This is a genomic window from Microbulbifer weihaiensis (genome assembly GCF_048323715.1).
Taxonomy (GTDB): Bacteria; Pseudomonadota; Gammaproteobacteria; order Pseudomonadales; family Cellvibrionaceae; genus Microbulbifer.
On record NZ_JBLWFL010000002.1, the window covers coordinates 115,344 to 166,262 of the forward strand.

General features: G+C 53.9%; 33 protein-coding genes and 1 tRNA gene (1 of these 34 cut by a window edge). 31 read left to right on the forward strand and 3 right to left on the reverse strand.

All coding sequences use genetic code 11. The annotated features are described in order from the left end of the window. The 25 genes from gltX to ACNKU7_RS04460 form a co-directional block, all read left to right on the forward strand. Positions 1-599, forward strand: the 3' end of a protein-coding gene (gene gltX, locus ACNKU7_RS04340) for a glutamate--tRNA ligase (RefSeq protein ID WP_418295742.1). Its footprint begins 874 nt before the window's first position; 599 of the gene's 1,473 nt are visible here — the last part of the coding sequence; the start codon falls outside the window, past its left edge; it ends in the stop codon at positions 597-599. Positions 600-817: 218 nt separating this feature from the next. Then, entirely contained in the window at positions 818-1,732 is a 915-nt protein-coding gene (gene galU, locus ACNKU7_RS04345; protein WP_418295743.1) for a UTP--glucose-1-phosphate uridylyltransferase GalU, read from the forward strand. Positions 1,733-1,895: 163 nt separating this feature from the next. Further along, positions 1,896-1,971 (forward strand) — tRNA-Ala (locus ACNKU7_RS04350). Between the two features lie 499 nt (positions 1,972-2,470). Then, the gene (locus tag ACNKU7_RS04355; RefSeq protein ID WP_418295744.1) at positions 2,471-3,262 is read left to right on the forward strand and encodes an ABC transporter permease; all 792 of its coding nucleotides are present in this window, start codon (positions 2,471-2,473) and stop codon (positions 3,260-3,262) included. After that, positions 3,259-3,963, forward strand: a complete 705-nt coding sequence (locus tag ACNKU7_RS04360; protein WP_418295745.1) for an ABC transporter ATP-binding protein — start codon at positions 3,259-3,261, stop codon at positions 3,961-3,963. Before ACNKU7_RS04355 ends, ACNKU7_RS04360 begins: the two co-directional genes overlap by 4 nt. An 11-nt stretch (positions 3,964-3,974) precedes the next feature. Continuing rightward, positions 3,975-5,192: a KpsE/RkpR family capsule polysaccharide export protein gene (locus ACNKU7_RS04365; RefSeq protein WP_418295746.1), complete on the forward strand. Its 1,218-nt coding sequence runs from the start codon at positions 3,975-3,977 to the stop codon at positions 5,190-5,192. 36 nt (positions 5,193-5,228) lie between these two features. Continuing rightward, a complete protein-coding gene (locus ACNKU7_RS04370) occupies positions 5,229-6,863 on the forward strand; it encodes a polysaccharide biosynthesis/export family protein (protein WP_418295747.1) in 1,635 nt (544 codons plus the stop codon). 145 nt (positions 6,864-7,008) lie between these two features. Then, positions 7,009-7,923, forward strand: coding sequence for a glucose-1-phosphate thymidylyltransferase RfbA (rfbA, locus tag ACNKU7_RS04375; RefSeq protein ID WP_418295748.1), 915 nt, complete (start codon positions 7,009-7,011; stop codon positions 7,921-7,923). A 118-nt stretch (positions 7,924-8,041) separates the two neighbouring features. After that, positions 8,042-8,590: a dTDP-4-dehydrorhamnose 3,5-epimerase gene (gene rfbC / locus ACNKU7_RS04380; RefSeq protein WP_418295749.1), complete on the forward strand. Its 549-nt coding sequence runs from the start codon at positions 8,042-8,044 to the stop codon at positions 8,588-8,590. Positions 8,591-8,713: 123 nt separating this feature from the next. Further along, the gene (rfbD, locus tag ACNKU7_RS04385) at positions 8,714-9,574 is read left to right on the forward strand and encodes a dTDP-4-dehydrorhamnose reductase (protein WP_418295750.1); all 861 of its coding nucleotides are present in this window, start codon (positions 8,714-8,716) and stop codon (positions 9,572-9,574) included. An 82-nt stretch (positions 9,575-9,656) separates the two neighbouring features. Then, on the forward strand, positions 9,657-10,775 hold the full coding sequence (rfbB, locus tag ACNKU7_RS04390; RefSeq protein WP_418295751.1) for a dTDP-glucose 4,6-dehydratase: 1,119 nt from the start codon (positions 9,657-9,659) through the stop codon (positions 10,773-10,775). 18 nt (positions 10,776-10,793) lie between these two features. Next, a complete protein-coding gene (locus ACNKU7_RS04395) occupies positions 10,794-12,194 on the forward strand; it encodes a mannose-1-phosphate guanylyltransferase/mannose-6-phosphate isomerase (protein ID WP_418295752.1) in 1,401 nt (466 codons plus the stop codon). Between the two features lie 2 nt (positions 12,195-12,196). Continuing rightward, on the forward strand, positions 12,197-14,926 hold the full coding sequence (locus tag ACNKU7_RS04400) for a glycosyltransferase (protein ID WP_418295753.1): 2,730 nt from the start codon (positions 12,197-12,199) through the stop codon (positions 14,924-14,926). Then, on the forward strand, positions 14,926-15,924 hold the full coding sequence (locus ACNKU7_RS04405; RefSeq protein ID WP_418295754.1) for a hypothetical protein: 999 nt from the start codon (positions 14,926-14,928) through the stop codon (positions 15,922-15,924). The genes ACNKU7_RS04400 and ACNKU7_RS04405 overlap by 1 nt, the downstream gene beginning before the upstream one ends. Positions 15,925-15,990: 66 nt before the next feature. Then, complete coding sequence (locus ACNKU7_RS04410) at positions 15,991-16,989, forward strand: GSCFA domain-containing protein (protein ID WP_418295755.1); 999 nt, start codon at positions 15,991-15,993, stop codon at positions 16,987-16,989. 294 nt (positions 16,990-17,283) lie between these two features. Next, a complete protein-coding gene (locus ACNKU7_RS04415) occupies positions 17,284-19,344 on the forward strand; it encodes a glycosyltransferase family 2 protein (protein WP_418295756.1) in 2,061 nt (686 codons plus the stop codon). Then, the gene (locus ACNKU7_RS04420) at positions 19,344-20,288 is read left to right on the forward strand and encodes a sulfotransferase family protein (protein WP_418295757.1); all 945 of its coding nucleotides are present in this window, start codon (positions 19,344-19,346) and stop codon (positions 20,286-20,288) included. Before ACNKU7_RS04415 ends, ACNKU7_RS04420 begins: the two co-directional genes overlap by 1 nt. Before the next feature lie 240 nt (positions 20,289-20,528). Further along, complete coding sequence (locus ACNKU7_RS04425; protein ID WP_418295758.1) at positions 20,529-22,658, forward strand: glycosyltransferase family 2 protein; 2,130 nt, start codon at positions 20,529-20,531, stop codon at positions 22,656-22,658. A 123-nt stretch (positions 22,659-22,781) separates the two neighbouring features. Further along, entirely contained in the window at positions 22,782-24,515 is a 1,734-nt protein-coding gene (locus tag ACNKU7_RS04430; protein WP_418295759.1) for an SLC13 family permease, read from the forward strand. Between the two features lie 45 nt (positions 24,516-24,560). Continuing rightward, positions 24,561-25,532: a glycosyltransferase family protein gene (locus ACNKU7_RS04435; RefSeq protein ID WP_418295760.1), complete on the forward strand. Its 972-nt coding sequence runs from the start codon at positions 24,561-24,563 to the stop codon at positions 25,530-25,532. Continuing rightward, complete coding sequence (locus ACNKU7_RS04440; RefSeq protein ID WP_418295761.1) at positions 25,523-27,598, forward strand: capsular polysaccharide biosynthesis protein; 2,076 nt, start codon at positions 25,523-25,525, stop codon at positions 27,596-27,598. Before ACNKU7_RS04435 ends, ACNKU7_RS04440 begins: the two co-directional genes overlap by 10 nt. A gap of 277 nt (positions 27,599-27,875) precedes the next feature. Continuing rightward, positions 27,876-28,772, forward strand: coding sequence for a phytanoyl-CoA dioxygenase family protein (locus tag ACNKU7_RS04445; RefSeq protein WP_418295762.1), 897 nt, complete (start codon positions 27,876-27,878; stop codon positions 28,770-28,772). A 205-nt stretch (positions 28,773-28,977) separates the two neighbouring features. Next, complete coding sequence (locus ACNKU7_RS04450) at positions 28,978-30,222, forward strand: capsule biosynthesis protein (RefSeq protein WP_418295763.1); 1,245 nt, start codon at positions 28,978-28,980, stop codon at positions 30,220-30,222. 297 nt (positions 30,223-30,519) lie between these two features. Further along, positions 30,520-32,283 (forward strand): DEAD/DEAH box helicase, encoded by a 1,764-nt coding sequence (locus ACNKU7_RS04455; protein ID WP_418295764.1) that lies wholly within the window; start codon positions 30,520-30,522, stop codon positions 32,281-32,283. 332 nt (positions 32,284-32,615) lie between these two features. Next, positions 32,616-34,949, forward strand: a complete 2,334-nt coding sequence (locus ACNKU7_RS04460) for a PKD domain-containing protein (RefSeq protein ID WP_418295765.1) — start codon at positions 32,616-32,618, stop codon at positions 34,947-34,949. Between the two features lie 115 nt (positions 34,950-35,064). Here the strand turns inward: ACNKU7_RS04460 and ACNKU7_RS04465 are convergent, their stop codons facing one another. Next, on the reverse strand, positions 35,065-35,613 hold the full coding sequence (locus tag ACNKU7_RS04465; protein WP_418295766.1) for a cytochrome b: 549 nt from the start codon (positions 35,611-35,613) through the stop codon (positions 35,065-35,067). Positions 35,614-35,655: 42 nt separating this feature from the next. After that, the gene (locus tag ACNKU7_RS04470; RefSeq protein ID WP_418295767.1) at positions 35,656-36,576 is read right to left on the reverse strand and encodes a LysR family transcriptional regulator; all 921 of its coding nucleotides are present in this window, start codon (positions 36,574-36,576) and stop codon (positions 35,656-35,658) included. A gap of 221 nt (positions 36,577-36,797) precedes the next feature. Here ACNKU7_RS04470 and metE point away from each other — a divergent pair, with 221 nt between their 5' ends. Then, the gene (gene metE, locus ACNKU7_RS04475) at positions 36,798-39,032 is read left to right on the forward strand and encodes a 5-methyltetrahydropteroyltriglutamate--homocysteine S-methyltransferase (protein ID WP_418295768.1); all 2,235 of its coding nucleotides are present in this window, start codon (positions 36,798-36,800) and stop codon (positions 39,030-39,032) included. Between the two features lie 88 nt (positions 39,033-39,120). Here metE and pepQ read toward each other — a convergent pair whose 3' ends face one another. Next, entirely contained in the window at positions 39,121-40,431 is a 1,311-nt protein-coding gene (gene pepQ / locus ACNKU7_RS04480; protein ID WP_418295769.1) for a Xaa-Pro dipeptidase, read from the reverse strand. Positions 40,432-40,541: 110 nt separating this feature from the next. Here pepQ and purU point away from each other — a divergent pair, with 110 nt between their 5' ends. The 5 genes from purU to ACNKU7_RS04505 all read left to right on the forward strand — a co-directional run. Further along, complete coding sequence (purU, locus tag ACNKU7_RS04485; RefSeq protein WP_418295770.1) at positions 40,542-41,378, forward strand: formyltetrahydrofolate deformylase; 837 nt, start codon at positions 40,542-40,544, stop codon at positions 41,376-41,378. A gap of 88 nt (positions 41,379-41,466) precedes the next feature. After that, positions 41,467-41,859 carry a hypothetical protein gene (locus tag ACNKU7_RS04490; protein WP_418295771.1) on the forward strand — a complete coding sequence of 131 codons (393 nt, stop codon included), beginning with the start codon at positions 41,467-41,469 and terminating at the stop codon, positions 41,857-41,859. A gap of 308 nt (positions 41,860-42,167) precedes the next feature. Continuing rightward, on the forward strand, positions 42,168-42,977 hold the full coding sequence (locus ACNKU7_RS04495) for a hypothetical protein (RefSeq protein ID WP_418295772.1): 810 nt from the start codon (positions 42,168-42,170) through the stop codon (positions 42,975-42,977). Then, a complete protein-coding gene (locus tag ACNKU7_RS04500) occupies positions 42,940-43,842 on the forward strand; it encodes a transglutaminase-like domain-containing protein (protein WP_418295773.1) in 903 nt (300 codons plus the stop codon). Before ACNKU7_RS04495 ends, ACNKU7_RS04500 begins: the two co-directional genes overlap by 38 nt. 16 nt (positions 43,843-43,858) lie before the next feature. Further along, a partial coding sequence (locus ACNKU7_RS04505) for a LamG-like jellyroll fold domain-containing protein (protein ID WP_418295774.1) occupies positions 43,859-50,919 on the forward strand: 7,061 nt, incomplete at its 3' end.

Below are 50,919 nucleotides of genomic sequence, written 5' to 3' on the forward strand. Positions count from 1 at the left end.
TGGAAGAGATGCTCAAGCACTTCGACATCCAGCGGGTTTCCCTGGGCGGCCCGGTATTCGACGTGGAGAAGCTGAGCTGGCTCAACGGCCTGTGGATTCGCGAACTGGAAGACGCGGCCCTGGCGGATCGCCTGCAGGCCTGGCTGCTCAACCGCGAAAACCTGATGAAAGTACTGCCCCACGCCAAAGGCCGCATGGAGACCTTCGGAGACTTCGCCCCGCTGGTGAGCTTCCTGGCCGCCGGCAAGCTGCCGCTGACTGAAGCCAGCTTCGCCGACAACAAGCTGGACCTGGAAGAGCAGAAGAAAGTCCTGCAGTTCACCCTGTGGCGCCTGGAAGCCCTGCGCACCTGGAGCAAAGACGAGATCTTCGCGGCGGTGAAGGCGGTGTCCACGGCGATGGATATCAAGCTGAAAGACTTCAATGCCCCGCTGTTCGTCGCCGTCAGCGGTACCACCGCGTCCTTCTCAGTGATGGATGCGATGGATCTGCTGGGTGCAGACCTGAGCCGGGCGCGCCTGCGCCAGGCCATCGATGTGCTGGGTGGTGCTGGCAAGAAAGTGCTCAAGCGCTGGGAAAAGGAATACGCGTCCCTGTAATGCGCCACAGTCCCGGGCTCCGCCCGGGACTGATCGCGCAAAAGAAATGCCACATGCAATAAGGTGGCATTTTTTTTGCCTGTGCCTCTTAGTGAGACACAAACCGGCAAAGTTTGAATGCACGCCTGTGTGACACTTGTCTCATATGAGGGTTAGAATGCGGCAAAATCTGGAATTAATGGATTAACCAGGAAGTAACTTAAAAAAAAGGATAAAACATGACCAATGTTAAAAAGGCAGTGATCCCCGTCGCCGGTCTTGGGACCCGTATGTTGCCGGCCACCAAGGCCATCCCCAAAGAAATGCTGCCGATCGTGGACAAGCCGCTGATCCAGTATGTGGTCAACGAAGCAGTGGCGGCCGGGATCAAAGAGATCGTACTGGTTACCCACGCCAGTAAGAACGCGATCGAAAACCACTTTGACACCTCCTTCGAGCTGGAAGCCCAGCTGGAAAATCGCCTCAAGCGCCAGCTGCTGGATGAAGTCCGCTCCATCGTGCCCAAAGACGTGACGGTCATTTCCGTGCGCCAGGCGGAAGCCAAGGGCCTCGGTCATGCGATTTCCTGCGCGCGCCCGGTAGTGGGCGACAACCCGTTTGCCGTTTTGCTTCCGGACGTATTGATTGACCAGTACGCATCCGACCTGACCACCACCAACCTCGCCGCCATGGTACGCAACTTTGAGCAGACCAAGGCGAGCCAGATCATGGTCGAGTCCGTGGATTGGGAAGACGTCAGCAAGTACGGAGTGGTGGACTGCCTGGGGGCGGAGCTGCACGTGGGCAGCGTAGCCAAGATCGACGGTATGGTCGAAAAACCGAGTGTCGATGCGGCGCCGTCGAATATGGCGGTAGTAGGCCGCTACGTATTGCCAGCTGAAATCTGGGATTTGCTGGAAAAAACCCAGCCGGGGGCCGGCGGTGAAATCCAGCTGACCGACGCCATTGATGAACTGCTGAAAGTCCAGACCGTAGACGCCTACCGCATCGTGGGTCACAGCCATGACTGCGGTAACAAGCTCGGGTATATGAAAGCCCAGCTGGAATACGGCCTGCATCACGCGGAAGTGGGCGATGGCCTGCGCGAATACCTACTGGCGCGAAAGCCGCAGCGTGAAGAAGTCTCGGCTTAAGCGGCTTCGCAAAGTGGGCGCGGAAACATGCCTTGACTCCGCGTCCACAGATTTTGCTAACTATTTGATTAAAAAGTTGTTTTTTCTTGTTGACACCCGGGGGAGCGCTGTTAAAATGCGCCTCGCTTTCGGGGGAAACGCAAACACGAAAGCAACCCAATTTGGGGCTATAGCTCAGCTGGGAGAGCGCAACACTGGCAGTGTTGAGGTCAGCGGTTCGATCCCGCTTAGCTCCACCAAATACGAAAAAGGCCGCACTCTTTCGAGTGCGGCCTTTTTCGTATTTGGCAGAACTGCCTGTGATCGAGGCTTAGCTCCGGTTCACAAGGAGCCGCTTGCGGCGACGCAGAGCGCCGAAGGCGACCCCGAAGGGGTGAGCGAGCAGGGCTCGCGAATCATCCCGCGCAGATGAGCGTGAATTACCCAGCGAGGCTAAAAAGTGCGGCCTTTTCTGTTTCTGCTGAATTATTACTGGCCAGATTTGTGGGGGCTGTTTCCCCGTTGTCCTGCTGGTCACAGATTTTTCCGGAAAGCAGCCTCTTGTAGCTGAATTACGGATGATCGCGGAGAGGCTTTGAGGTAGAATTTTCTGCTTGCTTGCATAGACGTGCATCACATTTCCGAAATGTCGTATGTGAGCGCAGAGAAGGATCTCTTTGCAGGAATTTTCCCTTGACCGGGAGCCGCCTTGGGGGCCTGTTGGCGGTGATGTAATAAGAATCCAATAGATCAAATTCAATGTATCCAACCTTCCAGCGTAACCCGTGGCAGATCCAGCGAGATGTGATCCGCGCGCTCCTTATTCGCGAGATGAAGACCCGCTTTGGCAAGTGGCGTCTTGGCTACGCGTGGGTGCTGCTGGAGCCGGCGATGCATATCATGCTGCTCGCGGTCATCTTCAGTTTTGCCGGCGGGGAGTTTTATCCTGGTATACCCACCATGCTGTTCATGCTGGCGGGTATCGCCCCATTTATTGTTTTCAGCGAGTGCTTCAATAAGGGCTTGGCTGCGGTGGAGTCCAATCGCGGGTTGTTCAATTACCGGCAGTTGCGTCCGTTTGATGCGGTGCTGAGCCGGGTGCTGCTGGAATTCGCTATCTACCTGTTTAGCCTAGTGGCGCTGCTGGGCATCCTGGCTTGGTTTGGGGTAACCGCCCGTTTCAATGATTTCTTGCTGCTGGTGGTGGTCAACCTGCTGTTCTTCGGGTTTTGCCTGGGTATCAGTCTCACCATGTGCATTGTGGGCACTAAATTTCCCGAAGTGGCCAAGTTTGCGCCCATGATTGTGCGCCCGCTGTACTTTATCTCCGGTGTTTTCTTTTCGCTTGAGCAGGTGCCCCAGGAGTATCACGGCTACCTGTCCTGGAATCCCCTGCTGCATATGATTGAGCTCACACGTGAAGGGCTGTTCGCCAGCTATCACGGCATGTTTGCCAATTTGCCGTACCTGGCAACGAGTTCGTTGGTAATGCTGGCCTTTGGCTTGCTGGTCTACCGCAGCCAGTGGCGCGACCTGGTGCGCAGCCAATGATCGAATTGCGCAATCTCACCAAATCATTCCGTACGCCAGCGGGCCGCAAGGTGCTGTTCCGTGACGTAAATGCGGTATTTCCCGAGGGAAAAAATATCGGAATCCTTGGGCGCAATGGTGCGGGCAAGACAACACTTTTACGGATTATGGGCGGGATCGATTATCCGGATTCCGGCAGGGTGATCACCGATCAGCGCATTTCCTGGCCCATGGGGCTGTCCGGCGGTTTCCAGGGGAGTATGACCGGTCGTGAGAATGCGGCCTTTATCTGTGGCATTCATGGGATCTGGGGCAGCGCCAAGCGCAAGGTGCTGGATCGCGTGCAGGAATTTGCCGAAATCGGCAATTATTTCGATGCGCCGGTAAAGAGCTATTCCTCCGGTATGCGCTCGCGCCTCGCGTTTGGGTTGAGCATCTCAGTGGATTTCGACTATTACCTAGTGGATGAGGTGATGTCGGTGGGCGATGCGCACTTCAAGCACAAGTGCGAAAAAATCATCAATGAAAAGCGCAAAACCGCGAACTTCATCATTGTGGCGCACAGCATGTCCACTTTAAGAAAGAATTGCGATGTTGGCATTTACCTTGGGCCGGCAGGTCTGCAGATATACGACACCGTTAACGAGGCCATAGACCAGTATGAGCAGGGGCTGCCCAAGCCGGCGCAGCAGGGGCCCAATAAAGCAGTAACGGGTGCATAAAAGAAAGCATTATGGAAATTGTGGAAAAACCTCCCGCAGCTGAGCGCGAAGCGGCTGCTGAAAAAAAAGCGGCACTGACGGCTAGCCGGATCCTGGGCAAGCTATCATCTGCGAGTGCAGGTGCCGCCCCGGTGAAGCTGAAGCGCTGGCGTGGCCCCTTGCTGGCTATCCTGCTGCCGTTGTTGCTGGTCAGTGGTTACTACCTGTTCTGGGTATCTGACCGCTACGTGAGTTCTGCACAGATTATTGTGAAAGACAGCAGCAGCAATGCGGGCGTATCTTCCTCGCTGAGCTTTCTTGTGCCGGGTGCAGGTGCGGACACTCAGGATGCGTTCCTGGTAGTGAACTATATCCAGTCGCTGGACATGGCACTGTACCTCGACAGCGAACTGGGGTTAGCGGATTACTACAAAAGCGGGAGCTACGACATGTTTTCCCGCCTCGCCGCGGATGCTTCCCAGGAAGACTATCTCGAGTACTATCGCAGTCATATTGCCGTTGGGCATGATGAAACCACAGGGATCATCACCATTGAGATGCAGGCGTTCGAGCCGGAGTTTGCCCGCCAACTGGTAGAAACCGTTATCCGCAAGTCGGAAGACTTCGTCAATGCCATCAGTAACCAGCTTGCGGACAAACAGGTTGCCTTTGTGCGTAGCGAACTTGAGCTTGCCCAAGGGAAGTTGCGCACCAGTAAGCAACAGATTCTGGACTTCCAGAACAGCAATAATGTGGTGAGCCCGGAAGAACTCACCAAGGGTATCAGCGCCATTATTCAGGGGCTGGAGGCCAAGTTGGCGGAGCAGCGTGCCAAGCTGACCGCCGCCAAGACCTACCTGCACTCCGACTCATCACAGGTCATATCGCTGCAGTCAGAAATCAAATCACTGGAGCAGCAGATTGAGTCGGAAAAAGTCCGCCTGGTTGGCGTATCCAAGGACGACGGTGAAGAACGACTGAACAGTCTGAATGCGCACTTTCAGAACCTGCAGCTGAACCTGCAGTTCGCGATGGATGCCTACCAGGCCTCACTTACTGCACTGGAAACTGCGCGGATGGAGGCTTCCGGCAAGCTCAAACACCTCATGGTAATCGGTCAGCCCTCCCTGGCGGAGGATGCGGAGTACCCACACAAGCTGTATAACCTGGCGAGCCTGGCGGTGATCCTGCTGCTCATCTACGGCATTGGCAAAATGCTTGTGGCCAGTATCCGCGACCACCGTGTGTAACTGGGGGCTAATAACAACATGATGACCAGAGAAGTTATGGGAAAGCAGTTCGCTATTAAACAATGGATACTGGGGATGCTGGTGTCGATCGGCCTGTGCTCCGGCGCGCTCGCGCTCGATACGCAGCAGCTGAGTAAAGAACAGCGCGCGGTTGCTGAAGGCGATCACTTGCCGGTGTTTGGTCAATCCCTGTTCAAGGGGGCCTTTAAAGACCAGCCTTTCCGCGGATTTAACGGTGGCTACCGGGTAACCGTGGGCGACCAGATCGCGCTGCAGCTGTGGGGGGCCTACAGCTTCAATGCGGTACTCACCGTGGATGCCCAGGGGAACATCTTCATTCCGGAGGTGGGGCCGGTACATGTGGCCGGGGTTGAGAACGGAAGCCTCAATGAGTTTGTGCTCCGCCATGTAAAGCGCGTATTCAAGAGCAACGTACAGGCTTACGCCAACCTGGAAGCCAGTCAGCCGGTAAAGGTATTTGTGACCGGCTATGTAGAGAGTCCGGGGCTGTACCCGGGGTTTTCTTCCGATTCGGTGTTGTATTACCTCGATAGTGCAGGCGGTATCAGCCGTGAGAGCGGCAGCTTTATTGATATCAAGGTGCTGCGCCAGGGCAAGGAAGTGCAGCAGGTCAACCTGTACAGCTTCCTGGTAAATGGCCGTATGCCGGCGCTGCAATTGCGCAACGGCGACTCCATCGTCGTCGGCCCGCGCCAGGGCTATATCAGTGTGGAAGGCGCGGTGCAGGAAGCAGGGCAGATCGAATTTACCGGGCCAACTACGCAGTTGGGTGAAATGCTGATGGTGGCAAAGCCTGATCCCCAGGCAAATTTCGCCCGCATCACCCAAATTATCGATAGCCAGCAGCGGGCCAGCTATATGCCGCTCGAAGAAGCGCTGTTAACACCGCTCTATCCCGGTGCTCATGTAGAGCTGGTGAGCGACAGTGAAATCAGCAGTATCTCTGTGCGGGTCAATGGTGAAATCGAAGGCCCTGCGGCCTATGTGTTGCCCTACGGCGCCACCCTGCAGGACCTGCTGGATCGAATTCGCTACCGCGACAATGCCGATCCTTTCGCGCTGCAACTGTACCGCAAGAGCGTAGCGAAGAAACAGAAAATCGCACTGGAGCGCTCGCTGGATGCGCTGGAAATGGAGGCGCTTACCCGCCAGCCCGCAACGGCAGCGGAAAATGCCTCGATCAAAGATACGGCGACGATGATCCAGAACTTCATTACCAAAGCGCGCAATGCCAAGCCCCGTGGCCAGGTGGTGCTGGCCAACAACGCCAGGGCTGGTGAAATGCTACTGGAAGACGGCGATGAACTGGTCGTGCCCCTGCGCGCGTCTACGGTTTCTGTTGTTGGTGAAGTTATTTTCCCAACGTCACTGGTGTTTGACGCGCGCAATACCCTGGAAGATTACATCGAAATGGCCGGTGGCTTTTCCAACAATGCGGATACCGATGAGCTGGTGATTCTGCACCTGGATGGCACCATCAATCGCATCAAGAAAAGCAAGTTCGATAATCGCCTGAAAGATGTGCTGCGCCCGGGCGATGAGATCATGGTGATGCCAAAAATTCAGGCGAGTGAGCTTCAGGTCACGAAAGATGTAACTGAAATTCTTTACCGTATCGCAGTAGGGACTGCGGCTGTACTGTCTTTCTGATTGGAAACACTGAAGTGGCCCGGGTTACTGGGCCACTGATAAAAAGATCGTGAAATTGTGGCAAGAGGCTTTGGGGTTTGAGATTGGCCCCAAAATTGCTGCAAAGTATTCGGGCAACTTTACATAATTGTACTTGGGGGATTGAATGAAAACAGGGAATGCGTCACGAAAGGGAATTATTTTGGCCGGCGGCTCCGGCACACGCCTGTACCCGCTGACCAAAGGCGTCAGCAAGCAGCTGATGGCGGTGTACGACAAGCCAATGATTTACTACCCGCTTACAACCCTGATGATGGCAGGTATCCGCGATATCCTGATTATCACCACGCCGGAAGAGCAGCATCTGTTCCAGAAATTACTAGAAGACGGCAGCCAGTGGGGCATCAATCTCTCCTATGCCGTGCAGCCGTCGCCTGACGGCCTGGCCCAGGCGTTTATCATTGGGCGCGAGCACGTGGGTAATAACCCGAGCGCCCTGGTTCTGGGTGACAATATCTACTACGCAGAGCGTTTCAGCGAGGTGCTGAAAAACGCTGATCGGCGTACCGAAGGCGCTACTGTATTTGGCTACCATGTGGCGGATCCGCGTGCGTACGGTGTGGCCGAGTTTGACAGCACCGGCAAAGTCATCAGCATTGAAGAGAAGCCGGCCCAGCCAAAATCCAACTACGCGGTTACCGGCCTGTACTTCTACGACAACCAGGTATGCGACCTGGCGCGGGAGATCAAGCCCAGCCCGCGCGGTGAGTTGGAGATCACCGACCTTAACCGAATGTACCTGGAGCAGGGCCTGCTCAATGTCGAGCTGATGGGCCGGGGTGCCGCATGGCTGGATACCGGCACCCACGATAACCTGCTGGAAGCTGCACAGTTTGTGCAGACTATCGAGCGTCGCCAGGGCCTGAAAATCGCCTGCCCGGAGGAAGTTGCCTTCCGCAAAGGGTTCATCGATGCCGAGGCCCTGGAAAAACAGGCGCAGCCATTAATCAAAAGCGGTTACGGCGAATACCTGATGCAGATACTCGCTGAGTCCAAAACCGATCATGTTTTTTCGCGCTAAAAAGCAGGTTCAATATTTGTAGGAGCCTGTTGCGACTGCGCTGGATAGCGGTGTGCCGCCCAGCCGAAATGCAGATTTTGCAGGGCGCAAGAATCTGCCAGGCGGGAAAGAGATAGTTATGAAAGTAATCGAAACCAAAATCCCCGATGTAAAAGTCATCGAACCCAAAGTCTTCGGCGATGAGCGCGGATTCTTCCTGGAAACCTTCCGCCAGGATTTCTTCAGCCGCGAGTGTGCCGAGCGCACCTTTGTGCAGGACAACCACAGCAAATCCAGCCAGGGTATTCTGCGCGGCCTGCATTACCAGACCCAGAGCACCCAGGGCAAACTGGTACGCGTCACTGCCGGTGAAGTATTTGACGTGGCGGTGGACATGCGCAAAAGCTCCCCGACCTTCGGGCAGTGGGTGGGCGTGTTTTTGAGCGAAGAGAACAAGCGCCAGCTTTGGGTGCCGGAAGGCTTTGCCCATGGGTTCTACGTGACAAGCGAATCCGCCGAGTTTGTATACAAGTGCACCGATTACTACGCACCGGAGCACGAGCATTCGTTGCGCTGGGACGACCCGGAAGTGGGTATTGAGTGGCCACTGGTAAACGGCGAGCAGCCCAAGCTCTCCGCCAAAGATGCCGAGGGCAAGCTCCTCAAAGACGCGGTCACGTTCGACTAATACTCCGTCATCCCGGACTTGATCCGGGATCCAGGAGAGAGGCTTCCGTCATCCCGGGCTTGATCCGGTATCCACAAATAAAAAACTAGTTATTCCGGGGTTTGCCGGGATCCAGAAAAAATTATGAAAGTCTTAGTAACCGGAAAAAACGGCCAGCTCGGTAAGCAGCTACAAAAGCAGGCACCTGCAGATATCACTGTTATCGCCCATGGCCGTGAAACCTTGAATATTGCGGATAAAGCGCAAGTATTTTCTGTACTTGAGCAAGTCCGGCCAGACGTGGTGATCAATGCTGCGGCCTACACAGCGGTAGATAAAGCCGAATCTGATATCGAGCAGGCCCACGCCATCAACGCCCGCGGACCAGAAAACCTGGCCCTCGCCTGCCGCGAGCTGGGTATCCGTTTGATCCACGTATCCACTGACTTCGTGTTCGATGGAAAAAAGTCACAGCCGTACCAGCCACAAGACGTACGTAAACCGCTTGGTGTTTATGGCGAGAGTAAAGCCCGGGGGGAAGAGGCCATTGAGGCGATCCTGCCGGAAGCTGTCATTGTACGCACGGCCTGGGTCTATGATCGCGAAGGTGGCAACTTCGTCACCACCATGCTGCGCCTGATGAACGAGCGCGACGTACTGGGCGTGGTAGCAGACCAGATCGGCACGCCAACTTGGGCCGGAACTCTGGCAAAAAGCCTCTATGCATTGGCCACCAGCCGGGAAGCAAAGGGCGTTTTCCACTGCACTGATGCCGGTGCGGCAAGCTGGTACGATTTTGCTGTGGCCATCTATGAAGAAGGCAAAGCGGCTGGCCTTCTGCCACAGGATAAAGCACTTAAAGTTAATCCTATTGCCACCAGTGATTATCCAACGCCGGCATCCCGCCCATCCTACAGTGTGCTGGACAAGACACGTCTGGTAGCAGAAGCGGGTGTATCGCTCGGGCACTGGCGAAAAGTTCTGCGCTCCGTCCTCGCAAGTTAAATTCCTTTGATTCCAGCGGCAACCGGAATCAAGCCAAAGACTTAAAACATCGTCATTCCGGCGCACGCCGGAATCCAGACCAATGGAACTGAAAACAATGAGTAACTTACTGGTAACCGGCGGAGCCGGCTTCATCGGCGCTAACTTTGTCCACTACTGGATGACGACCTACCCGCAAGACAAAGTGGTCGTGCTGGATGCGCTGACCTACGCCGGTAATAAAGCCAACCTGGATCCGGTAGCGGAAAATGCCAATTTTGTATTCTGCCACGGCAACATCTGTGACACGGATCTGGTGGAGACGCTGCTGAAAGAGCATCGCATCGATACGCTGGTGCATTTTGCGGCAGAGAGCCATGTAGACCGCTCGATTACCGGGCCGGATGCATTTATCGAAACCAATATCATCGGTACCCACAGCCTGCTCAAGGCGGCTAAGAAGGTCTGGTTGGATGAGGGACTCAATAAAGAGAACCACCGCTTCCACCATGTTTCCACCGATGAGGTTTACGGAACACTTGGGCCGAATGACCCTGCGTTCAGCGAGACCACGCCGTACGCGCCAAACAGTCCTTACTCTGCGAGCAAGGCGGCTTCAGACCACCTGGTGCGTGCATACCATCATACGTATGGCCTGAATGTAACCACCAGTAATTGCTCTAATAACTACGGGCCATACCACTTCCCGGAAAAACTGATTCCGCTGGTGATTACCAACATCCTGCATGATAAGCCGCTACCGATTTATGGAGACGGCCAACAGATTCGCGATTGGCTCTATGTAGAGGATCACGCGCGTGGCATTGATCTGGTTATCAAGAAAGGTCGCCTTGGAGAATGCTACAACATCGGTGGTATCAATGAATGGGCCAATATCGATATCGTCAAGTTGATCTGCGGTCTGATGGATAAAGCATTCAAAGAAAACCCCCAGCTTGCAGAGCGTTATCCGCTTGCAGCTAACGCAAGGCAGGGTAAATCGGCGAAATTGATTACCTATGTAAAAGATCGAGCTGGCCACGACCGTCGCTACGCGATTGATCCCACCAAGTCAAATAAGGAGCTTGAGTATCAGCCGGCTGAAACCTTTGATAGCGGTATTGCCAAAACCGTACAGTGGTTTCTTGAGAATGAAAATTGGTGGGCATCTGTGATGGATGGTAGCTACCAAGATTGGGTAAAAAAACAATACGAAATCTGAAATACAGGGGTACCTAAAGTGGGGACTAAGATCACTCCAGTGATTATGGCTGGCGGCACGGGGAGCCGCCTTTGGCCGGCATCTAGGCAGTTAATGCCAAAGCAGTTTTTGAGTTTACTGGGTGAGCACTCAATGCTTGCAGAGACTCTATCTCGCATTGAAGGGATGGACTCAACTGACCCGATAATTATCTGTAATGAGGAGCATCGTTTCCTTGCTGCTGAAACAATGCGGCAATGTGGGAACGAAAATGCTCGCATCATTTTGGAGCCTGTAGGTCGTAACACTGCACCAGCAATTGCGCTGGCGGCACTTACTGCTGGGCCTGATGCCATGTTACTGGTGCTTGCTGCCGATCATGTGATCGCGGATCACGAGGCTTTTCGTCACGCGGTGGCGGCGGCTACAGAAAATGCTACAAGGAATAGCTTGGTCGCCTTTGGGGTTGTACCGCGGTCGGCACATACCGGTTACGGTTACATCAAGGCTGAGTCAATTCACGGGCCTTCAGCCATCAAGCAGTTTGTTGAAAAGCCCGATAAAGAGACTGCTGAACAATATCTCGCTAGCGGCGAATACTTCTGGAACAGTGGTATGTTTATGTTCCGCGCCGAGACCTACTTGCAAGAATTAGAGCGTTATAGGCCAGAGCTACTGAAGTCTTGCCACGCAGCTATGGAAGGTGCCAGCAATGACATGTGTTTTATCCGTCCAGAGCCGAATCACTTCCGCGCCTGTGCAGAGGATTCGATCGACTATGCAGTAATGGAACATACAGATAAGGCTGTAGTTGTTCCTATGGATGCCCGCTGGAGCGATGTGGGGTGTTGGGCAAGCATTTGGGATATCAGTCCTAAAGATGATCAGGATAATGTTTTTAGGGGTGATGTTATCGCCCACGATGCAAAAGGTTGTTACATCGATGCGGGGCAAAAGCTCGTAGCTGCAGTAGGCTTGGATAATATAGTTATCGTTCAGACGAAGGATGCTTTGTTAGTAGCCAATCGCGATAGAGTCCAGGATATCAAATCAGTTGTAAATCGGCTCAAGAAAGAAGATCGATCTGAATACCTGCATGACCGAGAAGTGTATCGGCCATGGGGGAAATACGATTCGATCGATTTCGGTTCCCGTGACCAGGTAAAGCGTATCACCGTGAATCCAGGTGCCAAGTTATCTGTACAGATGCATCATCACCGTGCTGAGCATTGGATTGTGGTATCTGGTACCGCAAAGGTCACCGTAGGAGAGAAGACATTTTTGGTGTCTGAGAATGAGTCGACCTTTATCCCTATCGGGGTAGTACATGCGCTCGAGAACCCCGGGCGGATTCCGTTGGAAATGATCGAAGTGCAAACGGGATCTTACTTGGGTGAGGATGATATTGTTCGATTTGAAGATAAGTACGGCAGGGTTTGACCATGGGCAAAGCAGTAAATATGTTTGGGTTTTTTAATAAAGGCCGTGGATACGACGAGGAAGCTTCGATCTACATTGATAAAGAATATATCGAAGCCCAGGTAGGAAGTGAGTTTTCCAGTAAACAAGCTGCTAAAGAGTACTTCTTTGAAAAAGGTTGGCGGGACGGTGTAGATCCCTGTGCTGTATTTTCGACTGAGTTTTACATGCTCGAAAATCCGGATGTGAAGGAGGTTGGCCTAAATCCCCTGGATCATTACCTGAAATTTGGGTATAGGGAGAACCGACGTCCACATTATTTGTTTGATGTGGAATATTATCAGAGTAAATATGGGGTCATGGAGGGGGTTAATCCGCTTGAGCACTATATTTTGTCGGATGAGCGGGGTAGCCCATCTCCATATTTTAACGAGAAATTTTATCGGGAAGTGAATGATGTCCCAGCGGGCGTTTGCGGGCTAGAGCATTTTTTGAAAGCCGGTGGCTGCGGGAAAACTCACCCGCTTATTGAATGCCTAACTGTTCGTAATGAATTGAGCGAAGAGGAGGTCTTTACTCCCTATAAATACTTCTCTTATTGTGGTACGAGTCTATTTTCGCCTGAGTACTATGATACTTCCATCCCGGGTGCGAGAGCTATTGGGTTATTGCGCCATTATGATCTGTTTGGAAAGGCGGAAGGGAGATTTACCGATAAAGATGTCTTTGCCGCTCTGGCTGAGAAAACTGTAGACTATGAGTTGGCTGACTATGATTCGGCGATCGAAGCGTTGTCAGATACCCTGCGAAAGAAGAAAGGCATCGTAGATCCCCAGGATCCCCAGTTTTCAGTAGTGATTGTAAACTGGAATAAATCGGGAATGACTATCCAGTGTGTGGCTCAGATATTAAGTAGCTCAGAAGTTCCTTGTGAAATTGTGGTAGTCGATAACGGAAGTCTGGATGAAGAGTTTGCCAAACTGGCGACTTTGCGCGGCTTGCCTAATCTGAAACTCGTGAGGCTGGAAGTCAACCGCTATTTTGGAGAGGCAAATAATATCGGCGCGGAAGAAACCGCTAGTGACATTGTCTGCTTCCTGAATAATGACGCCTTTGTAACACGAGGCTGGGAAAAGCCATTGTTGGGAGCCATTAATGACGAGAATTACGTCGCGAGCTCACCAAAATTCCTGTTTCCGGATGGGCGCCTGCAGGAGGCTGGAGGCCAAATCAATTCTTGCGGGCAGAATGTACAGTTCGGCAAGGGCCTTGATCCCAATAATAAGCAGTTCAATTTTGATACCGATGTGAGTCATGCTTCGGCAGCGTGCTTGTTCATGAAAAAGCAAGTGTTTGCTCGGTTGGGCGGTTTTGACTTGCGATACGAGCCCGCCTATTACGAAGATGCAGATTTGTCTGCAAAGCTGGCTGCCATTGGTGGTTGTATCCGCTATAAGCCCGAATCAACCGTATATCACGTTGAAAATGCCACGTCCAAAGATCCTCGCATTGGTTTCGACTTTGGTGGGTTGATCAATACTAACCGCATGAAATTTGTCGAGAAGTGGGGTGACTACTTAAGGGGAGAAGGTACAGTGGAGGTGCCGGATAGCTCTTCATACATTATGGAGTCCCCTTTGCTCGACAAGCCAGGCGCTCAGGACAGTATTGCGGTTGTTTTTTCTCCTTATGACTTAACTCCCGGAGGCGGCGAGCGCTACATTCTGTCTATAGCGGCTACGCTCTCGGAGCAGCATATCACTTACTTCGTAACGCCCACTCGCTATAGCTATTATCGGCTGGCAACTATGGGGGCCGCGCTTGGCGTGAATGTAGAAGGTATACGGTTGCTTGAGCAGCGAAAGCTCAACACTTTGCCGCACGTGGATGTGTTCGTGGCCATGAGCAATGAATTGTCACCGGCAATACGGGCTATCGGTCGTAAGAAAAATATATACCATTGTCAATTCCCGTTCCCTATGTCTTCCTGGCATGTGACACACTGCCTAGAAAATGTTGAAGAGTACGATACAGTTATTGTGAACTCTGAGTTTACTCGCAAGAACTACATTCGAGAGGCAAAGAAATACTCGGTTAAAATTCCAGCAGTAGAAGTTCTTTCACCACCAGTAGAGACTAACAAAGAGGCTGTGGAGAAAGATTGGTCCGCTGATGAAATTCAGATAATGAATGTCGGGCGGTATATTGCTGGCGGGCATTGCAAGAAACAGCTTGAATTGATTGAAGCTTTCCGTTGCTTGGTGGATAGAGCCGCAGCGGCAGGGCTGAAGCAGAAGTTCAGGTTGAGTTTTGTTGGTTCACTTGCATCATCTGAAGTTGACCGGGAATATTTTGCGCGTTTGAAAGAGACAGCAACAGGTTTGCCGGTTGATTTTTATGTCAATGCGCCACTTTCGCAGCTTCGGGAGCTATATAGAAGAGCACACTTTTATTGGCACGGTACCGGTATCAACGAGTCGGTAGATCGTAAACCGGAGTTGTTTGAACACTTTGGAATTACTCCAGTTGAAGCGATGTCATTCGGTGCAATTCCTGTGGTTTGGAAGGACGGAGGGCCAGCTGAAGTTTTGCAGTCTTTCCCTCACCTTAGAGCTAAGTCAATAAGTGAGTTTGCAGGAGTGACCATGGAGGTTCTTAATAATCCTTACTCTTTGTCAGAGGATGTTAAGTCTTTGGCCGCAACTTATGATTCTGAGTGTTTTTCGAACCATATTCTTGAGGCATTATTATAGTGAAGCTCATACTGCATGCTGGGCCTGAGAAAACAGGTACGAGTGCTGTTCAAGCGTCTCTCTTTTCGATTAGAGACAAGCTGTTGTCCAAAGGCATTTTGTACCCAGATGTATGCCTGTGGGGAGATAAGTCTCACCACAGGCTTGCGTTTTCTATGTTCGAAATAGATGCATGGGGAGAGCGTGAGTTATTTGGTGACCTTTTGGCGCGGCTCGAAAATGAGATTATAGCTAGTCGCTGTGAAACAGTTATACTAAGTAGCGAATTGCTAAAAAAGGCATTTAGTTGTGGGAATTTCTCTAAGTTTTCTAATTTCGTAGAAAAGCTCTTCAGTGATGTAATTGTTGTTTTGGTTTTTCGTGAGCAAGTGAGTTGGCTCGCATCGGTGTACAACCAAATGGTTAAGGATCCGGTAACGAAATGCGGTTTAACATTTTCGGAGTTTGTGAAGGAAGAGGATAACGTGGATGCCATGGACTATTATTCCATAGCATCTGGTTGGCGCAGTGTTCCATTTGTATCTAGAGTGCTTGCGTTGAATTATGCAGAGGCAAAAAATGATGTAGCTCCATTTTTCTTTTCCAGTATCGGCTTTTCTTCTGAGCTAGTTGAATCGGTTTCTGTGGTTTCTCCTGAAGTTGTCAATCAATCACTGGATAGGCCTCATTTGGATCTGATTAGATTTTTTAATCGTTTCGAAATGCCTGCTGATGAGCGGCACCGGTTGAATAGAGAGATTGTTTCATTGGTTGACTCAGATTTTAACTATTTGGCCCCTGAGAGGTCGATAATTAAATCTGGAGATGTTGAGTTTATTCGTGAGCATTGTTTACGGAGTAATCAGGCATTAAAGGACGAATTTGGTGTTATGTTGGTGTTGCCTGATTCAGCGTTGTATCATCCTGACGATTTGTATTCGGGGGTGAACGTGAGGATGTTGGCGAAGTTGTTTGTTTCTTCGGTTCGATCTTTTAGGTCTGGTCAGGATGTTTCATAGAGTGCGATCCTGAGCGTTACAGTGAAGTTTGAGGCTCAGCTTAATTTCTATTGAGCTTTTCGTTACGTGTGGATTGCTCAGGTGGTGTTTGATGTGATGGAAGTTTTCGATGCGTCTGAAGTTATTCGAAAGTCAGTAAAGAATCCTGTGAAGCGTTTTCCTGCTCGTTATGATCATAGGTGTCAGAGGGTTGGAGAGCTGGTTAAGGATGAGTTGGAGTTACTCGTTCCTCGAATGGAGGGCGCTATGCCAATTCAACCTGGCTCAAAGGTTTTTACTATAGGCTCTTGTTTTGCAAGAAGTGTCGAAAAAGCGCTGTCTGAGATTGGTGATTTTTTATTGCCCACAAGAAAATTTTCCACTCCAAACACGGAAAGTCCTAATGCTCCGAATGATCTACTGAACGAGTATAATCCAGGGTCAATGGCGCAGCGAATTGGTCGTGCTATGGATGGCTTAGGTTGCTCTACGAGCGCGATAGCTGGACAGGGGGAAGAGTGTATTGATTTGCTCTTACCGGGAGGTAGTGTAGTAACGTATGACCGGCTAATGGAGCGGCGAGCAGAGATTGATGCGATTTACTCTGAATTACCAACTTCTGATACGTTAATTTTAACTCTAGGTTTGATTGAGTCTTGGTTTGATGTCGAAGATGGTTTATATCTTAACCGTATGCCGCCTTTTCCTGTTGTAGAAAAGAATCCTGGGCGTTTCAAGTTTGTTCGATTTGATGTTGACAGTAGTTACGAGTTGTTGGGCGAGGCTATCTCAAGAGTTGAAGAGTCTGAAGTTTCAAATCTTTTTATTACTGTCTCCCCTGTCCCTTTGCAGACGACTTTTTTTGGGGGGGATGCAATTATTTCAAACTCATACTCAAAGTCAGTCTTGAGGGTTTGTGCTGAGAGGTTGGTTCGGGATTTTGCATTTGTTTCTTATTTTCCTAGTTTTGAAATTGTGAGTAGTGGTGGATTGTCTAGTTTTGTTGATGACAATGTACATGTAAAGGATTGTGTTGTTGCTCATATTATGCGGGGGTTTCTAACGAAACCGAACGTTTTTCCTTAGCCAGCTCTGTTTAGTGGTTGATTTTTAGCTGGGAAGGTGTGTCGGCGCGAAACCTTGAATGCATCGGGAGTTGAGCGCATTGTTTCCAATTTATATGAGTTGTAAGTGTATTTGTATGCGCATTTAGGTCGATATACTGTCGGTGAGTTTCGCCGCTGGCTTAATCGACGCCAAAGTTTTGACTTGGTTCCACTTCAGGGGTGTAGTCCTACATCTGGAGCTTGGAAATGCACTAGCTCTGATCCTGCCTTTCTTGTTGAGCCTGGGTCCGGGCTGCTGCCTCGCGGCTGGTATATGCTTGAGGTGGTGGCAACAGCGGATACAGCGGTGCTTCCCGGCAAACTCTACGTAGACTATGGCCACGGCTATACAGAGTTAGAGTCTATCTCGCTGCCCATCGAGTCTGGCCGCTTGTCCAAGCGGCTTTGCTACTTTCCCTCTCGTGTCCATGCGTTACGCTTTGATCCATGTGACTTTCCCGCCCTGATTCAGATTGGGCAGTTTGTTTTGGCCAAGGTGACCGCTGGTTTTGCGGTCCGCTGTATGGCACGGAAGCTGGTTAACGCAGGCCTGATGGAATCTCATCCGGCGGCGAAGGCACTGGGGCGAGAGGCTTTGTGGGCGGAATATGATGCGTTGTTTGTTCGTCGCTCACTCTCAGGTTATGAAGCGCAAATAAAGCTCGAGGGCGCGCGTTTTACTAAGCCGAATGTTACTCGTGAGCTTGATGGGCTAACTATTTCACCTTTGATTTCTGTCGTTGTTCCGGTATTTAACCCCCCAATTCAGCATTTAGTCTCCTGCCTCGATTCTGTTCTTGCGCAGTCTTATCCCCATTGGCAACTGTGTATTGCGGATGATGCGTCCAGTGATCCTGAAGTGGCCAAGACTTTGCGACGCTATGCAGAATTGGATTCCCGTATTCAGTTTATTCAGCGTGTGGAAAATGGACATATTTGTGCGGCCAGTAATACTGCTTTGTCGTTGGCAAAAGGCGACTATGTGGCCTTTCTGGATCATGATGACTGCTTGTTCGAGCACGCTTTGCTGGAGGTGGTCAGTACCATTCAGGCGCACCCGGAAGCTGAGCTTCTGTATTCTGATGAAGACTTTATAGATGAAGACGGCCGCCGTTTTGCGCCTCATTACAAATCTGATTGGAATCCGGCGCTGGCGCTCTCGCATAATTATGTCACCCATCTGGCCGTTTATCGTCATTCATTAATCCAATCTGTGGGTGGTTTTCGTGAGGGTGCCGGTGTTGAAGGTGCGCAAGATTACGACCTGTTGCTACGCTGTTCTGCAAAAATAGCACCGGAAAATATTGTGCATATCCCGCGAGTTCTGTACCACTGGCGAGCTCATCAGGGATCCACGGCGCTCGGTTCTGACCAAAAGTCATACACTTCTGCTGCGGGTGAAAAGGCGTTGCAGGATCACCTGAATGCAATGGGTATTTTGGGGGAAGTACTGCCGACAGACGATGATAATTTATATCGGATTGAATACCCGGTTCAGGGAGAGCCGCTTGTCAGCTTGTTGATTCCCACGCGGGATATGCTCGAAGTCTTACAGCCCTGTGTGGAATCTATTCTGGCATGCTCGACCTATCAGAATTTCGAAATACTAATTCTCGATAACCAGAGTGTTACATCTGATGCGCTCGACTGGTTTCAGGCGATTCAGCAGCAGGATTCCCGGATCCGGGTGCTTCCGTATGATCGCCCGTTTAACTATTCCGCGATCAATAATTTCGGTGCGGCTCATGCCCGGGGCGAAATACTTGGGCTGATCAATAACGACATTGAAGTAATTACTCCAGGCTGGTTAGAAGAGCTGGTGTCTTTAGCGCAGCAGCCGGAGAATGGCTGCGTTGGTGCGTTGCTGTATTATCCGGACGATACAGTGCAACACGCAGGCGTCATTCTGGGGCTGGGTGGTTATGCGGCACACTCCCACCGCGGCTCGCCGCGCACGAGTCAGGGCTATTTCAATCGCTTGAAGGTACGACAAAATCTGAGTGCGGTAACTGGTGCTTGCCTGTTTGTACGTAAGTCTATTTACCACAAGGTTGGTGGTTTGGATGAGGCTTATGCGGTGGCCTATAACGACGTTGACTTTTGCCTGCGCGTGCAAGCGGCTGGTTACCTTAATGTATTTACACCATTTGCCGAACTCTACCACCACGAAAGCAAATCCCGAGGGCAAGAAGATACTCCAGAAAAGATTGCCCGCTTTGATGAGGAAAAGGCCCGGCTGGCAGAGCGCTGGGATGCACTGTTAAAGCGCGACCCATTTTATAACCCCAACCTTACGCATTCGCGTGAGGATTTTTCCCTGAGGGAAGTAGTTTAATGAACCCTTTGGTTTTTATTCATGTGCCTAAAACTGCGGGTACCAGTTTCCGGTTTGGTGTAGATCAGTTGCTGGGCGCTGATCGTGTCGTGCGTGACTACGGTCCGCAGTCACCAGAGACAAGCTCTATAGTGCGCGATTGGGTATTGAATCAGCGCGATCTCTGGCAGTTCCGGCGCGAGTTTGATAATGGCGGTTACCATTTTATAACAGGTCACTTTAATGCCCAGAGGTATGTGCCTGCGTTTGGTGTACAGCGTTGTTTCACCTTTCTGCGAGATCCTGTGCAGCGTGTTTACTCCGAGTATCAGCATTTCGTGCGTAACTATGAGTACAAACAGGATTTCCCTACCTTCTACCGGTCAGCGCCATTCATTAATCGGCAGCTGAGAATGTTCGATAACGTATCCTGGCCTGCTCTGGGTATGATTGGCTTTACCGAGTATTACCGTGAGTCCCTTGAATTTGTCGAGGCTAAATTCGGGTTGTCGGTTCCGCTTCTGGAAGAGAATAGGGGGCGAGATAATGTTCGCGAATATGAGATCCCGGCAGATCAGCTTGAGGAAGTGAAGAAAATTAATCAAAGGGATATTCGTTTTTACGACGCTGCTTTGGAGCAATTTCAGTGGCGATGTCAATTGAAGAATGCGGGAAAGACCTTTACTGCGGGTGAAGTACGCGAGGTTCGCGATGGTAAGCTGTATGGCTGGGCTGCGCCAGAGACTGGGGATGCGCCGGCCAAAATCGAAATTTTAGTAAATGGTACGGTGCACGCGCAGGTTTTCGCCAGGCTTGATCGGCCCGGGTTGCGCGCACAAGGGGTTATGCGTAATGGCCAGGTTGGTTTTGTTGCCGATCTGCCAAGGGTCGAGACTGGACAAGAGATTGTTTGCAGAGTGGCTGATACTGGGCAGATACTCCCAAATACCTATCAGTTAGTTTGAGTAATCACAGCTTTGTCGTGTGAATGTGATCAAATTACTCCCCGTTCCCACTGGGAATTCGATAATACCTGACCGGGGATGGATGGCGAGGCGTGCGGATAGCGGTCTCCAGAGAGGTAGAGTTTGAGACCAATACGCAATATCTTTCGGTTAAAACCGAATGGCTTACCTCTTATTGGAGGTAGTAGAGCTAGGCCCATACTGAGATGGCAGGGCCGCTTGCCAGGTAAAGGTTGGCACATGTTTGAGTTCCAGCTGGCCGACGCCAGAGGTGCTCGGCACGTACAATTGCGAGTAGATTGCGGAGCGGGGTTTGATCCAGCGCTCTCAGTTACATTGCCGCTGCGTCGGGGCAAAGTAGCTAAGCGAATTTGCTATTTTCCAGCCCGGGTTCATGCGCTGGAGCTTGAAGTTGCCGGTCCAAATGATGAAGAGTCTTCGGAACTCTATCCTTTCGCTGAGTCAGAAGTCTCTCACTGCTACCTTGCATGGCTCGCCCCGCATTTTGCCCGTGACCGACTGTGTCAGCGGCTGGCCAATATGCACCGTAATTTTCGCGCTCAGAGTAAGGGCTCTGTTCGCACTGCATTAAAGCGTGAAGCAATAGCCAAAGGGCGCAGTTGGCGTTCTGTGGCGTTGGCCCATTATGGGGAAACCTTCCATAAACGCTGTCCTGAAGCGGGTTACTCCGAGTGGCTTGCCCAGGTAGAGGTCGATCAGGTTCCCGGTAGCAAAGAAATTTCCGCCTTTTTGGCCAGCATGGATAAAGCGACGGAATTCGTCATACGCCTGCGGTTCTCGCTGCAAAATGCGGAATACGCATTGCAGGCTGCGTGCTCGGTGCTAGCGCAATCGTATCCATATTGGCACCTTGCGGTGGAAATTTGCCCGATCCTTGAGCAAGCTGGACACCCTGCTCTCGAGGACTTTTATACTGCAATCAAGAATGACCCTCGTGTTGTGGTAGTAGATGCGAAATTGCCCTTGCCAAAGTTCGGTGAATCCGAAACCAGTTATCAGTTTTTCTCTGAACTTCCGGGTTCGGGCCGTTTGCATATTCATGCCCTTTACACAGCTGCTCAATCAATCAGTGAGAGTCCGGATGCGAAACTACTGTATACCGATACCGATGGTCTAAATCGGGTTGGTGGTAGGGAAGCGCCGCTCTTCAAGCCTGGCTGGAATCCGGATCTATTACTTGCTTACAACTACATAGGGCAGTGCTGCTTTTTTCGGCAGGATCTTTTGGAACGTCTGGGAGGCGGTTTTCCAGCAGGGCAAGGGGCGTCGGTGTATGCCAATTTAATGCGCTGCCGTGATCTTTTGTCTGAATCGGAAATCGTGCATGTTCCGCGGGTTCTCTATCACCAGAAGCGGTTAGCCGAAGCTGATTTGGAAATCCTTTGCACGGAAGAGCGTGAGAGTTTGAAGAGGTATGTACGGGAAATAGGCGGGGGTAAGAGCACAGTTTTCCTGGATGTCCATCAGCCATACTCTTTACAGTGCTCGGCAGTTGCCCGCCACCATTGGCCGTTGCCCGAGCCGGCACCAATGGTTAGTTTGCTTGTACCCACCCGGGATGGTGTAGATATCCTGCGTCAATGTGTGGATTCGATTCTGGAAAAAACGCTATACCCAAATTTTGAAATACTGGTTCTGGATAACCAGAGCCGTTGTTCGGAGACGTTGGCCTACTTCGAGAGTGTGCAGTCCGACTCGCGGGTGCGTGTGCACCGCTGGAATCATCCGTTTAATTATTCTGCCATCAATAATTATGGTGTTACTTTGGCGCGGGGCTCGATGTTGGGGTTGATCAATAATGACATTGAGGTGATTACACCTGGTTGGTTGTGCGAAATGGTTTCTCAGGCCTGCCGAGAAGACATTGGTTGTGTGGGCGCGAAGCTGTATTACGGTAACGATACGGTGCAACATGGAGGAGTAATTTTAGGAATCGGTGGTACAGCTGGGCACAGTCACAAATATGCCTTGCGCGAAGCTCCGGGTTATATGGGGCGTCTACAGGCTGTGCAAAATTTGTCCGCAGTGACTGGTGCCTGTCTTTTGCTCCGGAAGTCTGTTTTCGAAGAGGTGGGGGGGCTTAACGAGAAGGATCTGGCAGTTGCCTATAACGATGTGGATCTTTGCCTGAAGGTGCGTGAAGCGGGTTACCGTAACCTTTGGACCCCCCATGCCGAGCTTTATCATCATGAATCCTTGTCGCGAGGTGCCGACGATACGTTGGCCAAGCGCCGTCGTGCGCAGCGCGAGGCTGACTATATGCGCCGCCGTTGGGGGGCGCAGTTGGACTCGGATCCGGCTTATAATCCCAACCTGACCCTGATTTACGAAGATTTTTCACTGGCCTGATCACGCACGGGGTCATCTGGTATTGCCCATGGGCGTGACAGATGACCTTTGGCATAATCGTTGCGGCCCTCATTATTATTTCCCCTTGCTTCGGGTATTTTAGCCGGACGGTTTGGTATTTTTATGGCGCTGACACAGATTGTAGTTGCCAGTATTTTCGCACTGCTGATCGGATCTCTGATCTTTACCCGGTTCCGCCCATCGCTGGTATTTGCGGGGGCGGCCGGTGTGTGTTTTTTGATCGGCTTGGTGCCGGCCGAGTCTGCGCTGCAAAAAGCGGTCAACCCGGGGTTGGTGACTCTGGTCGCCCTGATGCTGGTGTCCGTCGGGCTGGAAAAGGCCCGCTGGCTTCGAGCCATATCGGATCGCCTGATCAACGGCTCCCTGAAGCTCAGTTTGCTGCGGCTCACTGGTGCCACTGCCCTCAGCTCGGCCTTCCTGAATAACACCGCCGTGGTGGCGGCGCTGGCATCCAGTGTCAAATCCCAGCGCCGGCATCCTGCGGGCAAGTTGTTGTTGCCGCTTTCCTATGCCGCGATCCTCGGCGGTACGCTCACGCTTATCGGTACTTCTACCAACCTGATTGTGAACAGCTTTGTGCTCGACCGCGAGCAGCCGGGACTGGATTTCTTTGCGTTTTTGCCGATCGGGCTGGCCGTTACTGTGGTCGGGCTGGTGGTGTTGCTGCTGTGCAATCGCCTGCTGCCCCAGGGCCGCGGCGGTGCGGAGTCGGTGACCGAGTACCTGCTGGAGGCGGAGGTGACCCCGAATTCTCCACTGGATGGAAAAACCGTGGAGCAGAATGGCCTGCGCCAGCTGGAGACGCTGTATCTGGTGGAGATCGTGCGTGGGGGCAGGACCATCACGCCGGTGGCACCCAGCGAGATTATCCGCTCCGGGGACAAGCTGATTTTTAGTGGTGACGTGCGCGATGTGAGCCGCCTGCAGGATATTGAAGGCTTGCACCAGTTTGCGCTGGAAGATGACAAGCTGGAGCTGGATCTGCTGGAGGTCGTGCTTACCCCCAGTTCCAGCATCCTCGGTGAAACCCTGAAGAGCTGCCAGTTCCGTACCCGCTTTGATGCGGCGGTAGTGGCCATGCGCCGCGGTGGTGAGCGCCTTTCGGGCAAGCTCGGGGAGATCGAGCTGCGCGCTGGCGATGCTTTGCTGCTGGCGGTGGGGCCCGACTTCAAGCACCACCGCAATATCGACAAGAACTTCTACGTGGTGAGCGGCAAAGGTGTGCAGCGGCAGCTGTCCAGCCGGGACAGTTGGCTGCTGGCCATTGGCTTTACTGCGGTGGTAGCTGGTGCGGCCGTTGGTCTGTTCTCGCTGCTTAAGGGCTTACTGGTGCTGCTGGGGGGGATGATTGCCCTTGGCATCGTGAGTACCACTGAGCTGCAGCGCCGCTTCCCATTCCAGATCTGGCTGATTATCACCAGCGCCCTGGTGCTGGCCGAGGCATTTTCGGGCAGTGGTTTGGCGGCGTTACTGGCAGGCGGGTTGCGGGATCTGGTCGAGGACGCCGGGCCCTATGTGGCACTGATCGGTATCTTCCTGTTGACCCTGGCACTGACTGAGTTGATGACCAACAACGCTGCCGCGGCACTGGCATTCCCCCTGGCCTGGAGCCTCGCAGACAGTTTCGGGGTGAGCTGGATGCCCTTTGTGATGGCGGTGGCCTATGGGGCCAGTGCCAGCTTCCTGACACCGTTCGGATACCAGACAAACCTGATGGTACAGAACCTTGGCGGCTACCAGCTGAAAGATTTTCTGCGTGCGGGCCTGCCGCTGACGATTGCCTATAGTGTGACTGTGCTGACTCTTTTACCATGGGTGTTTCCCTTCGCAGGCTGATCGGCCGGTGAGCGTTCGGTAGTACTCGGCATTGAGCAGGTTGTGGTGAATCAGGCAGCAGTGAAAACGCATTTTGTGGTGGAAGAGGGGCCCAATCCCTCATCCGACTATTTCGTGTTGCCCTTTCTGGATGCGAGCGGCGCTTCGGTCACTCGATATTCGTTCAATCAGCTCCCCTCTGCCGAGCAGCTGCGCGGTGCGGATGTGACCTTTGTCCGCTATGTGCCGGCCAGTTGGCAGCGGTTGCTGGAAGCCCACCGGCACCACATCGCTTCGCTCAATTTCTTCATGGATGACGACCTGTTCCACTGGCCCGCCTTTGCGCGCATGCCGCTGCGTTACCAGTGGAAGCTGCTGCGTTATAGCTGGTCGAAGCGCCGCTGGTTGCGAAAGATGGGGGCACAGCTGCAGGTATCAACGCCGTATTTGCAGCAGCGTTATGCCGGCTGGTCGCCCCGGTTGCTCTCACCGCAAACACCGCCGCAGCTGCGGGATTGTGTGTGGGGCACGTCCGCTGGGACTTCCGCTGAGGATCCCTCTGGCCCGGTGACCCTGTTCTACCACGGCTCTGCCTCCCATGGCCGGGATCTTGAATGGCTGCGCCCGGTGATCGGAGAGGTTTTGCACCGCAACCCGCGCCTGGTGTTTGAGGTGATCGGCAATCACGCGGTGAACCGCCTGTTTCGCGGCTTGCCGCGGGTGCACGTGATCCACCCGATGAAGTGGCCAAGTTACCAGGCGCTGATCCGGCGGCCGGGCCGCGCGATCGGCCTGGCGCCGTTGCTGGACAGCGCCTTCAACCGTGCGCGTTCGCATACGAAATTTCTGGATATCACCCTGGCTGGCGCTGTGGGTATTTACGCTGAGGGGCCGGTATACGGTTCCGTTGTTCAACATGGGCAAAATGGCCTGCTCCTGCCGATGCAGCAGGGGGCATGGGTCGATGCCATTCTCAAATTATCAGGAGAGCCGCAATTGCGTCTTAGTTTGTTAGAGGGCGCACGCGAGTGTCTGTAACCGGTTTTTGTTCCTGGGGTATGCGCGGGCTCAAGCATTTGAGTGCGCTGCTGGAATCGCCCTGCCGCTATTTTCCAATTCAGCCGGGCAGGGATGTTACTCAGGTCGCCGTCTGGGGGCGCAAGCCGAGTGGCGAGCGGGCGCGGGCGGTGGCTGCGCGCACCGGGCTGCCACTGGTGCAGGTGGAGGACGGCTTCCTGCGCTCGTTCGGCCTGGGTGTGGATAAAGCGCCGCTGCACAGCCTGGCTGTGGATTACTCGGGCATTTATTACGATGCCACGGGGCCGAGCGACCTTGAGTCCCTGATTGCACAAGCGCCTTTTCCTGCGGAGGAGCTTTCGCGGGCGCGGGCCTGCATGAGTTTGCTGCGCGAGCACCGCTTGTCCAAGTACAACCGCGGTGAGGACAAGGCAATAACCTGGCCGGATGAGCGGCCGCGTATCCTGGTGGTGGATCAAACCTATGGCGATGCATCGGTCAACTACGGTTGTGCTGACGAAAGCACCTTCGTGGCCATGCTGGAGGCTGCCATTGCTGAAAACCCGGATGCAGAGGTGGTGGTTAAAACCCACCCCGATGTTATTGCAGGCAACAAGCGTGGCTATCTGACCGACGCGGCCGCCGCGCGCGGTTGCCGGATCTGGGCGGAAGACACCAGTCCCTGGGCTCTGCTCGACGGGGTGGAACGGGTGTATGTGGTCACCAGCCAGATGGGGTTTGATGCACTTCTCGCCGGCAAGCCGGTGCATTGTTTTGGCATGCCGTTCTATGCCGGCTGGGGGCTGACGGAAGATGCGCAGTCGTGCATGCGCCGCGGGCAGACGCGCTCGCTGGAGCAGGTATTTGCTGCGGCCTATCTGCGCTACTGCCGCTATATCAATCCCTATACCGGAATGCGCTGCACGCTCGAGGATACGATCCGCCTGCTCGCGGAACAGAAGCGGTGTGGCCAGCGCCTGCAGGCCAGCTGGCTGGCCCTGGGCTTTTCCCGCTGGAAGCGCGGGTTTGTGCCGGACTTTCTGGGGCGCCCGGGCACCCTGGAATTTGCGGACAGTGACCCGCAGCAGCTGAATGGCCGCGACAGGGAAGTGCGTGTAGTGACCTGGGCCAGCAGCCTTACCCGGGAAATTACCGAAACCTGCAAAAAAAGAGGGCTGCACCTGTGGCGCCTGGAGGATGGGTTCTTGCGTTCGGTCGGCCTTGGCTCGGATCTGGTACGCCCGCTGTCGCTGGTGCTGGACGCTTCCGGCATTTATTACGATGCCTCCTCGCGCTCGGACCTGGAAGGCCTGCTGAGTAAGGGGGTGTTCACTCCGGCGCTCCTGGATCGTGCCGCGGCGCTGCGCAAACAGCTGGTGGAACAGCGCCTCTGCAAGTACAACCTGGCGGTGCCAGCGACCGCCGACGGGCTCGCGCTGCCGGAAAACAAAACCATCATTCTTGTTCCGGGCCAGGTGGAAACCGATGCGTCCATCGCCCACGGTTCGCCGTGGATCAAGAACAACCGGCAGCTGCTCGCGGAAGTGCGCCGTGCCAACCCTTATGCCTTCATCATTTACAAACCCCACCCGGATGTACTGGCGGGCGGGCGCGTGGGCGAGCTGGCCGCGGATGAAGAAGGCCTGTTTGATTGCCTGGTGACTCACCTCTCCATGCCGCAGCTGCTGGAACAGGTGGATGAAGTGCACACCCTGTGCTCCCTGAGTGGCTTTGAGGCACTGCTGCGGGGCGTGAAAGTGGTTACTTACGGACTGCCTTTTTATGCCGGGTGGCGGCTTACGGAAGATCGCCTGCTGGCGGGCGGCAAGGCCGGGGCGCCGGAGGCGCTGCAGGTGCTGGCGTCGGTCAGCCGCTGTAAAAAGGCCCGCGGCCGCGCGCTTTCCCTGGACGAACTGGTGGCGGCGACACTGATCCTGTATCCCACCTATGTGGATCCCACAAGTGGCGATATTGTGGATGCGGAAACGGCAATGGCGCTTCTGCAGGCCCAGCGGGAGGGATCCGCGGAAGGCGGCGCGCGCAGATGGATCTATCGCCAGGTGCGCAACCGGTTTTTCCGCAGGTAGGAACCTGACACCAGTGTCATTCCGGCCTTGAGCCGGAATCCAGAGTGCCAGGCGAGGCCGCGGCGGATTCCCGCTTTCGCGGGAATGACGAGTTATAACGAGAAACGACGATTTATTCATCGCGCTGAGGATTTACGTGAATCCCGTGTTTTTCAGAAAAATATACCTCCTGCCCAAGTGGCTCTTCGAGCTGCTTTCCTGGGGCAAGAGTTTCAGAAATAACCCCATTATCGGCAGCTATTTATTGAATCGGTGCGGGCTCCATATCGCGAGAATAGTGCTCGCGCATGGGCTGTTCAGGTTTCGCTTGCTGCTGTTGTCGCCACTGGTGCCGGCAGGGGATCGCCGCCAGTTCATTCAGCACGGTTATATCCTGAAACCAGATTTTTTGCCCGAGGCCGAATTCGAGGCGTTGGCCCGTGAATTGCAGAGTTACCACGGTGAGATTCGCGAGACAGTAGAGGGCACCACGCTCACCGAGCGGGCCTTTATGACAGCGGATGTGCGGCAAAACCTTCCCGGGATGCAGGCTTTTGCCGAGCGCCCGGCGCTGGATCGCCTGATGCGCTACTGCTCATCCAAGAACCGCCCACCGCTGTTTTACGTGGAAAACCTGTGCAATCAGGCCAATGTCACCCCGCGTGCCGATCCCCAGCGGGATATGCACGCGGATACCTTCCATCCGTGTGTGAAAGGGTGGCTGTATCTGGATGATGTGGACGATAGCAACGGGCCTTTTGTCTACGTGCCCGGCTCACACCGGTTGAGTTGGTCTCGGCTGAAATGGGAGTACCGGCAGAGCCTGGAAGCCTGCAAGAAGGGCCGTGACCGGCAGGCAGGGCGCTACTGGGATGGCTCCTTCCGGGTAACCGAGGCTGAGCTGGGAGAGATGGGGCTTGCCCCGCAAAAGTTCTGTGTGCCGCGCAACACACTATTGATAGCGAATGTTTACGGCTTTCACCGGCGCGGTGAGGCGATGGCGAAGTCCCAGCGGATGACGGTCTGGATGCAGGCGCGGGATAACCCGTTCAATCCGCTGTTCACATTTTGGCCGCGGGCAACGGCAGGCCTGTTTGAATCCGTGTGGTCAAGGGTGCTGGCTCGTCTCGATGGTCCGCGTATCGCCAGCGGTGAGCAGCGCAAATTTGGTGGCCGCTTCACTCGCGGCGGCTAATTCATCGAATTCGCCGAGACACGCTGTTACAAAGTATGTAGACTGTCACGTCAATTTTGAGACGTGATTCTCGTTTGGTTTTTGAATATTCTGGCCCCGGCTTGGGGCAGCTTGCTTTATTTTGGGGCGCGACGATTGCGCCCCGTTAACAAGTAGTGCTCCAGGGGAGCGGCAATTGCAGTGCCGCGGAGCTTTGTGGGGAACCATGTCAGGGGTCTTGTTTTTACAGGGGCCGCTCGGGCCTTTTTTTGCCCGTTGCGCGCGCCATTATTCCGCGCTGGGCGTAAAAACCCACAAAATCAATTTCAACGGCGGCGATCGGTTTTACGCCTGGGCGGATGAGCTGGTGGATTATTCCGCGGGGCCTGCGGGCTGGCCGGAATACCTATATGGCTACATCCGCCAGAACGACATCGGCACCGTGGTGGTTTACGGCGATTGCCGCTATTACCACCGGGAAGCCCGCGCTGTTTGCGAGGACCTGGGCGTCCGCTTCTGGGCATTTGAAGAGGGTTACCTGCGCCCGGACTTCGTGACACTGGAGTCTGGCGGAGTCAATGCTAACTCCCCCCTGGACTGGTCACGCAAGGCCATCGATGGCTATCGCCCACACAACCGGAAAACGGAAGTGCAGGTCGGCCAGACCTTCTGGCAGCGGGCACAGTTTGCGATTCTCTATTATCTGGCCACACGCCTCGCGCGCCGGCAGTTCCCCTACTATCGCCATCACCGCACCCGCAACTGGCTCCAGGAAGCGGGCTGCTGGGTGCTCAGTTTCTACCGTAAGGGCTTGTACCGGTTTACCCAGCGTAAATACACCGAGTCTCTGACCCGCAAGCACAGTGGTGAATATTTCATCTACCCCCTGCAGACCGCGGATGATTTCCAGATTCGCGCGCACTCCGATTACCGTTCCATTGAGGACTCCATCCGGCAGGTGGTCGCGTCGTTTGCGGCCAATGCGGCATCCCATGAGCTGTTGGTGATCAAGCACCACCCGATGGATCGCGGGTTTTGCCATTACGGGCGTTTGATTCGCGCACTGGCGCGCGAGCACAGGGTGGCTGGCCGTGTGGTGTATTGCCACGACCTGCACCTGCCTACGCTGCTGGATCACGCAAAGGGTGTTGTTACGATCAATAGCACGGTGGGTATTTCGGCGCTGTTGCACCGTGTGCCGACTGTGACCCTTGGACGGGCGTTGTACGACCTGCCGGAGTTGACTCACCAGGGCAGCTTGGACACCTTTTGGCAGCAGCCCGCGCCAGTAAACCCGGCACTGTTCAAGGCCTTCCGTACCTACCTCTACGAGAAGACCCAGCTGGATGGCAGCTTTTACAAGTCGGTGGAAACCGCGGTAGAAGCGGCTTGCCAGCGTATGATGCCGGTTGTGCTTCCAGAGACGGCCCTGCCGGTGGAAGAGCGCGAAGAGGAATACCTGGCGGCCTGAACTGGGCCCGCCTTTCGTGCCGGTTAAAAAATAAACTGGCACTCTTGCGCCAAACTGGTAGACTGCGCAGCCTCTTGTCCCCCCGCCCAACTGGCGGCTGCAAGCGGGACATTAGTCAAAAAGGGTAACAGACCTCCTCGCCACAGGCCCCTGTCGTAGAGTTGAATGAGCTTGAAATAGCGGTGCTATTAATGGGCTTCTTCGCCTTGCCCTGCAATCCTCAGCCTTGCGCTATGGTTACCCCATTGGGTAATTAGCCGGGCCCGGCCCCCCTATGTAAATTCAAGTGAATTCAAAATGACCGATAATTCCGCACCAGCTGGTTTTGACCAGTTGGGATTGCCTACTGAAATTCTTAATGCCGTTACCAAACTGGGTTACGAGACGCCGTCTCCCATCCAGGCGCAGACCATCCCGTCACTGCTGGATGGCCGCGATGTATTGGGCCAGGCGCAGACTGGTACCGGTAAAACCGCAGCCTTTGCGCTGCCGCTGCTGGCCAGCCTCGACCTGAAAGACAAGCGCCCCCAGGCGCTGGTACTGGCACCGACCCGTGAACTGGCCATTCAGGTGGCAGAAGCCTGCCAGTCTTACGCGGCCAACCTCAAGGGTTTCCACGTCGCCCCCATCTATGGTGGCGCCGACTACCGTGGCCAGATCCAGCAACTGAAGCGCGGCGTGCAGCTGATCGTGGGCACCCCGGGCCGTGTAATGGATCATATGCGCAAGGGCACCCTGGACCTGTCTTCCCTGAAGATGCTGGTGCTGGACGAAGCCGACGAAATGCTGCGCATGGGCTTCATCGACGACGTGAAATGGGTACTGGAGCAGATTCCGGAAGAGCGCCAGATTGCGCTGTTCTCTGCCACCATGCCGCGCGAAGTTGCCTCCATTGCCCGTGAGCACCTGCGCAACCCGGTCGAAGTAAAGATCAAGGTCAAGACCGAGACCGCCGAGACCATCCGCCAGCGTTACTGGCCGGTGGGCGGCCTGCACAAGATGGACGCACTGACCCGGATTCTCGAAGCCGAGCCGGTGGACGCCACCATCATTTTCGTGCGCACCAAGAACGCTACGGTGGAAGTCGCCGACAAGCTCGCGGCCCGCGGCTTCGCCAGTGCGGCACTGAATGGTGATATGGCGCAGGGTATGCGTGAACAGGTGATCGAGAAGCTCAAGGCGGGCAAGCTCGATATCGTGGTCGCTACCGATGTTGCCGCGCGCGGCCTGGATGTGAAACGCATCAGCCACGTGATCAACTACGACATTCCTTACGATACCGAAGCCTACATCCACCGTATCGGCCGTACCGGCCGCGCCGGGCGCGAAGGTGACGCGATCCTGTTTGTGGCGCCGCGCGAGCAGCGCATGCTGCGCACCATTGAGCGCGCAACCAAGAAGGCCATCGAACGCCTGGATCTGCCGACAGCGGCAGCCGTGAATGCTTCCCGTATGGAAAAATTCCAGCAGAAGATCACTTACACCATGGCTGGCCGTCGCGACCTGGCGCCGTTCCGTGATCTGGTGGAGAAATTCCTGGAAAACAACGATGTCGACCCGCTGGATGTAGCGGCAGCACTCGCCGCCATGGCGCAGGGCGACCAGCCGCTGCTGCTGGATGAGCGCGAGCCGCGGCAGCGCGATTTCAATGATCGCGGTGACCGCGACTTTGATGACCGCAAGCGCAACAAGCGTGAAAAGGGCGACCGCAAGGTCTTTGACAAGGACAGCAAGCGCATCCCGTCTCCGGACGAAGGCAAAGAGCGTTACCGCATTGAAGTAGGCCGTGAGCACGGCGTGCGCCCGGGCAGCATCGTCGGCGCTATCGCCAACGAAGTGGATCTGGACAGCTCCTACATCGGCCGTATCGAGATCTACCCGGATTACACGACCGTGGATCTGCCGGAAGGCATGCCAGCGGAAATTTTCCAGCACCTGAAAAAGGTGCGCGTGAATGGCCGGCCGATGAACATCGCCCGTTTTGACGAATCAAAAGTCAAAACCGGTGGCGCTCCGAAGTTTGCGCCGAAGAAGCGCAAGCCGAAGAAATCTTTTGACTGATTACAGTTGAGGGACACTTCCTCGCCAATGAAAAAGGGCACCCCACGGGGCGCCCTTTTTTTATGTGCTCGCTACATGGATTCCCGACTGGGCGCATCGGCACCATTTTTCCGGCTTGCATGACTGGATCGTTACGATGCCCCTGCCACCGTTCTTTGGAGTAAACGGGGCACAAATCACACTTTCTCGATTGTGGCTTAGAAACGACTTGCAGGGTTGGGGGCAAAGTTCGTCTACATTGAGCACAAAATTCAAATTGGCCGCTGTTACCACAGGGGAGAGCTGGGATTTTTGTGTTTTTTGTTAGATAAACATGGATAGATACATCGCATATGAGAATAAAAAACAATCAGTCTGCTTTCCTTTCAGCCATTTTGTCCAGCCTGCTCCTTACTGCCTGTGGCGGTGGCGGTGGCGGTGGTGATGAGGGTGGCAATGAGCCCCCTGAGCCGACTAACCAGGCACCTAGTGTCACTGTGGCTGCCATCTCCATTCGGGAAGGTGAGTCCGCGACGCTCAAGGCTACGGCATCGGATTCCGATGGGACTATCGCCTCTTATGCCTGGACGCAGAAGTCCGGGGTGTCTTTGGGCCTGTCTGGAGTGGCTACCGATACGGTCTCGATAACGGCACCCGCTGTGGCAGGTGATGCTAGTGCAGTTCTGGCAATTACGGTTACCGATGACGATGGCGCAGTTACTACCAAAGACGTGACGGTATCCATTATCGCTCATACGATGAGCGTTACAGTACAAGGCGTGGTGACCGACAACCCGGTGGCAAATGCAGAAGTTTCATTCAGTGTTGGCGATCAGGTTTTCTCGACCACCGCCGACAGTGCCGGAAACTACTCTATTTCAGTTGCTGTGGACGATAGCCGTACCTCGGATATGGTGAGGGCTGAGGCAACAAGCCTGAATGCCAGGCTCAAACTGGTTTCTTTGATGGGAACCTTTGAGACTTTGATGGAAGCTGCAGGGGAAGACGGCATTGTCTCGCGAGAAGAGCATTTGCCCGTAAATATCTCAAATTTAACCACGGCATTGGCGGCGCAGCTTGAGCGGGGGGAGCCGGGAAGCGTTTCCACTCAGGAGCAGCTTGCTGCAGGTAAAACCGCCCTTGACGGTGGCCAGGTTTTCCATTTGGGCGCATTGATCAAGCTGGTTCTGGACTACTCGGATTCTCCTGGCGTGACGATGCCTCAGGATACGCCGGATACTTATGCTCTGGCTGCAAACCCCGAGGTTGCTGCCAAACTGGCTGGTGACATACAGAAGAGTAGTCCCGCTATTTATCGGGCCGCACTGGATGCAATGGTTTCTGACCAGAGTCTTGTATTGGCTACTCTCCCGGATGTGTCTGCTATTCAAGATACGTATTACCTGACTACTTCCAGCCTGCACCCGGTTCCATTTGATAACGCCAACAATATACCTGCTGGTTATCGATTGAAGATTGAGCCACAGGGCAAGGGGGAGATTTCTGGCGGGCTTGGTGCAAGCAGCCTTACCTGGGCGGCAACGGCGGCAGGTCTTGAGATTGATGGTGCCGAGTTTGTGGCAAATACCGATATCAGCTATGACAATAACCTCGGGCAGATGGTCGAGGCACAACAGATCGTCAGGCCGGTTCTGATCAACTGGCTCGATCACGGGGCCGGAATCGACTGGATTTTAATCACTGGCGAGCAATATACCCGTTACCCGAATGGGGAATACCCACCTACGCAACCGGTTCGCACGACTGGTGCCGCTTTCGCGGTGCGAGATGCGGGTACTGGGAACCTGCCGGAAGCCCTGCAGATGGGTTTGGCACTGAGTATCCCATTGCCGACGTTGCCGGGGGTCGTGACTGATCCATCGCCAGAAAACCCGCAAGCCGACTTCGATATCCAGGCTGTACAGCTGATTTTTGCAGGTAACGCGGAAGTGGGCGGCAGCGTCACGATTAGTCAGGATTCCGTCTCTGGTACGGGTGCCCCCTCTTCGACACAAGTAAGTTCCGCGTGGACATTGGATGAAAAAGGGCATTTACGGATTGCCGATGTCATGGGGTATCCGGTGGAACTGGTGCTTCTTGAGAAGGATAACCAGAAGTCCCCGTTGGTTTTCGTGGAGATCACGGATGGTGCTGATAAGCGCTCTACCGCTGGTAAAGCCTATTTGAAAGAAGCCCCAGCTTGGACTGCGGCGAGTGCGGAAGGGATTTATCGCAATTCACTTGATTTCTTTGCACCGCTGCTGCCGTTCTGGTTTGAGGTTAATGCCGATGGCACTGCACTGACGGTATCGGGATGGGACCAGAACCAGGATGGTGAGTTGACGCAGGATGAGTTTTCATTAATGCCGGGGTACTGGCGGATTAACGATGAAGGCAATCTGCTCATTCGCCGATACCGGACCACGTCAGGAGGCACATGCCAGTCTGCTACCTGGGATCCCGCACCGAGTGAAGACTGTGTTCTTTACCATGAGAGGGAGTGGGTGCTGCACCAGGATATGGCCGAAGATGGCATAGGTTTGCGGCACTACCACCGCTTTTTCATGGATCCCTTCCTTGATCGCTCAATGGGCATTCCTGAAGAACACACATTTTATTTCGGGAGCATCTTCAATACTAAATTTGAGCGCGTCGAGGAAAGGCCGTACGCGATTCCCTCGCTTTAAATATTGCATCGCCCAAATTTTGCTTTGGTGATTGGGTATAAAAAAACCGCGCAGCTGCGCGGTTTTTTTTCTTGTGCGCTACCCACCTGAGAGCGCAAAAGCGGTTGAAACGGGCTTATTTGACTTTGCCGAATGGCAACATCTGCCGCAGGGTATTGTCCTTGCTGATGAAGTGGTGCCACAGCGCGCCACCAATATGCAGTACCAACATGACCAGCAGTGCATTCCACAGAAACTCCTTGTGGATGAAGGCAACCTGCTTGGCGAGGTCAATATTCTTGGTCACGAACGAGGGCAGGTCGAACAGCCAGAACAGGGTGGTGTCGCGACCGGCGAACTGGCGCATCATCAGGCCGGTGAGAGGCATGCCGAGCATCAGGACGTACAGCAGGCTCTGCACCAGCAGCGAGACGGGTTTCTGGAAACCACTGCCATACAAGGTTGGGCGGCCGTGGGTGGCGCGCCAGTACAGGCGCAACATCGCCAGCAGCAGGACGCTGAAGCCGAGCGAGAAGTGCACTACCATCCACCAGCCGCGCATGGGATCGTCGCGCTCGTAAAACTCGTGCAGTTCCACGGATGCCCAACCGCACAGGATGAAGATTGCGATCAGCCAGTGCAGGCCTTTGAGTGCTGGGCTCCAGCTGTTGGTGGTCGATGTCATGGGTATTCCTTATTCGTTATTTCAGCGGCAGCCTGACAAAAATCAGCCGGCTGCACGGACACCATTCAGGTTGTTAAAACAGGTGCTGCGCGCGGTCTCGAAAAAATCCCGCAGAAATGCCTGCTCCAGCATTTCTTCCCGCACCGCGGCGTAGAGTGTACTCCATAGGCCAGTTTTTCCCAGTCTAAGCTGGTTGACCAGTCCCTTCTGTAAATATTCGTAAAGGGCCCAGTTGGGCAGGGCACATACGCCGCGCCCGCTGACCACCAGCTGCACCATCATCACGGTGAGTTCAGCGGTGCGCACGGCCGCAGGCTCGATCCCGGCCGGATCGAGGAAGTTCTGGAAAATATCCAGCCGCTCCCGCTCAACCGGGTAGGTGATCTGCACTTCCTCGGCCAGATCTTCCGGGGTTACCCATTTCTTTTCCGCCAACGGATGCTTGCGGCTTACCGCCAGGCACATTTCAAAGCTGAACAGCGGCTCGTAATGTATTCCTTTGAGGGAATTGTCCGGGTTGCTGGTGACCACAAGATCCAGATCCCCGCGCACCAGTGCCGGCAATGGCGCAAAGTGGAATCCACTGGATAGATCCAGCTCGACTTCCGGCCAGTCGTCCCGGTAGGCGTCCAGTGTCGGCATCAGCCACTGGTAACAGCTGTGGCACTCGATGGCGATATTCAGCCGCCCGGCCTGGCCGGAGGCGAGGCGGGCCAGATCCCGCTGTGCCACGGCCACTCGCGGAAGCACGTCATCGGCCAGTTGCAGCAGACGCAGCCCGGCACTGGTGAAGCGCAGCGGGCGGGACTTGCGCACAAACAGCGCCTGCTCGTGGCGGTCTTCCATTTCCCGGAACAGGTGTGACAGCGCGGACTGGGTGAGGTGCAGCCGCTCGGCGGCGCGCACCATGCTGCCGGTCTCCCGCAATATGCTCAGGGCCTTCAAATGCCGTAGCTCGATCATCTTTAGTAAATTTCATGTTTTGGGCAAAAAATATGAAATTGATTGAACATGATGCCCGCATCAGAATCAACTCCGAATTACCGCTTTCGCGTACTCCCTGGATCCCGGCTCAAGGCCGGGATGACGGGGCCTAATTGTCGTCATGCCGGCGTATGCCGGTATCCAGGGCTACGAAGTACCGCACTTGCAGAAACACCAATTGAATTAAGGAAGAACACCCGATGGCACAAACACATATTCTTGGCTATCCGCGCATCGGTGCGCGGCGTGAACTGAAGCGGGCGCAGGAAGCGTACTGGAAGGGGGAGATCGACCAGCAGGCACTGCTGGCGGCGGGCTCGCAGGTGCGCAGCCAGAACTGGCAGGCGCAGCAGGCCGCAGGCCTGGCGCTGACCACTGTGGGCGACTTCGCCTGGTACGACCAGGTGCTGAACCACTCGCTGATGTTCGGTGTGATTCCCGAGCGTTTCAATACTGGCGCGGCCGATAACAAGCTGGATCAGTATTTCCGCCTCGCCCGCGGGCGCGCGCCTTCCGGTGACGCGGTGGCGGCCAGTGCCATGACCAAATGGTTTGATACCAACTACCACTATCTGGTGCCGGAGTTTTCCACAGGTCAGGATTTCACCCTCGACAGTGAATGGCTGCTTGCCGAAGTAAAGGAAGCGCAGCAGCTGGGGCACAACGTCAAACCGGTGATCATTGGCCCGCTGACCTACCTTTGGCTCGGGCGCGGCGTTGACAATGCACTGGACCTGCTGCCGGGATTACTGCCCTGTTACCAGCAGTTGCTCGCGCAGCTGGCGAATGCGGCCGCGCAGTGGGTACAGATTGATGAGCCGATACTGGGGCTGGATTTGCCGGCCGAGTGGCGCGATGCCTTTGCCCTGGCGTACGAGGTGCTTGCCAAGGCGAGCGGCAGCAAGCTGCTGTTGGCGACCTACTTCTCGCCGCTCCGGGAGAACCTGGAACTGGCGTCGGGCCTGCCGGTAGATGGCATTCACATTGATGCTGTGCGTGCCGCGGACGAAGTGGATCTGGTGGCATCGGCCCTGACGGGCAACAAGGTACTGTCGGTTGGGGTGGTGAACGGGCGCAATGTATGGCGCACGGATCTGGCTCGCTGGCAGCGCCAGTTACAGCCGTTGGCAAAACAGCTGGGTGATCGCCTGTGGCTGTCCGCCAGCTGTTCGCTGCTCCATTCTCCGGTTGATCTGGATACTGAAAGTGCCTTGCCCGATGCGCAAAAGCAGAAACTGGCCTACAGCCGCCAGAAGCTCGAAGAGCTGAAGGCGTTGCAGGCGGCGCTGCTGCCCGATGCCGCATTGCTCCCGCTTGCCGACACTACCGAAAGCCGCCCGCAGTCGGAAATTCTCGCGGAGCTGGCCAATACCTGGCGTGCGCAGAAATACACCGAGCGCGCAGACATCCAGCGCGAACGCTGGAAATTACCATTGCTGCCGACAACCACCATTGGCTCTTTTCCGCAGACCGATGTGTTGCGCCAGGTGCGCAAGCAGTTCCGCGAGGGCGAAATTTCCGCGCAGGACTATAACGACCATCTGCGCGCGGAAATTGCCGAAGCCATTCGTCGCCAGGAAATCCTTGGCCTGGACGTTCTTGTGCACGGCGAAGCCGAGCGCAATGACATGGTGGAGTACTTCGGTGAACAGTTGGATGGTTTTATCCACACCGGCAACGGCTGGGTGCAGAGCTACGGTTCACGCTGCGTGAAGCCACCGATCATTGCCGGGGATATTTCCCGTCCGCAGGCGATGACGGTGCAGTGGAGTGAGTACGCCCAGAGCCTGACCAAAAAGCCGGTGAAGGGCATGCTCACCGGGCCGGTCACCATTCTCAACTGGTCTTTCCCACGTGAGGATATCCCGCGCGCAGAAAGCTGCCTGCAGATCGCCCGTGCCCTGCGGCAGGAAGTCCAGGATCTGGAAGCCGCCGGTATCGGTATCATCCAGATCGACGAGCCGGCCCTGCGCGAAGGTCTGCCACTGCGTGCATCTGAGCATCAGGAATATTTTGACTGGGCCGTGGGCTGCTTCCGCTACACCTGCAGTGAAGTACAGCCGGAAACGCAGATCCACACCCATATGTGCTATTCCAACTTCAACTCGATCATGGATGCGATCGTCGCACTGGATGCGGATGTGATTACCATTGAATCCGCGCGCTCGGATCTGCGCTTGCTGAAGGCATTTGCCGGGGAGGGTGAAGGCTATCCAAATGAAATTGGCCCGGGTATTTACGATATCCACTCGCCCAATGTGCCAGAGCGAAAAGAACTGGTTTACCGCGTGTACCAGTTGCTGGATGTAATTCCGCTGGAAAAACTGTGGATCAACCCGGACTGTGGATTGAAAACCCGGAACTGGGCAGAGGTGGGATCTTCACTGCTGAATATGGTGGAGGCGGCACGCACGGTGCGTGCGGAAGTGGCTTGATGGCGCGCCTGTAAACAGGCTCCTACTGGGGGCCACCCCCTGGCAGGAGCCTGCTTGCAGGTGAATACGCGAGAGTTCTGCCCGGCGATTACTCGCCGTAACAATCCCGCGTCATGTTCTCGATGCGATCAGCGTGCACGATGATGTTGTCTTCGATACGCACACCGCCGAACGGACGCAGGCTTTCCACCTTGTCCCAGTTCACTTCACCGGCGAGCTGGGATTCCTTCAGGTCCGCCAGCAGGCTTTCGATAAAGTAGAGCCCGGGTTCGATGGTGAACACCTGGTTTTCTTCCACCGTGCGCGTAGTGCGCAGGAAGGGGTATTCCGCGGGCGGCGGGGTCTTGCCGCCTTCCGGGCCGGTCTGGTGACCGCCCACATCGTGAACCTGCAGGCCCAGGAAGTGGCCGAGGCCGTGGGGCATGAAGGTGCCGGTAAGGCCGGATTCCACGGCACTTTCCGGTGAGGTCTTGATGATGCCAAACTGCTGCAGCAACTGGCCGATCCTGTGGTGGCACTGGCGGTGCAGCTCTACATAAGAGGCGCCCGGCGTCAGGCCTGCCACCAGTTCCTGTTCCTTCTCATCCATCGCCGCGACCAGGTCGGCGAATTCACCATCGCGGTAGGCATAGCTGCGGGTGATATCTGCCGCATAGCCATTGCAGTCGGCGCCGGCGTCGATCAGGAAGCTGCGGCGCTCGCTCTCCGGCAGTGGCTCGGTACCCAGGTGGGTGTAGTGCAGGATCGCGCCGTGCTCGTTCAGCGCGACAATATTGCCGTAGGGCATGCGACCTTCGCCCTGGCCGGCGGCTTTCATATAGGCGAGGTTGATTTCGAACTCGCTGGCACCTGCGCGGAAGGCGTCTTCCGCGGCACGGTGCGCGCGCACGGCAATGCGGTTGGCTTCGCGCAGGCAGGCCATTTCATACGGGGTTTTGTAGGCGCGGGCCCAGTGCAGGCGGTCGATCAGGTGCTGCGGGTTGCGCTCGCCGATGTCCCAGCCTTCCAGCTTTCCGGTTTCGCCAATAAACGCTGCATTTTCACCGGACAGGAACGCCTTGGCTTCGTCTGGCTTGGCCAGCAGCTCGATGTCGTATTCGTCGCTCCAGAAGGTCTGGGGCGCGGGCGGCACGTAGTGCCAGAAGTCGACCGGGCGGTAGAACAGCAGCTTGGGCTTTTGCCCGCGGCGGAAGATGACCCAGCTGTTGGGGTTGTCGGTAACCGGCACCAGTGCCTTGAACTGCGGGTTGACCCGGAAGGGGTAGTAGTTGTCGTCCAGGAACTGTACCGAGGGTGCTCCGCTGAATACGTTCAGCGTCTCAAAACCGCACTGCTCGAGGATGTCGTCGTAGCGTTTGCGCAGCGTGGCCAGATGTTCGGCAAATAAGGTCTTATCCATGATCACCCTGTTGGTCGGAAAGCTTGTGGTCAAAAAATGAACCCGTGGCGGGTATACGAATGCACATAGTGTATAGTCAGCCTTCTGAATAATTAGTCTGATTTTTACCGATGGAAAAGAAGATACTGCTAACGGATTGCCCGGACGCCAAAGGGTTGATCGCCAAGATCACCAACATCTGCTACAAGCACCAGCTCAACATCACCAAGAACGATGAGTTCGTCGACCGCGACCAGGGGCGCTTCTTCATGCGCACCGCCCTGGAAGGTAACTTCAACGATACGACCCTGCTGGAAGACCTGGATCTGGCGCTGCCGGAAGGCGCAGTGCGCAAGCTGGTTGCCTCCGGCCGCAAGCGCCTGGTATTGATGGTTACCAAGGAGGCCCACTGCCTTGGTGACATCCTGATGAAGTGTTATTCAGGGGCGATGGACGTGGAGATCGCCGCGGTGATCGGCAACCACAATACCCTCCAGCCGCTGGTGGAGAAGTTCGATATTCCTTTCCACTGGTTGCCCGCGGAAGGGCTGGAGCGGGCGCAGCATGAAGAGCAGGTGATGCAGCTGGTGGACAGCTACCAGCCGGATTACCTGATTCTGGCCAAATACATGCGGGTGCTTACCCCGCAGTTTGTCGAGCATTACAAAAAGCGCATCATCAACATTCACCACTCTTTCCTGCCTGCGTTTATCGGTGCCAAACCCTATCAGCAGGCCTTTGAGCGCGGCGTCAAGATTATCGGTGCCACTGCGCACTTCGTTACCGATGACCTGGACGAAGGCCCGATCATCGAGCAGGATGTGATCCATGTGGATCACGGCTATTCCGCTGAGTCCATGGCCAGCGCCGGCCGGGATGTGGAGAAGCAGGTATTGAGCCGTGCGCTGCAGCTGGTGCTGGAAGAGCGGGTGTTTATTCACGGTAACCGCACCGTGGTGTTTAAATAGCCTCATTCTTCTACCGGAATCCCGGCTGTGGGAGCGCCGCTTCAGGGCCGGGATGAGCGCTATCGAATTACTATGAACAGGGGGATGAATGTTTACCCGTTATATCGCCGGTATTTCAGCATTGTTTTTTCTGGCGGGGTGCGCCAGTGAACCCCGGGCACCCAATCCCGGCCTGAAAGAATCCTTCCACACCGAAATTTCAGCCAATGGCTCCAAACGCTTTACATACAGTCTCGAGATAGCCGCACCACAGCTGCGCGGGCCTTTTACCGAACGTCCAAACCCTCGCAGCGGGATGTTGCGTGATCAGGAGATGATGGCTGGTCAGCCGCGCCGGCAGCGGAGTGCGGATTTTGACTACGCAATGAATCTCAAACTCAAGGAAACCGGTTTCTGCCGCGATGGCTACTTCGTGATCGATCGCGTGGTATCCCAACTGGGCGGTGAAGTGCGCGGTGAGTGCCGCGATGCGGCCGAGTGATAGTATTTTCCCAGTGAATCGTGAACGAGACACAGCTTTCAAATGGGGTGGTGCAATTTTGTGCAATTTAATGTTTGTTCGGATAGTTAAAACTAATTGAACGCAGTTGACCTCCTTCGTTGGGGAGGGGAGTCTGGGTAGGCAAATGTCACTTAAGACAGTTAAAAATTGTGAATTGTGTCACCAAAAGTGGGTTCGAGTCCTCTTTTTCTCGCGACGTGCCAAATATTTTTATAGGATCGACCGCCTCCAAAGTACAGCTGGTAGTTTGGCTGTAATGTAATAGTTACTAAAATGAGAAGTTGGATGTGAAATGGAATGTCACATCTCTGCCTGTTTGTGCTGTTCTTTTTATCGCGTCGATTTCTCTTCGGGCGTTGAGCGGTGAAGCGGTTGGGACTGAAGATGGATTTTACAGTGAAGTTGGTCTGCGGAAGGTCTGGCAAAGCTCGTTTGTTGTAAATGACGCTTCTATTTCCGAGGAGTGTTTTGTCCCAGTGGCAGAACTTAAGGGCTCATTTACCTATGTGGATGTATCCCTCAATCCTGTCCGTGAATTATTTCCATCAAGCTCTCTGCATGTACCCATTCGCAGGGTCAAGACAAATCAATTCCTGAAAGATAGCAAAATAGTAATTGGCGCGGAGTCGTATAAGCGATTTGAGCTTGCAAAGCTGTGTCAAGAGCTTGTTCAAAGTGGGTTTAAAGATCCAATAATTGTAGTTTGGAATCCAAGCGATATTTCATCCCACCCTCCTGTATCCGTGTCTCCAGACCACTTTTTAGTGGAAGCTCAGCGATTCGGTGCCGTTACCATTGTTCCAAGTAAGTCAGTTTCAGACCAGCTGCAAAAAGCCGGAATAACAGCCGTTTATCCTGACGAGGGTGTTAGTCTGGAACAGCTGATAAGGCAGAGTATCGAATTTAGCTCCTTAAATAGGTATCTGCCCGTTTTCTATGTAGAGGATACGGGAACGCATATTTTCAGTGCCGATGATTACAAGGCCGTCCATGTTGTTGAGGGAGGGCTGCAAAGTGTGATTACCGCTTTGGAGGTTCGGTCAGAAAGCGCCTTGAAACGTGCAGGTAAAGATTTTCGGGGTGCATGTGCGAGTTAATTTTGCCGCGTGGCTCAGGTTTTGGATCTGTGCCGCAATAGCATTGCCAGTTTTAATTCTGTGGCTTTACTGGTCTAAGAGCAGTGATGCTCTTCATTACGATATAAACAAAACTATTCGCTACAGCTTCTTAGTAACTAATAATACCGCTTCGTTAATTGAGTCTGCTCAATTTAATGTTTTTGCGCCAGTCGCTCAGAATTCCTACCAAAAGACGCTAAGTATTAGTGCCAGTCATGAATATGAAGTAACTAAAGACGATATCGGAAACCAAACCTTGAAGTTTGAGATTCTTGATGTGGCGCCCTTTTCAAGTCAAGTTGTAAATATCACAGTACACCTGGCCATGGCTGGAGCCGCTCAGCGTTATAGCGCCATGGGTGATTTTCTTGGGGCCGAGCCAAATATCGAGGTGGGTTCTTCAGAGGTTCTGGAATTGGCGAAAAAAATTCGCCAAAGCAAAAACATGCCCGAAGAAGCATCGTCTTGGCTTTATAAAAACATTGTCGATATCGGTTATATCTCGGAAGACCGGGGTGCACGCTACGCGTTGCTTGAAAAGAAAGGCGATTGCACGGAGTTTTCTTCTGCATTTGTTGCATTGTCTAGAGCAGTAGATATTCCGGCGCGGATGGTTGGCGGGTTTGTGGTTGAAGATTCCGGAAAATTAAGTTCAGAAAGCTACCACAATTGGGCGGAGTATAATCACTCTGGTAGCTGGAAAATAGCGGATCCGCAAAACAATATTGTTGACTCGGATTATGGGTCATATATCGCATTTTATAACTTCAGCAAACATTCACGTTTAAAGAATAGTCATAGATTTTTAAGCTTTGACTCACGTTTGAGTGTGCAGATGCTTTAATTATGGGAATTATTTGATGAAAGGGATTTCGTCTGCTGTTGCTTGCATTTTTTGTGTATTTTTTGCGTCATTTTCGAGTTCGCAAATATATAAAGAAAAAGTGTTGGAAGATTCTCCGATAGCCTATTGGGATATGGAAGTTGCGGGAAATGGTGAGATCCCTGATTTAACTGGAAATGGCTGGAATCTGGAGGTTGTTGGACCTTCGTTAAGCTATGTGGAAACCGGCCTTAATATTGGTCGTGCAGTATCCTTGAATGGGGTTTCCCAGGCTTTGCGGAGTAAAAGCATTGAGTTTCCAGAGCTACAAAATGCCTTTACCTTTGAAGTTTGGGCGAAAATTGAAAATGCATCGGGCTGGAGATCTATCGCAGGCAGGAATTCCGTGGTTGCTGGTCATGGTGTGTTTTTCTTACAAAAAGCTGCCGTTGACCAGGTTCACGTAATCGGGCATAAGACAAATGGGCACGTGGCATTTGGTTTCGAATATGAAAATGGTAGGGCGTCTGTTGAGGACTCAACTCCTGCATCGCTGAATCAGTGGAAGCATTATGTCGTTACCTATGATGGTCGCGAGTTGGTGTTTTACCGCAATGGAATACGTCGTCACGCCGAGATATTCGAAGGGCAGTTTTTTTCGAGCGATGGGCCGCTAATCATAGGTGGCGCAAGCCTAACCGGATCAATCATCGATTTTTTTGACGGTGATTTATCAAATTTTGCGTTTTATGACCGTAGCCTATCCCCGTCAGAAGTTCATGATCACTACTTGCTGGGTGCCCAGCCTTCCACGTTGGAAGAGGTTCTTGTAGGAAGTGATTTGCTGGTCGGGTCTGATGATTTTGGGCTCGACAATAAAAGCATTGTTGTTGATGGGGCCACCTTAACCCTGGACGGATCACACGAGTTTTACTCTGTAGTTGTGAGAAACGGTGGCCAAATAACGCATTCGGTTAATGCCAAAACGGCTTCTGGTGCGGATGGTCTGGAGATCGTTACTAACTATTTGGAAATTGATGCCACTAGTTCAATCAACGTAGACAGTAAAGGCTCCTTGCCAACGGATGAAGTGGGAGCTGACTCGTCAGGAAGCTACGGGGGGAGGGCTGGAATCTCTGAGGGCAAGACGACCAATGCTACGTACGGGGATTACAAGGCACCACAGCACTTTGGTACCGGCGGGCGTTATAACAGCTCGCCCAATGACAGCAGTAATAACACGCGTGGTGGCGGTTCAATTAAGCTAAGCGTCGCCGGTGAGCTTCGGCTGGATGGTGTTATTACTGCGAATGGCGGTGCTGACTCCGCAGATGATGCGGGATCCGGTGGATCTATCTGGCTCGACGTCGGTACTTTGACCGTCAGCGAATCCCCCGAACGGATCAGGGCCAATGGAGCGCGAGGGTACGATGGCTCTGGCGGTGGTCGTATCGCAATCTATTACGACAATGCAAATTTGAACCCGGCGGTACATACCAGCACAGCGGGAGGACCTTATTACTCAAGTACGTCTCGCAATGGCCAGCCCGGCACAGTGTATGTGGAAGACAGGCAACACGGCTGGTCTTTATTGCGCTTTGACAATAAAGGAATAAATAAATCCTATAGCGACCCGATGCTGATTTCCGGTGAGTACACTGAAAGCCGGGTCGAGTTTGTGAATGTCAATGTCGCCATTTCGGATGCGAGCTTCAATGACTTGTATTTCAGTTCAGATATCGCTGCGCTCGCCAATGTCACCGCCGTTTCGATAAACCAGTCCAGCACCACTGCGACCCTGGATGGCGTTGTTGCGGGCACTATGAGGATTACCGGTGGTTCGGCCACGGCTCAGGGCCTGGTCACGGTCTCGGATAGCTTTTCCACTGACGGCACTAACTTGCTTGGTGGGATCAATAGTAATGGTAACTGGAAGGTTCCTGGGGCGAATGGCCAGCTTTTGGTTGATGGTTATACCTACACCATGGATGGGGATGAGAGCTGGGATCAGGTATTTGTGCGGAATGGTGGTGTGATTACGCATAGCATCGGTGCGCTAACCGCATCTGGCGCCGATGGTGTTGAACTGATCGCGAACTATCTGGAGATTGATGCCACGAGCTCAATCAACCTGGACAGTAAAGGCTCCTTGCCAACGGATGAAGTGGGAGCGGACTCGTCAGGAAGTTACGGCGGCCTTGCAGGGACTGCTGGAGGCAGGACGACCAACGCGACGTATGGAGATTACAAGACACCACACCACTTTGGTACCGGCGGGCGTTATAACAACTCGTCCAATGACAGCAGTAATAACACGCGTGGTGGCGGTTCAATTAAGTTAAGCGTCGCCGGTGAGCTGCGACTGGATGGTGTTATTACTGCGAATGGCGGTGCTGACTCCGCAGATGGTGCGGGATCCGGTGGATCTATTTGGCTCGACGTCGGTACTTTAACCGTCAGCGAATCCCCCGAACGGATCAGGGCCAATGGAGCACAGGGTTACGATGGCTCTGGTGGTGGTCGTATCGCAATCTATTACGACAGCGCGAATTTGGATCCGGCCGTACATGCCAGTGCAACGGGGGGACCTTATTACTCGAGTACGTCTCGCAATGGCCAGCCCGGCACGGTTTATGTCGAAGACAAGCAAAGCGGCCGGACTTTGTTACGTTTTGAAAACAAGGGACGGAATAAATCCTATAGCGACCCGATGCTGATTTCCGGTGAGTACACTGAAAGCCGGGTCGAGTTTGTGAATGTCAATGTCGCCATTTCGGATGCGAGCTTTAATGACTTGTATTTCAGTTCAGATATTGCTGCGCTCACCAATGTCACCGCGGTTTCGATAGTTCAATCCGATAGTACTGCGACCCTGGACGGGGTCGTTGCGGGCACGATGAGGATTACCGGTGGTTCGGCCACGGCTCAGGGCCTGGTCACGGTCTCGGATAGCTTTTCCACTGACGGCACTAACTTGCTTGGTGGGATCAATAGTAATGGTAACTGGAAAATCCCCGGGGCGAATGACCAGCTTGTTGTTGATGGTTATACCTACACCATGGATGGGGATGAGAGCTGGGATCAGGTATTTGTGCGTAACGGTGGCGTGATTACGCATAGCATCGGCGCGCAAACCGCATCTGGCGCCGATGGTGTTGAACTGACCGCGAACTATCTGGAGATTGATAACAGCAGCGCGATCAATCTGGACAGTAAAGGTAATCTGCCAACGGATGATTTGGGAGCGGACTCTTCTGGAAGTTACGGCGGCCTTGCAGGAACTGCTGGAGGCAGGACGACCAACGCGACGTATGGAGATTACAAGACACCACACCACTTTGGTACCGGCGGGCGTTATAACAACTCGCCCAATGACAGCAGTAATAACACGCGTGGTGGTGGTGCAATTAAGTTAAGCGTCGCCGGTGAGCTGCGACTGGATGGTGTTATTACTGCGAATGGCGGTGCTGACTCCGCAGATGGTGCGGGATCCGGTGGATCTATTTGGCTTGACGTCGGTACTTTCACCGTCAGCGAATCCCCCGAACGGATCAGGGCCAATGGAGCACAGGGTTACGATGGCTCTGGTGGTGGTCGTATCGCAATCTATTACGACAGCGCGAATCTGGATCCGGCCGTACATGCCAGTGCAACGGGGGGACCTTATTACTCGAGTCCGTCTCGTAATGGCCAGCCCGGCACGGTTTATGTCGAAGACAAGCAAAGCGGCCGAACTTTGTTACGTTTTGAAAACAAGGGACGGAATAAATCCTATAGCGACCCGATGCTGATTTCCGGTGAGTACACCGAAAGCCTGGTTGAGTTTGTGAATGTCAATGTCGCCATTTCGGATGCCAGCTTCAATGACTTGTATTTCAGTTCAGATATCGTAGCACTTACCAATGTCACCGCGGTTTCGATAGTTCAATCCGATAGTACAGCGACCCTGGGCGAGGTTGTTACTGGCGCGATGAGTATTACCGGTGGCTCGGCCACGGCTCAGGGCCTGGTCACGGTCTCGGATAGCTTTTCCACTGACGGCACTAACTTGCGTGGTGGGATCAATAGTAATGGTAACTGGAAAATCCCCGGGGAGAATGACCAGCTTGTAGTTGATGGTTATACCTACACCATGGATGGGGATGAGAGCTGGGATCAGGTATTTGTGCGTAATGGTGGCGTGATTACGCATAGCATCGGCGCGCAAACCGCATCTGGCGCCGATGGTGTTGAACTGACCGCGAACTATCTGGAGATTGATAACAGCAGTGCGATCAATCTGGACAGTAAAGGCAATCTGCCAACGGATGATTTGGGAACGGACTCTTCTGGAAGTTACGGCGGCCTTGCAGGAACTGCTGGAGACAGGACGACCAACGCGACGTATGGAGATTACAAGACACCACAGCACTTTGGTACCGGCGGGCGTTATAACAACTCGCCCAATGACAGTAGTAATAACACGCGTGGTGGTGGTGCAATTAAGTTAAGTATTTCCGGTGAACTGCGGTTGGACGGGATTATTAGCGCAAATGGCGGCTCTGATACGTATGACGGTGCGGGATCTGGCGGTTCTATTTGGCTGGATGTGGGTACCTTGTCCGTCAGTCGATCTTCCACTCAGATCAGGGCCAGTGGTGCCCAGGGGTACGATGGCTCTGGTGGTGGTCGTATCGCACTCTACTACGACAGCTCCAATTTGGATCCGGCGGTACATACCAGCGCAATGGGGGGGGCTTACTACACAAGTACGTCTCGCAATGGCCAGCCCGGCACGATATATGTGGAAGACAAGCAAAGTGGCTGGTCTTTGTTGCGCTTTGACAACAAAGGAATAAATAAATCTTACAGCGACCCGATGCTGATTTCCGGTGAGTACACCGAAAGCCTGGTTGAGTTTGTGAATGTCAATGTTGCCATTTCGGATGCCAGCTTCAATGACTTGTATTTCAGTTCAGATGTCGTCGCGCTCACCAATGTCACCGCGGTATCGATAGTTCAATCCAATAGTACTGCGACCCTGGACGGGGTCGTTACTGGCACGATGAATATTGTCGGTGGCTCGGCCACGGCACAGGGCCTGGTCACGGTCTCGGATAGCTTTTCCACTGACGGCACTAACTTGCGTGGTGGGATCAATAGTAATGGTAACTGGAAAGTTCCTGGGGCGAATGATCAGCTGCTGGTCGATGGTTATACCTACACCATGGAAGGGGATGAGAGCTGGGATCAGGTATTTGTGCGTAACGGTGGTGTGATTACGCATAGCATCGGCGCGCAAACCGCATCTGGCGCCGATGGCGTTGAACTGACCGCGAACTATCTGGAGATTGATACCAGCAGTGCGATCAATCTGGACAGTAAAGGCAATCTGCCAACGGATGATTTGGGGGCGGACTCTTCCGGAAGTTACGGCGGCCTTGCAGGAACTGCTGGTAGCCGGACGACCAATGCGACGTACGGAGATTACAAGGCACCACAACATTTTGGTACCGGCGGGCGGTATAACAATTCGGCCAATGACAGTAGCAATAACACGCGTGGTGGTGGTGCAATTAAGTTAAATATTTCCGGTGAACTGCGGTTGGACGGAATTATTAGCGCAAATGGTGGCTCTGATACGTATGACGGTGCGGGATCTGGCGGTTCTATTTGGCTGGATGTAGGTATCTTGTCCGTCAGTCGATCTTCCACTCAGATCAGGGCCAATGGTGCCCAAGGGTACGATGGTTCTGGTGGTGGTCGCATCGCACTCTACTACGACAGCGCCAATTTGGATCCGGCGGTACATACCAGCGCAACTGGAGGCTCTTACTACACGGGTACGTCTCGCAACGGCCAGCCGGGTACTGTGTATGTGGAAGACAGGCAAAGCGGTAGGACTTTGTTGCGTTTGAGTAACAAAGGGAAGAATAAATCCTATAGTGATCCGCTGTTGTTTTCCGGAGACTACCTCGAAGATGAAGTAGTCTTTGGTGATTTAATTGTCGAATTGTCGGACTCCTCGTTCAACAAAGTTCGGTTGGAAAATTCGATTGTGAATGTGACCGGGGTTGTTCAGGTGGCCAGTCACATTGAGGGGCATGCTTCGGTATTGCGTCCTTTTGGCCAGCTACTCCTTCCTGGTGATGGTGGTGAGCTCGTTGTTGATGGCTTTTCCTATGAGCTCAGCCGTGATGAAACTTGGGGGAAAGTATCGGTAATTAATGGCGGCTCTATTTCACACGTTAGTGATTTGTCATTGTTGCCTGCCATGAAGGGGGTTGCGCTAGAGGCCCGCGAAATTTATGTCGAAGAGGGAAGTGCAATCGACGTTAGTTATCGCGGGCAAGGCCCTAATGGAGATGTTGGGGGGCTGTCTGGAGGGAGCTATGGTGGCTTAGGTGGTACCAACGGATCTACAACAAACCCAACTTTTGGTAGCGAATTGCAGCCCGACGATTTTGGTATCGGCGGAAAAACCAATGACAATTTATATAGTCGTGGTGGCGGCGCGATTCGACTGATTGCAGAGGATTTGATTTTAAATGGAAGTTTGCTCGCTCATGGCCAACAAAATAGCAATGGCGGAGGAGCGGGAGGATCTATTTGGGTTGAATCCGGATTGCTGCGAGTTGGAGCAAAAGCGCTCATTGCTGCGAATGGCGCTCATGGCAGTAATGGCGGTGGCGGTGGCGGGGGCCGAATAGCTCTTTATTACGATATTTTAGAGGGGCTTGACGAGGCGCAAATTCAGGTTAACGGTGGCCGCGCACATAACTCATTGAATTATGGGCAGGGCGGTACCATTTATATGGCCGAAAGAGGTGCTGCCCCGAAGGTTAAATCTCTGAGCATCTCTGGATATAGCAATCAGGTGTTTTCTGAGATAGCGGTGCAGTTCAGTGTCGGAATCAATCCCGAGTCCATTGATAGCAGTGATTTTGAGCTTATAAATAGTAGCGGTAGCCCAGTACAGGTAACTAGCGTTGCATCCGGTGGTTATGCTGAGTATTTGGTGACGTTCGGTGAACCGGTATTGGAGGGAACCTATACGTTCTCAGTAGGCCCGGATATCTTCGGCACCAACGGCCTCGGTATGGATCAGGATCAGGATGG

Excerpts from the sequence above, each read along its gene's own strand:
- ACNKU7_RS04420 (WP_418295757.1), top strand. The coding sequence starts at position 19,344 with ATGAACCCTTTGGTTTTTATTCATGTGCCTAAAACTGCGGGTACCAGT.
- rfbA (WP_418295748.1), top strand. The coding sequence starts at position 7,009 with ATGAAAACAGGGAATGCGTCACGAAAGGGAATTATTTTGGCCGGCGGC.
- ACNKU7_RS04400 (WP_418295753.1), top strand. The coding sequence starts at position 12,197 with ATGGGCAAAGCAGTAAATATGTTTGGGTTTTTTAATAAAGGCCGTGGA.
- ACNKU7_RS04465 (WP_418295766.1), bottom strand. The coding sequence starts at position 35,613 with ATGACATCGACCACCAACAGCTGGAGCCCAGCACTCAAAGGCCTGCAC.
- ACNKU7_RS04455 (WP_418295764.1), top strand. The coding sequence starts at position 30,520 with ATGACCGATAATTCCGCACCAGCTGGTTTTGACCAGTTGGGATTGCCT.
- ACNKU7_RS04360 (WP_418295745.1), top strand. The coding sequence starts at position 3,259 with ATGATCGAATTGCGCAATCTCACCAAATCATTCCGTACGCCAGCGGGC.
- ACNKU7_RS04460 (WP_418295765.1), top strand. The coding sequence starts at position 32,616 with ATGAGAATAAAAAACAATCAGTCTGCTTTCCTTTCAGCCATTTTGTCC.
- galU (WP_418295743.1), top strand. The coding sequence starts at position 818 with ATGACCAATGTTAAAAAGGCAGTGATCCCCGTCGCCGGTCTTGGGACC.
- rfbD (WP_418295750.1), top strand. The coding sequence starts at position 8,714 with ATGAAAGTCTTAGTAACCGGAAAAAACGGCCAGCTCGGTAAGCAGCTA.
- rfbC (WP_418295749.1), top strand. The coding sequence starts at position 8,042 with ATGAAAGTAATCGAAACCAAAATCCCCGATGTAAAAGTCATCGAACCC.
- ACNKU7_RS04490 (WP_418295771.1), top strand. The coding sequence starts at position 41,467 with ATGTTTACCCGTTATATCGCCGGTATTTCAGCATTGTTTTTTCTGGCG.
- purU (WP_418295770.1), top strand. The coding sequence starts at position 40,542 with ATGGAAAAGAAGATACTGCTAACGGATTGCCCGGACGCCAAAGGGTTG.
- ACNKU7_RS04470 (WP_418295767.1), bottom strand. The coding sequence starts at position 36,576 with ATGATCGAGCTACGGCATTTGAAGGCCCTGAGCATATTGCGGGAGACC.
- metE (WP_418295768.1), top strand. The coding sequence starts at position 36,798 with ATGGCACAAACACATATTCTTGGCTATCCGCGCATCGGTGCGCGGCGT.
- ACNKU7_RS04415 (WP_418295756.1), top strand. The coding sequence starts at position 17,284 with ATGCTTGAGGTGGTGGCAACAGCGGATACAGCGGTGCTTCCCGGCAAA.
- ACNKU7_RS04365 (WP_418295746.1), top strand. The coding sequence starts at position 3,975 with ATGGAAATTGTGGAAAAACCTCCCGCAGCTGAGCGCGAAGCGGCTGCT.
- ACNKU7_RS04430 (WP_418295759.1), top strand. The coding sequence starts at position 22,782 with ATGGCGCTGACACAGATTGTAGTTGCCAGTATTTTCGCACTGCTGATC.
- rfbB (WP_418295751.1), top strand. The coding sequence starts at position 9,657 with ATGGAACTGAAAACAATGAGTAACTTACTGGTAACCGGCGGAGCCGGC.
- ACNKU7_RS04355 (WP_418295744.1), top strand. The coding sequence starts at position 2,471 with ATGTATCCAACCTTCCAGCGTAACCCGTGGCAGATCCAGCGAGATGTG.
- ACNKU7_RS04425 (WP_418295758.1), top strand. The coding sequence starts at position 20,529 with ATGTTTGAGTTCCAGCTGGCCGACGCCAGAGGTGCTCGGCACGTACAA.
- pepQ (WP_418295769.1), bottom strand. The coding sequence starts at position 40,431 with ATGGATAAGACCTTATTTGCCGAACATCTGGCCACGCTGCGCAAACGC.
- ACNKU7_RS04450 (WP_418295763.1), top strand. The coding sequence starts at position 28,978 with ATGTCAGGGGTCTTGTTTTTACAGGGGCCGCTCGGGCCTTTTTTTGCC.
- ACNKU7_RS04370 (WP_418295747.1), top strand. The coding sequence starts at position 5,229 with ATGGGAAAGCAGTTCGCTATTAAACAATGGATACTGGGGATGCTGGTG.